The following is a 56799-nucleotide window of genomic DNA, read 5'->3' on the forward strand; positions in this document are numbered from 1 at the left end:
CGACATAACTCACGCGTTATTCCCTCCGTTATCGAGCGACTTCGGATCTACGTCAATTCCGGATTTCCGGAGCGCGTAAGCCACGTCTGCTCGCATGCCGTACCAGTTTTTGTTTGTATGCGCGCCAAGCGACAGCTTGCCGTCATCTATGCGCAGCCAAATCCGGCGGTGCTGCCAATAAGAGCCTAGCAGCAGGCCAAGCATCGAAATGGCGGCGCCGTACCAGACATAAGTCAAAGCTTTATCTTTGCGGACATTCAGATAGGTGGAGGCTTCGGCAAAATGAACGTTTTCCATGCCGTTTACCTTGATCTCCAGTTTGTCCGCGATGGAAGCATTAAGCTTGTCCTGATCAAACTTTTCTTTATCCTTTTGCATCGGGAAATAAATATAAGGCTGGCCTTTCTCCGGCAAGCCGGGACCCGTAATCAAGAAAATAAAAGCAGGCGCATTCGGATCCCGGCTGAGCGTAACGGGTTCCCCGTCTTCCCCGATACCGAATTCCATGTAATTGGCGGCAAGCTTCATTTTGTAAGGCCCAAGCGTATAATCCAGCGGCGCATCCTTCATCGGAAGCTCAAACGGTCCGTAAGATTCTCCTGTTTCCTTGTTTATAAGAACTGGGCTTACGCTCTTCAGCTTAGGCGTTACGTCGTAATCGAACTGATACAGCTTGATTCCGTCGTATTTAAGAGGATGGTTGACCAGGATTTCCTGTTTCTTTATTTCCTTCAGAACCGGTTCGCCTGCGGCATTGTCCCCGCAATTTTCCGTGCATTTATAGAGGATCGCGGCCGTCTCGTAACGCTTTGCGCGGATCGTTCCTTTGAGCTCGGGCGGCAGTTCTTCATCCTTGTAATACTCGACGGAGAACTTCTCGTTCTTCACAAAGTAATTCGTACCTTCGATTTGCACCGTATCGCCATCGGGAATACTGACGTAACTGTCCATTTGCCATCCCGGAAGACTCCGGGCAAGGATAGCCAGCAGGAACAAGATAAGACCGATGTGATTAATATAAGGACCCCAGCGGCTGAAACGGTTCTTCTCGGCAAGCATGGCCGTACCGTCTGTATGGATCTTGTAATGCTTTTTCTTCAGATGCGCGGAGAACTGCTTGACCCATTCTTCCGCGTCACCTTCCAGCTGACCGCTGTAAACCGCCTTTTGTCTGTTAATAAAACGCAGATGCTTGCGGATTTGCTGTTTGCTGAGCGCTCTATACAGCGGCAACACGCGGTCGAGGCTGCAGATGACGAGCGATGTGCCGATCATGACCAGCAGCGTAATAAACCACCATGAATCGTATGTATGAGACAAGCCTAGCTTATAATAAATCTTGCCGGGCAGCCCGTAGGTTTCCTCGTAATACACGGAAGGCTTGAAATTGTTCAAGAAGGACCCTTCCTGAGGGTAGATCGTACCCAGCATAGCCGTTACCAGCGTAATTACGATTAAGTAAACGGCGATTTTGACGGACGAGAAGAAATTCCAAATTTTATCGATCGGGTTCGGATTGCTCTTCTGCGACCGGCGAGCAACACCGTCGTAACGCATTTCAAGAGGGGCATCATTCTCTGCGTCTTCCATGAGCGGCTTGCCGCAGCTCTCGCACAAGACCGTTCCAACCGCATTCTGATGCCCGCATTCGCATTTCGTGTTATGTAGCGATAACACCGTGAAACCTCCTAGTCAGCTTTACTGCAGCAGTTTGTCTACACGGGAATCGATGTCCTGCTCGCTCATCCCGCCTACAAATACATCCAGAATGGTCCCGTCCGGCTTGACAAAAAAGGTTGTCGGGTAGGATTCCAGCCCGTATTTCCGCTCCGTCTTTCGGTTCACGTCGCGCAATATCGGATAACTCAGGTCAAATCTGCGCACGAAGTTGTTAACCGTAAGCGTATCTTCGCTTAGGTTGATCGCAAGCACCTCAAGACCCGAGTCCTTCCATTTCTCGAACTGGCGCTCGAATTCCGGCATTTCCTTCACGCAAGGCGGGCAGAAGCTCCCCCAGAAGTTAATGACAACGGCCTTGCCTTTATAATCGGAAAGATTGTGCGTATTGCCCTGCAAATCGGCCAGCGTAAACTCGGGCGGCTGTTCCCCGATCTTCGGGATCCCTTCGTCCCTAGCGGCGAATAGGGTATTGCCAATGGCATATCCGCCTACAACTAGCACGGCAAGCAGAATGACAATTTGCACCGTTTTTCGATACTTGCCCATTCCCGTCCCATCACCTACATTTCACCATTGATGTCAGCTAATAATACACTCATTATAACGAAAAATGGGCGGCAATAACCGCTGCCGCCGTTTACTTTTTATGAACTTTATGTGTCTTGCGAGCCTGGTCCCGAAGCTCCTTAACCTCAACCGGAGTAAGGTGTCTGAACTGTCCTCTGGCTAGCGTGCGAAGACCAAGTTCGCCGAATTTCACGCGTCTCAGCTTCAGAACCGGATGCTTGATCGCATCAAACATGCGGCGCACCTGACGATTGCGTCCCTCGTAGATCGTAATGCGGATGGTCGACATATTTTTCTCTTCGTCGATATCCTGATATTCGACCTCCGCTGGCGCCGTCATGCCATCCTCCAGCATAACGCCCTTCTTCAGCTGATCCAGAAGCGATCCGTGCGGTACGCCTTTTACGGTTGCGTAATAGGTCTTAGGCACGTGATGACTCGGATGCGTAAGGAGGTTAGCGAACTCCCCGTCATTCGTAAGAAGCAGCAGTCCTTCCGTATCGTAATCCAAACGTCCGACCGGATACACGCGCTCTCTGATGCCGGGCAAAAAATCAGCCACCACTTTGCGCCCTTGCGGATCCTTGGCGCTTGTGATGACACCTCTTGGTTTGTTCAGCATCAAATAGATTTTTTTCTCGCTGCGGATCGGCTTGCCATTCACCGTAATTTCATCCGTTGCCGGATCCGCTTTTACTCCGAGCGTCGTCACTTTCTCGCCATTGACCTCAACGGCACCGGCAAGAATAAGCTCTTCGCATTTTCGACGGGATGCGACGCCCGCTTGCGCTAATATTTTCTGTAAACGTTCCAATGCTTTCACCTCAACCTCCATCATAACGATATGGGAGGGAAAGCACAAGCGCGAGCTACTTGAATATGTACATGCAGATCATAATTGCGGCCAAAAATCCGACTAAATCCGAGAATAAGCCCACTTTTAACGCGTATTTGGTCTTGCGGATGCCAATGGCGCCAAAATAAACCGTCAGCACGTAAAGGGTTGTATCCGTGCTGCCTTGAATCGTGGACGCAATGCGGCCAATCATGGAATCCGGTCCATGCGTGGCGATAAGATCGGCCGTAAATGCAAGCGAGCCCGCTCCCGTAAGCGGCCGCAAAATGCCTAGAGGCAAAACTTCCGTCGGAATACTGAGCCAATCAAACAACGGACGCACGGCGCCAAGCATCAAATCCATGGCGCCAGACGCGCGGAACATACTGATGGCTACCATCATGCCAACCAAGGAGGGAATTATGTTAATGGCCGTGCCAAAGCCGTCTTTTGCGCCTTCTACAAAGGTTTCGTAGACAGGGACTTTCCGGAATGCCGCATATAAAGGAATAAATACGATAATGGCGGGAATAAGCCAAGCCGAAACGCGGGTAAACCACTCAAACACGATCGCCACCTCCCTTAACCGTCGAGACGGCCGATATCGGAGGATCCATGGCAGTATGAGCCGGCAATGCCTTGCCGGATGTTTTATCCGAGGTGTATTGTTTATTTGCCGGAGGCGGTCCCGACCTCCTGCGGTACCATCGGTCCGCAAGAATAGCGGCGCCTGTCGCAACAAAGGTTGCCGCAAGCGTCGTACCAACGATCTCCGCAGGATTAGCCGAACCGTAATTCATCCGGATTGCAATTAAAGTAGTAGGAACAAGCGTAATGCTGGACGTATTTAACGCAAGAAGCGTGCACATAGCGGGCGTTGCCGTCTCTTGATCCGGATTAAGCTTTTGCAGCTCCTGCATGGCTTTAATCCCCATTGGCGTGGCGGCATTGCCTAATCCGAACAGATTAGCGCTCAGGTTGCTCATTATATAGCCCATTGCCGGATGATTGGCCGGAACGTCCGGGAATAACCAGCGTACAACCGGACTCAACAGCTTGGCCATTTTTTTCAGCACCCCTGCATCCTCCGCAATCCGCATCATCCCCAGCCAGAATACCATAATGCTGATTAACCCGAAGCTGATGGTCACCCCGGATTTGGCGCCATCGAATGCCGCCTGCGTCACCGCATCAATCCGTCCGTTAACAGCCGCCACAACCACGCTTACAACAATAAAAAACAACCATATCCAGTTCACCATAATTGGCTTACCTCCCCCGATTAGCCAAGCGTAAACGGCTGCAATAAGCAGCATTCGTTTCGCGTGCGAAATACAAGCCGTGTAAATGGCCTATATTTCAAAATAGTGCACCGATAACAGCAGTTATCGAATGTATGAAGCTTTCATGCCCTCTGGAAGCTTTTTTGTAATCGAGAAGCAATGCGGCATCCGACATCGGCTTGCGTTCGGGCAGGCTCATTCTCGCGCTTCCGATATCGTAAACGGGAATGGATCCGATTTTCTTTTCGTTTAAATACCATTCAAGCGCACCGCGTTCCCCAAGCTTATAGTTCATCGTTGCCATATCAAGAACGACCAGCCGAGATTGCAGACTGCCCCGCTCCTCTTCGGCTAACGGATAATAAAAGGAATTACCTACGGCTAACGGATACCCGGCAATCGATTGACCTTTGCTTGCCACTTCCATCAGCGGATAATGTTTAAAGCCCCAGTCCAGCATCTGACTGTGATCTACCCAGTCGTCGCGGTCATTCAGGGTAACGGCAGCCAGCTGCTGTCCGTTACGTGTCGCCGAGCTGACCAGACAGCGCAGCGCTTTTTTGGTATAACCCGTTTTAACGCCATCCGCACCCTCATACATCGCCAGCATTTTGTTTTTGTTCGTCCAGCTGTATTGCCACTTCTCATGAGGATTCGGAACGCTTTTGACCTTGGTGCTCACGATTTCGGCAAATACGGGATTACGGAGCGCGTATGCCGTCAGCTTGGCAAGGTCATTGGCGGATGAGTAATGTCCTTCTGCATCCAGACCATGCGGGTTTTTGAATTGGGTATTCGTCAAACCAAGCATTTCGGCTTTCTCGTTCATAAGATGGACAAAACCTTCCTCCGAGCCTCCTACATGCTCGGCGATTGCCGTCGCCGCATCATTGCCTGAACGCAGCATAAGACCGTATAGCATATTGAGAAGGGTCATTTCCTCGCCCAGCTGCAGATAAATGGAAGAGCCTTCTTTGCCAACTGCTCTGTTGCTTGTCTTCACTTGATCTGACAGTTTGCCATGCTCGATCGCAACAATCGCCGTCATGATTTTGGTCAGACTGGCAATTCGCATCGATTGGTCTCCATTCTCGCTATAAAGAATTCTGCCCGACTTCACATCAACCAACGCCGAGGCATTTGCGCTTGTGCGATACGGATTTGGCGCCGCGTGCACGGGTGCTGTAAAGCTTGTCCCCCAAATCAAACTTGCCGCCCATAAGGCGATTCCTATTCGGCGAAGCTGTCTTCCTATCACGTCTTTCGCTGCTCCTTTCCTATCGTCAGCCCTCACCTTGTACAGTATATGCTTAGAAGGGGCAAATTAAGACATGCCCTAAAACGAAAAACTGCCCTTGCGGGCAGTTTCCCTAGATGAGGGTGTCGTTACCATCTGTGATATAGTCATGATGTTCATGTTTGTTGGCTGATGTCCTGAACATATGCTGCACTTTATCGAATACGACAGGAGCCGAATCGATAATGCGCTCCATCAGATGCGTTTGGTTATCAAGCGGTACAATCTTCACGCCATGCGTGCCAACCACAAGAAAGGCAATTGGGGTAATCGAGACGCCTCCGCCGCTGCCGCCGCCAAACGGACCCGCAACCCCGGCATTATGATGGTTGTGGCCATCGGATGACGACGACGAGTGATCATGCGAAGTTGAACCGTCAAAGCGGATATCGCTGCCGCCAGCCACGAAGCCGAAGCCAACCTTGGAGATCGGCATAATAATGCTGCCGTCCGGCGTTTGAACAGGATCGCCGACGATCGTGTTAACGTCGACCATCTCTTTGATATTTTCCATTGCGGTCTGCATGAGGCCTTGAATCGGATGTTCTGGCATTGTGACTCCTCCTGAAGTGAATTTGTGTTTGTGCGTAAAGGATGAGGACTCGCCTACACTTTTGGTATTCTGCTCATTCCGGTAACGGACTATGTATGAAACCAACCGTCAGTCTTGAATTAGCCCTAAGCGTTTTATGCTTTAAACAGCAAGCTTCGCCAAGCCTGAACGCCTTCTTTTGCATTCCTGAGGCGAACAAGGAGGTGCAAGCCTGCCATGATGGCATTGCCCAATCCAATTTTGGCGATACAATTCCATTCCGTTCGGAAGCAAGCCTGCGCATACACGGGCTGCACATCCACTCTCGGCTCGGCCCTCAGCTTCACGAATTGGGATAACACGCCCAAGGTCGTTGTTTTGACCGACCAGAGCGCACCCGTCGCCATTGCTGTCCACATCGCATCTCCCGTGCCTACGGCAGTCGACCACTTCCACTCTTCCAGCCTGATCTTCGCTAACGTTTGTTTGGCCCAATGAGAGAGATTGTACGTCAATGCAGCGGCTCGTTTATATTTCTCGATTCCAGCCATTACGCGGTGAGTGTCAATTTCATCGTGCTTCTCGTCCTTGCTGCTCATACCGATGCTTGTACCCATTAAATGCTCATGCAGACGGATCGCCTTGCCGCTGAAATCAATCGAGCGAATCTTCAGCTTATAGCGCAATAATCCGAAGAGCGCCTTGAAATTGATCTCGATGTCGTCATTTTCCCCATCGCGTCTCATCTCTCCCTGGATCGTAACCGGCGATACCAAGGCAATGAGAAGGAAAAGCACAATAATGAGACCGGCCGCGAGTACCCAAATATACGGATAACCGATCATTCCATGCTTCCTCCAGCTTTATGAAAAATAGGTTACTTGTAGTATGGCTTGGCTATCGGATTTCATGCACCCCCTCAGAATACAAGGCTGTTAAGAGTAAATCTGGTAATGTTCTAGATTGATAGACAAAAAAAATAAACCGTACAGATTAATCTGTACGGTTTATTTAACGAACGATTATTTAAACGCCGGAACGATTGCCCCCGCATATTTGTCTTCGATAAATTTCTTCACATCCGGGGATTGCAGAGCCGCAGCCAGCTTCTTCATGGCATCGGAATCTTTGTTGTCCGGACGGGCTACCAGAATATTTACGTATGGCGAATCGCTGCCTTCGATGAATATTGCATCCTTCGTAGGAACAAGATCCGCTTCAAGCGCAAAGTTGGAGTTGATCAGAGCAAGATCGACTTCACCCAAAACGCGCGGAAGAGTAGCGGCTTCTACCTCGGTAATTTTCAGGTTTTTCGGATTTTCGGTAATGTCGTGCACGGTTGCGGATACGCCTACGCCGTCTTTCAGCTTGATCACATTATTAGCGGCAAGCAGCTGAAGCGCGCGGCCGCCGTTGGTCGGGTCATTCGGAATAACCACTTTAGCGCCGTCTTTCAGTTCATCCGCGCTTTTGATTTTTTTGGAATAAGCGCCCATTGGCTCAATGTGAACGCCCGCAACGCTTACAAGGTCGTAACCTTTGTCTTTGTTGAATTGGTCAAGGTACGGCGTGTGCTGGAAGAAGTTTGCGTCCAGTTCTTTCTCGTACAATTGCGTATTCGGCTGAATATAGTCGTTGAATTCCATGACTTCAAGATTAATGCCTTGTTCCTTCAAGGCAGGCTTGATGAAATTAAGAATTTCAGCATGCGGTACCGGCGTTGCGCCAACCTTCAAGGTTACTTCTTTTACTTCATTGCCGCCATTGCCGGCAGAAGTGTTGTTCGTGCCGTTCTCTTCTTTCTTAGCGCCGCATGCGGATAACGCGATGACAAGCGTAAGGGCAAGCAGGATAAAACCAAATTTCTTCATTTCCCTTTCCTCCATCTTCTGTATGTTGCTTCTATGATGTCCACCTTACTTCCGGCTGAACCGGCGAACCAAATGGTCGCCTGCCATCTGCAGGAGTTGAACCAAAATAATGAGCATGGCTACCGTTACGATCATAACGCTAAGCTGGAATCTTTGATAACCGTAGCGCAGGGCAAGATCACCTAGCCCGCCGCCGCCAATAACGCCGGCCATCGCCGTATAAGATACAAGCGTAACGGCCGTAATCGTAATTCCCGCCAGCAAGCCCGGTCTTGCTTCAAGCAGCAGGACGCGTCTGACGATATCCCATCTGGAAGCGCCCATTGCCTGCGCTGCCTCAATAACTCCCTTGTCCACCTCGCGGAGAGACGTTTCAACCAACCTGGCGAAAAACGGCGCTGCCGCAACGACAAGCGGCGGAATCGTGCCTTGTACGCCTAGCGTTGTACCGGTCAGGAGCTTTGTCATCGGCATGATCAGAATCATTAGAATGACAAACGGTACCGACCGCAGGATATTAACAACAAACGATAATAAACCATACACGACAGGCTGTTCCAGCAGCTGCTTTCTGGAGGTCAGGAAAAGGATGATCCCGATTAACAAACCGAGAATGACGGTAAATAGCAGCGAAGCGCCAATCATCGTCAAGGTGTCTTTGGTTGCCGGCCAAATATCTTCCCAGCGCACCTGGCTCCAGTCAATGTTCTGCTTCAGCATCATTTCAAATCACCTACTTCCAGCCCTTTCGCCCGAAGCTCGTCTAGCACCCTGTCAATTTCACCGTCATCGCCGATAAATTCGATGACCAGCTGCCCATAGGGCGTATTTTTCATGCGGGAGACGGTTCCCTGCAGGATCGTAAATTGAACCGAGGTCGATTTGACTGCGTTAAACAGCAGCGGCTCGTACGTAATCTCGCCAACGTAGTTGATTTTGATAAGGCGGCCGCTCCTCGTGTCAATAAGCTCGCGCGGATCGAAGGAGTCCGCAATCTGGCTGACGAAATCCTTCGTAATCGAATGCTGCGGCTTCAGGAAGACATCGAGGACATCCCCCATCTCGACGATCTCGCCGCCGTCAATAACGGCAACGCGGTCGCAGATTGCGCGGATCACATGCATCTCGTGCGTAATAAGCAGAATCGTGATGCCCAACTTTTGATTAATGTCCATCAGAAGCGACAGAATCGCGTTTGTCGTCTGCGGATCAAGCGCCGAGGTAGCCTCGTCGCACAGCAGCACATCCGGGTTGTTCGCCAGCGCTCTGGCGATCCCCACGCGCTGCTTCTGACCGCCCGAGAGCTGCGCCGGATATTTATCCGCATGCTGCTCCAGCCCTACAAGCTTAAGCAGCTCGTCGACCCGTTGTTTAACGGCTGTTCTTGGCAGCTTCGCAAGCTCAAGCGGAAACGCGATATTATCGCGCACAGTCGCCATCGACAAGAGATTAAAGTGCTGAAATATCATTCCGATTCTGCGGCGTTCCTTCTGCAGTTGCGTGGACGACAGCCGGGTCAGCTCCACTTCGCCTACCTTCACCGTCCCCGACGTCGGGCGCTCCAGCAAATTCACGCAGCGGAGCAAAGTGCTCTTGCCTGCCCCGGAATGTCCGATAATGCCGAATATTTCACCTTTATTAATGGTCAGGCTTATATTTTTAACAGCTTCCACGCTATTTCCGTAAGTTTTTCTTATGTCCAGAAGCTCAATCAGTGGTATTACCTCCTGCTATCCATCGTATGCCATTACAGCTAGAATCCCCTGTTCAAACAGGTTCATCCTTTCCTTTAAAAAAAGGACAACCGCCATTATAACCAACTTTCAATGCAATTGTCACTAGATAAAAAAGTAAAAAGGTCCGTTATCCCGCTTCAGCGGGAAATAACGGACCAATTGTTCAACATTTCGACCATTCTTTAGAAAAACCTGACAATCCGGTTATTCCTTGTCGTCATGAACCGGAATAAACTCGTCAATCGTTGTTTGGCGTTCGCCCAGACGCTCGAACAGCATTTGCGTCTGTTCCTCGAGCGCCTCTTCGATATCGACTTGTTTAGGCTCCGGCAAGGCTTTAATATTCGGCAATCCAAAATAATCCAGGAATGATTTCGTGGTTCCGTATAAAATCGGCCTGCCGATTGCCTCGGCCCGTCCGACCTCCTCAATTAAATCCTTGGACACAAGCGATTGAATCGCCCGATCGCTCTTGACGCCCCGGATCTCCTCAATATCGATACGGGTTATCGGCTGGCGATAGGCCACAATGGATAAGGTCTCAAGCGCAGCCTGCGACAGCTGGGAACGCGTAGGCGTATACGCCATGCGTTCAAAGTAGGCGGCATGGTCCGGATTTGTGGTCATCCGGTACGCCCCGGCTACCTCCGTTACCTGCACCCCGCGCTGCTCGCGAGACAGATCCCTGTGAAGGTCGTACACAAGATCCGCTGCCAGATCAGCCTCAAGCTGCAAAATATCGGCTAACTGCCGTTTGTTTAGTCCTTCGTCGCCCGCCATGAATAACAGGCCTTCAATAATCGATTTCAACTTCGGATAATCCATTGTCCGCCGCTTCTCCTCTCCAATGAATGACGATGTCATCAAACAGCTGATGCTGGAAGCAGCGAATATGTTTCATCTTCATCAGCTCCAGAATAGCAAGGAACGTCACAACAACCTCATGCTTGTTCATATTCTCGCGGATCAGACGGGAGAACCGTACGGTCTCGAACTGCTTCAGAACCTCAACAATGTCCCGAATCCGGTCCTTAACCGAGATTTCATCCCTCTGCACGGTTGCCACGATATTGCGTCGCGCCGCTCTGCGCAGCGCCCGCTGGAATGCGGCAATCAGATCGGATATATGCAAGCCCTCGAGCGGATTGACGATCTCTTCTTTCATATACGGCGTCATATCATCCGGCTCTCGGGAATAAATAAGGCTGCGCTCCAGTTCCTTCTCCCGAAGCTGCTCTGCAATTTGCTTGAATTTACGATATTCGACCAGCTTCTGAATAAGCTCGTCCCTCGGATCAAGCCCGTCATCCGGCCACTCTTCATAGAAATCCTCGAACACGGGAGGTTTGGGCAGCAGCTGATTGCTCTTGATGGCCAGCAGCGTAGCGGCCATAACAAGGAACTCGCTTGTCAGCTCCAGCTCCAATTCCTTCATCGCATTTAAATAATCCATGTATTGATCCGTTATTTCACTAATCGAAATCTCGTGGATGTCGATTTCTGACTTATCGATAAGATGAAGCAGCAAATCGAGCGGTCCTTCAAAGGATTCCAACTTGTAGTGCATCGTCACTTCTTACGATCCCCCTGCCATGCGCAAATGGCTGACGTCCTATAACAAGTAACGCAGCATAATTTGAGCTATTACTCTAATTATGCAGTAATTTCGACAAATTTGCCATCTCTATTGCAGAAACAGCCGCTTCATAGCCTTTATTTCCCGCTTTTGTGCCCGCACGCTCAATGGCTTGCTCGATCGAATCCACCGTCAATACGCCAAAAATCGTTGGCACGCCTGTTTTCAGGGCGATTGCGGCTACGCCTTTTGCTGCTTCGTTGCACACGTAGTCAAAGTGCGGAGTTGATCCCCGGATAACGGCGCCAAGCGTAATAACGGCATCGTATTTTCCGCTTTCCGCCATTTTTTGCGCGATAAGAGGAATTTCGAATGCGCCCGGCACCCAAGCGATATCCACGTCGTTATCTTGCGCGCCATGGCGCTTGAAGCCGTCAAGTGCACCGCTGAGCAGCTTACCCGAGATAAATTCGTTAAAACGTCCTACAACTACCCCAAATCGAAGTCCTTCCGATACTACGCTTGCTTCAAATACGTTTGGCATGTTAAGCCCTCCTGGTCATTATGTTTAATATTTTAGCTTGCTTTATTTCTTGCCGCCTTCGCGAATTTCAATTGGTACCCGTTCCACGATCTCGATTCCGTGACCCTCAAGGCCTCTGATCTTGCGCGGGTTATTCGTGAGCAGGCGCATTTGGCGGACACCCAGGTCACGCAAAATTTGAGCACCCACGCCGTAATCGCGAAGATCCATCTTAGGCTTAACCTCTTCTTTATCCGCGCCTTGGTCAAGCTGGGCATAATTTTTCAGCTTGTTCACGAGTCCTTGACTGTCCTGGCGCATATAAAGAAGAATGCCGCTGCCTTCCTCATTGATTTGTTCCAGCGCCGACTGCAGCTGCGGGCCGCATTGGCAGCGGTGCGAATGGAAAACGTCCCCCGTCAGGCATTCCGAATGGACGCGGACAAGCACCGGCTTATCAGAAGCAATCTTGCCTTTGACAAACGCGATATGCTCTTTGCCGTCTGCCTGATTGGAGAAGGCAATCGCCCGGAAGTTTCCGAAGTCCGTTGGCATGTCAACCTCTACGATGCGGTCGACAAGCTTTTCCATGGCGTTGCGGTAAGCAATCATTCCTTGGATGGTAATCAGCTTCAGGTTATGCTTCTCCTTGAAAGCGATTAGATCCGGAAGGCGGGCCATCGTCCCGTCCTCTTTGATTATCTCGCAAATGACTGCAGCGGGCTCCGAGCCGCACATGCGCGCGAGATCGATTCCGGCTTCCGTATGGCCCGCGCGGCGAATGACGCCGCCATCCTTCGCTACCAGCGGGAAAATATGTCCCGGCTTGCGGAAATCCGTTGCTTTCGTCGCCGGGTCAATCAATGCTTTAACCGTCTGCGAGCGCTCGTAAGCCGAGATGCCCGTCGTCGTGGATACGTGATCCACGGATACCGTAAAAGCCGTGCCGTGATAGTCGGTATTATGCTGAACCATCGGCGGCAGATCAAGCTGCTCGGCGCGCTCCCGCGTAATAGGGACGCAGACCAAGCCGCGTGCTTCCGTAATCATGAAATTAATAACTTCCGGCGACGCGGTCTCCGCCAGGGCAATCAAATCTCCCTCATTCTCGCGGTCCTCGTCGTCCACTACGATAATCGGCTTGCCGGCCTTCAAATCCTCCAGCGCGGCTTCCATCGAGTCAAACAGATCTTCTTGCAGTTCCAACTCTTGTCTATTCATCAATTTCCCTCCCTGCTATCCGGTTACCCTGGTGTTTACAAAAAACCATTTTCGCTTAAAAAAGCTGCGCTGAGCTTTGATTCGGTCCGCCCGGAAGAACCCGGTCTGCCGGAGGGTTTGTAATGCAGCAGATGATCGACGTATTTGCCGATGACATCGCATTCGATATTAACCGAATCGCCGGCTTTCTTGTTCATCAGCGCGGTTTCTCCCAACGTATGCGGGATCACCGATACCGAGAAGCCAGTGGCATTGGTACCGACTACCGTTAGGCTGATTCCGTCAATCGTAATAGAGCCCTTCGGAATGACATACCTCATCATTTCGTCGTCAGACAGCCGTATGGCGAATACAACCGCGTTCGCATCCGTCTCCCGGCCGGTGATCACGCCAACCCCGTCGACATGCCCCTGCACGATGTGACCGCCGAACCGCCCCCCGGCCATCATCGCCCGCTCCAGATTCACGTCCTGGCCTGGGCGGAGCTGATGCAGATTGGACTTCCGGTAGGTTTCCGGCATCACGTCCGCGTCAAACGATGTCCGGTCGAAGGCAATGACGGTTAAACACACGCCGTTTACGGAAATGCTGTCGCCAAGGGCAACGCCTTCCGTAACCTTGGAAGCTTCTACCGTCAGAACCATCGCTTCGCCTTGCTTCTTAACCCGTCTTAAAGTGCCAACTTCCTCAATCAGGCCGGTAAACACGGGCACTCCCCCAATCTATTCATTACCATATACCGGATATCCCGATATGCAAATATCTTCTCCTGCCATTTCCACCTTCACATTGTCCAGTTCAATGGCCTGCGACATTTTCTCGAACCCGGCGAACGTAAAGGTGCCGGGGGAGTCAAAACCGCCGATAATCTTGGTTGCCATGTAGATCATGATCTTATCGATTAGTCCGGCTTCCAGCATGGCGCCGTTAAGCTTGCCGCCGCCCTCCAGAAGGATCGAACCAATCTCCAGCTCGCCAAGCTTGCGCATCGCTTCAGCCAGATCGACCTGCTCGCCGTCGCCGCATCGGATGACCTCAACGCCGGCTTCGGTGAGCGCCTTCTCGCGAGCCGGATCAGCTTTCGCAGAAGCGAGTACAATCGTGCGGGATAAGCCATCCGTCACTACCCTTGCGTCCTGCGGCAGCCGAAGCTTGCTGTCCACGATAATCCGAACCGGATGTATCGCCGGAACAGCCGCGCGGGTCGTAAGCTGAGGATCATCCGCCAGCAAAGTTCCGATGCCCACCATAATCGCCTCGTGCTGGTGGCGCAGTGTATGCACCTGTTCGCGAGCGGCTGAGCCCGTAATCCAGCGGCTGTCTCCCGTATGGGAAGCGATTTTGCCATCCAGCGTGCTTGCCGTCTTCAGCGTTACGTAAGGCAGCCGGGACGTAATATACTTGTTGAATTTCTCGTTCATGCTCCGGGATTGCTCTTCTAGCAGTCCAACCTCTACCTCGATGCCTTCCTCCCGGAGACGCGCGATCCCTCTGCCCGCAACCTGCGGATTGGGATCCGTGGTCGCCACAACGACGCGGGCAGCCTTCGCATTAATAATGCGCTCGCAGCATGGCGGCGTTTTGCCGTAATGGCTGCACGGCTCTAGCGTTACATACACCGTGGCCCCTTCCGCTTCGTCGCCGGCCATCTGCAGCGCATGCACCTCCGCGTGACCAGTTCCCCGCTTAAGGTGGGTACCAACGCCAATAATGCGTCCATCCTTCACTACGACGCAGCCGACAACCGGATTAATGCCGGTCTGCCCGGAGGCTTTGGCGGCTAGCTCAAGAGCAAGATTCATATAATACGAATCGTTTAAAATTTCCATAAATGCAAAAACACCCCCATTAGCCAGCTTAGCCAACGGGGGTGGGAAAAATAACCATTAAATGCTTGCAAATAGAAACGGTTCAAACGCAAACGATGTTGCCGTCCCAATAGGGAACCGCAAATGTTTCGCGGAAGAAATATAAGTCCAGTATAAAAATATAAAGAATATATACTTTCTTATATTTCAAACAAACCTATCTAACTTGTGAAAATAAGCACAAGAAAAATAAGCATGAACGCTCAGACGCAATCGCATCAAATGTGTCCCCTTCTCCCATCCAGACTATACTGTCGGTCCCGGATTTGCACCAGGTCCACCGTTCCTCCCCACGCAATGCGATGAATCGCTCTTGCCTGGGATGGCCCGGGTCACGGACTGACGAGTAAGCGCCGCACGCAGGTGATTCCTGTTGTGCAAGCGCCGCTCGATCACCGCCGGTTGGGATTTTCACCCTGCCCCGAAGGTAAGCCACAAACTATAAATTTGTTAGTATCTTAACATTAAACTTCGTAAACTTCAACCTTTTGCATTTTATCGCGTCCTTTGAACGCGTCAACATGCTCCATGCCTTTAGCAACTTTGCCGAAAACGGTATGTTGGCCGTCCAGATGAGGCTGCGGCTGATAGCAGATGTAGAATTGGCTTCCGCCTGTGTTACGGCCCGCGTGTGCCATAGCGAGAGTACCGCGTTCATGCTTGTTCGGGTTGATCTCGCAGTTGATGGTGTAGCCTGGACCGCCAGTGCCTGTGCCGTTAGGGCAGCCGCCTTGCGCAACGAAACCAGGGATAACGCGGTGGAATACCACGCCGTTATAGAAGCCTTCGTTTGCAAGTTTTTCGAAGTTTGCTACCGTATTTGGAGCATCTTGGTCGAACAGGTCGAGAATAACCTCTGCGCCGTTCTCAAGTGTGATTTTTGCTTGTTTAGCCATGTCTAACATCTACCTTTCTATGTCGAATAAGACTACGTTACCAAAAATCTCCCTCACTTAGCAAGCGATTTGAGAAGTCTTGCCGGAATTACGTCGTTGCCGACGATATTTTCAAGCGATTCGCGCTGCACGACGAGGTCGGATTGGCCGTCTTTTACGAAGACAACGGCAGGACGGCGGAAACGGTTGTAATTGCTCGCCATCGAGTAGTTATAAGCGCCCGTGCAGGAAACGGCAAGCAAATCGCCCGTTACCGCTTTGGGCAGCTCAAGGTCAATGATAAGCTTGTCGCCGCTCTCGCAGGCTTTGCCCGCGATTGTAACGGTTTCCGTATTCGCTTCGTTCGCGCGGTTCGCCAGAATCGCTTCGTACTGGGACTGATACAGTGCCGGACGCGGGTTATCCATCATGCCGCCGTCCACCGCGATATATTTGCGTACGCCCGGAATGTCTTTCATAGTGCCTACGGTATACAGCGTTGTGCCTGCATCCCCAACGATGCTGCGGCCCGGCTCAACCCAAATCTCGGGCAGCGGGAAGTTTGCGGCCGAGAAATTCGAAATAACCGAGTCGGTAATGGCAGCCACATATTGGGCTACAGGAAGCGGGGTGTCGCCTTCCACGTAACGGATGCCAAAGCCGCCGCCAAGATTGATCACCTTGAAGGTTAGTCCCAGCTCGTCGCGGATTTGTACCGCGAAAGCTACAACCTTGTCAACCGCCATGCGGAAACCGTCGACTTCGAAAATCTGGGAACCGATATGGGAATGCACGCCCAAAATTTCGAGATTCGAAAGCTGAAGGGCTTCCTGAATGGCCTGCTTCGCGGCACCGTTGCCAAGGTCAAAACCAAACTTCGAGTCTTCCTGGCCAGTCGAAATATATTCATGCGTATGCGCTTCTACGCCCGGCGTAATGCGGAACAGGATTTTTACTTTTTTGCCTTTGTCCGCCGCAAGCGCGTTCAGCAGGTGAAGCTCGACAAAGTTGTCTACAACGAAGCATCCAATGTTGGCGTCCAGCGCCATGTTGATTTCGTCCGGCGTTTTGTTGTTGCCGTGGAAATGGATGCGGGCTGCAGGAAAACCTGCTTGCAGAGCGGTATACAGCTCTCCGTCGGATACAACGTCGAGCGACAAGCCCTCTTGATCGGCAATAGCGCACATCGCCATAACCGAGAATGCTTTGCTAGCGTAGGCAACCTGGAATTTCAGACCGGATTCCTTAAATGCGGATACGTATTCATTCGCCCGTTGACGAATTAGCGTCTCGTCGACAATGTATAGCGGCGTGCCGTACTCTTTCGCCAGATCCGTTACATCAACTCCGCCAATCTCCAAATGTCCCTGGGCATTAATTTTGCTTGTGCCATGTAAGTACACGAATTATGCTCCCCCTCAGATATCTACTACAGGAACGTAATAGAAGTTGATTACGATTTGCACCAATAGCCACAGTATATCGCAATCTACCCTTGAGAGAAATGGATAAATTCACATTTCATTTGTATTTCTTGGTCGCTATTCGGTCCTCGGCATTTTGTCGCTTTGCTGCGGTCGGAGCAGGTTGGGACGAGTACGGTTTTTGAGCACCGGCTTCCTCACGATGATGTTCCACATCGCTCTGTAATCAAACGGAATAAACGGCCACATGTACGGGCGGTTGAACGAACGCTGCATGCTCAGCATCATCAGAATCGCGGTTGTCGCAATGACAAATCCCGGCGCGTTAAACAACGATACGGCTATGATCAGCACAAGCCTGACGATACGGTTCGCCAGCCCCAGCTCATAGCTTGGCGTCGCAAACATTCCGACGGCGGCTATCGCCATATAGAGAATAACCTCGTTGATGAAAAGCCCTGTCTTCACCGCGATATCGCCAACCATGATGGCCGCAACGAGGGATACGGCGGTCGCCAGCGTTGACGGCGTATGCACCGAAGCGAGCCTCATCAGATCGACGCCAACCTCGACGATCAGAAACTGTACGATCAGCGGCAGCTTGCCGATTTTCTCCGGTCCCAGGAAGGCTAGAGCCTGCGGCTTAAGCTCCGGATGCACTACGAACAGCAGCCATAAAGGCAACAGGAACAACGAGGAGAATATTCCGAGAAAACGAACCCATCGCAGGTACGTTCCGATAAACGGGGTCTGCCGGTTTTCCTCGGCATGCTGAATCAAGTCAAAGAAAGTCGTCGGCAGAAGCATCGCGCTTGGCGAAGTATCCACAAACACCACGACGGAGCCTTCCAGCAGATGGGCGGCAACTACATCCGGGCGTTCGGAATACCTCACGAGCGGGAATGGATTCCACCCCCGTTGAACGGTCGCTTCCTCCAGCTGCTTATCCGCAAGCGGCAGCCCGTCAATATGGACCAGTTTGATTTTATCCTTAATCGATTTGACTAACTCGGGATCCGCAAGGTCGTTGATATAAGCAATGCAAATATCGGACTGCGTACGCTCACCAACCCTGAGAAGCTCGTAACGGAGCTGGGGATCGCGCAGGCGCCTGCGCACAAGCGAGATGTTGGTCATAAGCGTCTCGACAAAGCCGTCGCGGCTGCCGCGCACAACGCGTTCAAGAGTCGGCTCCTCCGGGTTGCGCGCCGGGAAGGCTTTGGCATCAATAATGATGGCATGCGGCTCTTTGTCAATAAACATGGCAGTCGCTCCGGATAGGACAAAGGTCAGCATCTCATTCCATTTATCCTTCTTATCCACCTGCGCGGCAGGCACATACAAATGCAGGAAATCATGAAAAGCATCACCGGAGACATCGTCGGGTTGCAAATAAGTGAGCCGTTTGAGAATTTCGGTCAGAATCGTATCTTTGGCGAGGCCATTCATGTAGAAAAAGGCAACGCGCCTTTCTCCAAACGTCATTTCGCGCACGACGATATCAAAGCTTACTTTATAACCGACTTCGTTCTCAAGCCGCTCAAAGACCTCGTCCAGACTGTCGGGGATCACATCGTCCTTGCCCTCGGCCTTGTCATGCCTCGCAAGCGCCTGACCGTGTTTAGCCGTCCGCTCGGTTAATTCGAAAGGTGGCGTCGGGATAGCTATTCCCTGCTCTTCGTTTTTCTGCGCTTCCGGTATGTACATAAACGGGGGTTCCCCGCTCGAATGTTCCCGGTCCTTCTCCCGGTCCGTCATCGTCATCAACCTTTCGTGTCTGTTATACTTGCTACCACTGGAAATACAGCCAATCAAACAAAGAACCCAGTGTTTTGCCCAGCACCATTGCCATCACAAGACCAACCAGATAATCGGATAGATTCATTCGTTTCGCCAGAATCGGCAGCACGTTCATAACCTCGGTCAATGCTCCAGCCAGCATACCGACGAACATGCCGGTCATCAGACCGGAAACCGTCAGAATAATCGCTTTCGGCAGCATTAACCGCCAATCCAGAAAGTCGGCGAACGTCCAGTACATTGAACCGCAAATAACAGCAGTCTCAAACCATACGGACACGCGATAGGCGTAAGCAATCTGGGCAAGCCTAGGGATAAGATCGAGTATGATCAAAAACGCGACCAGTCCGCTGCCGACCGCAAGCCCTCCGGAGAGACCGAGCAATATCACGAATATGTGCATCAGCCAATCACCCATCGTCATCGCACCGCTCTCCGTGCTGGCGGTTTTTTTTGCGCATCTCGTCCGCGATAACGTAGGCATTTACATTTTCCTGATACGTATACAGCTCCACCTCCAGAGGATTGGGTTCTTCGTTGAACCGCTTCTTGAAGAGATGGTTGAAAAACAGAATCATGCCTAGGCCAATTCCGATCGAATACGGGATCTGGAACCATAAAGGGTGATCGGTCCGCTTGCCGGTCAGAAGCTCGACGATTCGGATATGAACCTCCTTCATGCTGACATCCGTGTGGAAGTTCATAATCGCAAGTCCCGCTCCGAAAAAGAGCAGCAGCCAGGCGAAAATAAGCACGGCAATACGCGGCTTCTGCGGTTTGGGGGATATCATGATAAGAACCTGCGGATCGCCGTAAGCTTCCACGGATAGTTCCGGAGCCGCTTCCCTGACTACCCGCACGATCTGAAGCAGGTCAATGACGACCCGGTTACCATCCCCCTTGTGATGGCGGTACAGCACAAGCTCGCTAAGCTCCTGTTCCAGCTTCTCGTTAGGCGCCAGCATCCTGGACACCTGTCCCAGCGTTACGCTGCGCTCCGGCCGGATGCTTACTTTCTTCTTTAGTCGCAGATAGAGGGCGGATGGCTCAGTTGCTTCCATCTGTCATCATTCCTTTGTTCCCGCTTAGGGTTTACTTCCCTGTTAGTATGAGAAAAGGAGATACCGGATAGTCATGCTTATAGAGGTAAAAAATTGAAACTCCCGCAAGGATTAACCTTCGCCGGGTGGAATTAGTAAAGATCAATCAACCTTTGGAGGACACAATGAAACGAATTGCCATCATAGGATCAGGCGGAGCGGGCAAGTCCACATCGCCAAGCGAGGCCAAACGTTTTTTGAACAATTTGGGGAAGGAACGGGGATGAACAAAATATTTATTGTCGGCATCGTGGCAAGTGGCAAAACGACGCTGGCCAAGCAATTATCCGAGCAGCTTCGTATTCCCTGGTATGAGCTTGATGCTATCGTTCATCATCGCATTGAATCGGGGAGAACGAAGAGGACGGCCGAAGAGCAGCTTGAAATCATTATGGACATTGACCGTAACGGATCATGGATATTGGAGGGGACAGACCGGGACTCCTACCAATTCCTTTACCAGATGGCGGAGAAGATTATTTTTGTGGATACGCCGCTCAAGGTACGGCGCTGGAGAATTGTATCCCGCTTCTTAAAGCAAAAGCTTGGTTTGGAGCCTTGTCATTACAAGCCCGATCTTCATATGCTCCGTATGATGTTCAAGTGGACAAACGATTTCGAGCGGAACAAAACCACGTTTGAAGCCAAGCTGCAGGAGCATGGAGATAAGGTTGTCCGCTGCAGCGAGACAAAAAAGAAAAGACCAAATGGCTTTGCAGCGCCTTGAAAAGGCTGCTGCCATTTGGTCTTTTTGCGCGGTTATTGCGCAATTTGTTCTCGTATAGACTGCAAAATTTTCTTCTCCAACCTCGACACCTGAACCTGGGATATCCCCAGACGGCTGGCGACTTCGGATTGGGTTTTATCCCTATAGTAACGTAAGTATACGATCAGGCGCTCGCGCTCGCTCAAGCCCTCAATCGCTTCGATTAAGGCAAGCTTGTCGAACCAGCGCTCCTGGGAATCGTCCGCTATTTGATCCATCAAGGTAATCGGATCGCCGTCATTCTCGAATACGGTTTCGTGAATGGAAGTCGGCGGCTTGTTCGCTTCCTGCGCGAAGACTACATCCTCCGGCGTGATGCCCAGCCGATCCGCCACTTCGCTGACCGTCGGCAGACGGCCAAGCGTCTTGGACAGCTCATCCTTCATTTTCCGAACCTTATTCGCCGTCTCTTTCAATGAACGACTGACCTTCAGCGTACCGTCATCACGCAAAAAGCGCTGAATCTCGCCAATAATCATCGGCACCGCATAGGTAGAGAACTTCACGTCATAGGACAGGTCGAATTTATCGACGGACTTCAGCAGCCCGATACACCCGATTTGGAACAAATCCTCCGGCTCGTAACCACGGTTAATGAACCGCTGCACGACTGACCAAACCAATCTTATGTTACATTGAACAAGCGTATCCCGGGCGATCGTATCGCCGGATTGACTTAACGCTATCAAGCGTTTGACTTCCGCATCATCCAAATACGGCTGAGCCGTTTGCTTCAAATCGACATCCATGAGGTTCAACCCCTATACGCTAGTTATACAGCGCTTTTTTCGATTCAATACGCTTAAGCATCGCTACCCGCGTACCTTGGCCCAGCTCACTGGTTACTTCGAAACGGTCCATGAAATTTTCCATAATCGTAAAGCCCATGCCCGAACGTTCCATTTCCGGCTTAGAGGTGAAAAGCGGCTGACGCGCCAGCTCCAAATCCTCGATTCCCTTGCCATTATCCCAAATCGCAATGGAAACCACGTCACCGTCAATGGAGGCTTCAATGGTTACCTTGCCGGCAGGATCGCTGTCATAGCCGTGAATAATCGAATTCGTAACCGCTTCAGACACAGCCGTCTTCAAATCGTTCAGTTCTTCAAGCGTCGGGTCCAGCTGCGACACGAAAGATGCCACCGCAATACGGGCAAAAGCCTCATTTTCCGACCGGGCGCTAAAGGATAACGTCATTTCGTTGCGTCCCATTACGAGACCACCTCCAGACTAGAAATCGCCATTCTTTCATTGTCGTAAATGCTCATTATCTTAAACAAGCCCGACATTTCAAACAGGCGGTAGACACTCGGGTTCACGTCGCATACGACCATTTTGCCGCCTTTGCTGCGAATCTGCTTGTATCTGCCCAAAATGACGCCTAATCCGGAGCTGTCCATAAACTGCAGATCCTTCAGGCTTAGAATAATGTGGTGGCTTTCCCCTCTCATGATCTCCGCCTCCATCTTATTGCGGACAATATCCGCCGTATGATGGTCAAGTTCTCCGCGGAGACGCACGATCAGTACATTACGGTAATGCTCCAGTTCTGCTTGCAGACTCATTGTCGCCGTTCAACTCCTTTGGGCTTCGCTATTGGATCGCACTACGATTTCTCCGCGAATCCCCAGGTTTCCTGCACGGCGACAAAACTAGAAGAGAAGCGCTAGAAGCTGACAAAATGCGCTAAGAGAAAAGCCCGCCGAAGGAACGTTTAAGAAGTTTGAACCAACCGGCTTTATCAATCGACTGAGGCGCGTCTACCGGGAACTCCTTCACAACCTGGTCGCCCTGATAGACGACAAGCTTGCCGATGGATTGTCCGATCGCAACCGGCGCTTTAAGCGGTTGATCGATTTGCAGCTCGTAACGGATATCCTGCGTAGCCGCTCCTTTTTTGAGCAAAATGCTATAAGGATGCTTAGCAACCAGCGGAATTTCCCGTACTGCGCCCTTCTCGACCTTGATCGTTCCCATCGTGTCCCCTTCTTTGAAGATCGGATGGGTCGTGTATTGCGCGAATGTGAAGTCCAGCATCTGCGATACTTCGGCATTTCTTGTTTTGGTATTAGGCTCGCCCATTACAACCGCGATCACTCGCAGGTTATCGCGTTTAGCCGTTGCGGTTAAACAGAACTTCGCTTCATTCGTGAAGCCTGTTTTAAGTCCGTCGGCACCGCTGTAGAACCTTACAAGCTTGTTCGTATTTACGAGCCAGAACGGTTTCTCCGATGACTTGCGCAAATAATCCTGGTAGGAGCCGGTATACTTCGTAATCTCGGAATGCTTCAGCAGCTCGCGAGACATGACGGCAATATCATGCGCGGAAGTGTAATGATCGGCAGCCGGCAGCCCATTGCAGTTGGCAAAATGCGTATTTTGCAAGCCAAGCTGCTGCGCCTTCTCATTCATCATCACAACGAATTGCTGCTCGGAACCCGCGAGTTTTTCCGCCATGGCGACAGAGGCATCGTTGCCGGAAGCCATCGCGATCCCTTTCAACATTTCGTCAACCGTCATTTCTTCACCGGGTTCCAGGAAAATTTGGGAACCGCCCATAGATGCCGCGTATTCGCTAGTTGGCACCTTATCGGTCAATTTGATTTTCCCGTCGTCCAATGCTTCCATGATCAGCAGCATCGTCATGACTTTCGTAATGCTCGCCGGAGGAAGCTTGACGTTGCTGTCCTTCTCGTAAATAACGGTTCCGCTGTCCGCATCCATCAGGACCGCGGAGCGCGCGGAAGGTGCTAGATCAAGCGATGCGGTCTGCTGCTGGCCTTGAGCGCCGGGAACGGGCTCTTTCGCGCTAGTTACGGCATTGGCGTTAGCAGCAGCCGGCATTGCGGTTAGGGCAAATGCAGCGAATAGAATGAACAGCTTCGTACAAACTTTTTTCATTGTGCAGGTCTCCTTCAAAGATGATGCGGTTCTTGTCGCATAAGTTTTACACCGCAATTGGGCTATATTGTCTTCTCCAGTCTTGACCTCTTTCAAGAAAATTATTCCACGGAAATAGATGTCGAACTTAACAAAAAAACGCCGTACTCCTTAAGGGAGTACGGCGGTATATGAAACGGGACTAGTAGCGCTTCGTTCCTTCTGCTGTAACTACGGATAAGAGAAGCGGACGTTCTTCAGGCTTCTCGGCCGCTACGGCGTAAGCTTCGCGGACTTTATTCAAAACTTCCTCCACGGCGGAATCCTGAGCGCGCGTATGAAGCACGGCAAGCGTGTCGCCTTCGCTCACCGAATCCCCAACCTTCTTGCGGATCGTGATGCCGACGGAATAGTCTATGGACGCATCCTTCGTTGCCCGGCCGGCGCCCAGCAGCATCGCTGCGATTCCAAGCTCTTCCGCATCAATCGCAGCGATATACCCTGCGGACGCGGCTTTTACCTCAACTAGCTCCGCAGCCTGCGGTAACCGATTAACGTCATCCACGACCGACGCATCGCCGCCTTGCGCGGCGACAAACTGCTTGAATTTGGCAAAGGCTTCGCCATTATCAAGCTGGCTTTGAAGCAGCCCTTTCGCTTCTGCAACCGTCGAAGCTTTTCCGCCAAGAACAACCATATGCGCGCCCAAGGTAAGACATAATTCGGTAAGATCCGCGGGACCGTTGCCCTGCAGCGTTTCAATCGCTTCCCGGACTTCCAGAGCATTGCCGATAGCGAAGCCAAGCGGCTGATCCATATCGCTAATGACAGCAGCCGTCTGCCGGCCCACCTCGGTACCGATATCCACCATGGCCTGGGCCAGCTTCTCGGAATCATCCACGGTCTTCATGAAAGCGCCGCTTCCCGTCTTCACATCCAGCACGATGGCATCGGCACCGGCCGCAATCTTCTTGCTCATGACAGAGCTCGCGATTAACGGAATGGATTCGACGGTAGCCGTCACATCCCGCAGCGCGTACAGCTTTTTGTCTGCCGGTGCCAGATTTCCGCTTTGTCCGATTACCGATAATCCAAGCTCATTCACTTGTTCGAGGAATTTCTCCCTCGTCAGCTCCGTCTGGAAGCCTGCAATCGATTCCAATTTGTCGATAGTTCCTCCGGTATGGCCAAGTCCTCTGCCGGACATTTTGGCAACCGGAACGCCAACGGATGCAACAAGCGGGGCAATAATCAGCGTTGTTTTGTCGCCTACGCCGCCCGTGCTGTGCTTGTCTACCTTTACTCCCGCAATCGGAGCCAGATCTACCTGGTCTCCCGAATTCGCCATGGCAAGCGTAAGCGCCGCCGTCTCGGCCGGTGTCATTCCCCGGAAGAGTACCGCCATAGCCCAAGCCGACATCTGATAATCCGGAATGTCCCCATCGCAATAGCCATCCACCAGAAACGTCAATTCTTTTGCAGTCAGCTCTCCGCCGTCCCGCTTCTTTTGTATTAGATCTACTGCTCGCATGTTATTCACTCCGTTTCTGCCGCGCAGTCATTTATGAGAATGCGCCCGCAGCATTTGTTGCCGAACGATCAGTTCGTCCAGCATCTGACTCAGCTGGAGCACCTCACGATGTACAAATGTTTTCTTTTTCATTGCTTTTTCAACCATTTTCCCTCTAAGCTGCTCGATTTCGACGAGTAATAGCTTATCCACTTTTTCTCCACTCCATCATCGCATAATCATGGACATTATACGACGACCACGCCATCAAATACTGTCATATTCCGTCGAGCCGAATGTTACATTTTTATTACAAAGATCTACTAAAAAAGTCGGATGACTTCCTTCACCAGCGCCAAAAATTCAGCTTTTACGCGTTCCGTCGTTTCTATAACCTCGTCATGCGACAATGGCTGGTCTAGCACCCCTGCCGCCATATTGCTGATGCAGGAAATACCGAGAACCTCAATGCCGGAATGGCGGGCAGCAATGACTTCCGCAACAGTCGACATGCCGACAGCATCCGCACCCAATACGCGCAGCATGCGAATTTCGGCAGGCGTCTCGTACGTTGGCCCAAGCAGCCCTGCATAAACGCCCTCTTGCAGCTTAAGGCCTTGTTTAGCCGCCGTTTCGCGGGCAATCGCGCGCAGACGCTTGCTGTAGGCTTCGGACATGTCCGGGAATCTTACGCCTAGCTCATTGTCATTAGGACCGATCAGCGGGTTTTTTCCCGTCATGTTCAGATGGTCGGAGATCAACATCAGGTTGCCGGCCTCATAATCGAGATTCACGCCGCCTGCCGCATTTGTTACCAGCAAGGACGACACGCCAAGCGCCTTCATGACGCGAACAGGAAATGCCGTCAGCTCAGGTCCGTATCCTTCGTACATATGGAATCTGCCGCGCATAAGCACGACGGCTCTGCCTGACAGGGTTCCGACTACCAGCTCCCCCGCATGGCCTTCAACCGTTGAAACCGGGAAATGCGGAATCTCGCTATAGTCGATCGTAACCGGGTTTTCGATATGATCGCCAAGCACGCCAAGCCCGGAGCCCATAATCAGGCCAATCTCCGGCTTCACCTGTACTTTGCCGGCGATAAAAGAAGCAGCCTCCTTAATCTGCGCTGCTGTCATTGTAGTTGAACTCATCGTTAGTTCCTCCTCTTCATTCTTATTACTCTTTGGTCTTCAGCAAGCTTAAAAAGCTTGCGCCGTTTGGCGGCGTTGGAACGCCGAAATTTTCGGCGATTGTAGCGCCGAGATCCGAGAAGGTTGCTCTTGCGTCCAGACGCTCCGGATTTGCAAATGCCGGGCTGTACAACAGAATCGGTACGTATTCTCGCGTATGGTCGGTTCCCGGATGGGTTGGATCATTGCCGTGATCGGCCGTTACGATTAGAAGGTCTCGTTCCCCAAGCGTGCTCTCGAGCTCCGGTACCGCACGATCAAACTCCTCCAGGGCTCTAGCGTAACCTTCCGGATCGCGCCGGTGTCCGTACAGGGAATCGAAATCGACAAGATTGGTGAACAGCAAACCTTTGAACGGTTTTTTCAATGCTTCAACCGTACGGGCAATCCCGTCGGCGTTGCTTTTGGTCGACGTTGTCGCCATAATCCCTTCGCCGTCAAAGATATCGTTAATCTTGCCGATGGCGATGGTATCGAGCCCGTTGTCCTTCAGCAGGTCCAGGACGGTAGCTTCGGGCGGTTTTACCGCATAATCGTGACGGTTCGGCGTCCGCTTGAAAGCGCCGGGTGATCCGACATACGGCCTAGCGATAACCCGTCCAACGGCAAACCGCTCGTCCATCGTTAATTCACGGGCAATCTCGCAGCCGCGGTACAGCTCCTCGAGCGGTATAACGTCCTCGTGAGCCGCAATCTGGAACACGCTGTCGGCGGACGTATAAACAATCCAGGCCCCTGTCTGCATCTGCTCCGCGCCTAACTCATCCAGAATCTCGGTGCCGCTGGCCGGCTTGTTGCCGATTACCTTGCGGCCGGTACGCTCCTCAAAAGCCTGAATCAGTTCAGCCGGAAAGCCTTCCGGGAAAGTCTGGAACGGTACGGTAATGTTAAGCCCCATCAGCTCCCAATGACCGGTCATCGTATCTTTGCCAACCGAGACTTCAGCCATTTTGCCGTAATAAGCGGCTGCTTCCCCTTCCGGCTTCCAGTCCGCCAGATCGGCGATCCGGTCAAGTCCCCAGCGGCGCAGATTCGGAAGTTGAATGGAAGGCACGCGTTCGATAATATGGCCAAGGGTATGGGAACCGCTGTCTCCGAAGGACGGCGCATCCGGCAATTCGCCGATGCCGACGCTGTCTAATACGATTACTGCAATACGATCAAATTTCATGGGTATCCTCCTAAAAAGAATGGCAACACGATTTATTGTTGCCATTCTTACTTCGTAAGCGTAAACCTAAAGAATGGAAACACGCTTCTCGTTGCCATTCTTGCAATCAAGCCCGGGGATGGGCATTTGAATATATGTCCTTCATTTTCACCTTGGAGACCTTCGTATAACGCTGGGTGGTCGAAATGTCCGCATGGCCAAGCAGCTCCTGGACCGCCCGAAGATCAGCCCCGTTCTCCAGCAAATGCGCCGCAAACGAATGGCGAAGAGTATGCGGTGTAATCTCATCGGAGATTCCCGCTTCCTTCGCGTATTTCTTAACCATCTTCCAGAAGCCCTGCCTCGTCATCCGGGTGCCAAGCTGATTGAGAAACAAAGCGGGCTCGTCCTCCGATTGCCGGAGCAGCTCCGCTCTGCCATTCGACAAATAATCGTCAAGAGCAGCTGCCGCCATTCGCCCAAACGGGATAATCCGTTCTTTCATGCCGCTGCCTACGCATCGAATGATGTTTAATTGCGCATTCACGCTGTCCACATTAAGCGAGATCAGCTCGGACACCCGTATCCCGGTGGCATACAGGAGTTCCAGCATTGCTTTGTCCCGCTTCCCGGCAGCCGTAACCGGCTGAGGCGTTTCAAGCAGCTGGCCGGCGTTCTCCATCGACAGCACGCTTGGTTCTTTCTTTTCCTGCTTGGGGGACTCTATGTAGATGGCGGGATTCAGCTGAATATATCCATTTACCGCCAAATAATGAAAAAAGGCGCGTATGGACGCGATATGCCGCGATACCGTCGAAGTCTTGCGTCCGCTCTCTTTCAGACGCAGTAAATAATGCGACAAATGGTGACGCCCCACGTCGGCCACATTCGCAATCGATTGCTGTTCCAGATAGTCGAGCAAGCCTTGCAAATCACGTCCGTAAGACTCCAGCGTACTGCTGGATAAGGCGCGCTCGTTCATTAAATATTGTATAAAGGATTCTACTTGAGCTTTCATGCCGGTTCCTTTCGTTCAAGAAGGATGATCAAGGCCATAGGACTATGGACCTTGTCTGCGGGCAAGTTATCCTGCTAACCAACTATTCCACAACCGGCCGTTCAAATCCTGCTTTTTCACTTTATTTTATAACAGGGTATATCATTCCCCATACCAATAAAACCATCTTAGCCGATCCGCCATGCTGCCCTTTTCCGCATCAGCCTGGAAAACCTTCAATGCAGCCCCTTTGGGCTCTCTATAAGGGTGGACGGGCGCAATCGCGTCAACCAGCCAGCGATAGCTGCCCGTCACGATCAAAAGCAATAAGGTGAATATCACAACAAACAGGATACGGCTTAACCATCTGCGCAGGGAGAGGACCATCTGCCTTCCTCCTTTAATTTTACGGTTGTCCATCCGTAACAATCTATGAAGGAGGCATTGCGGTTATACCTTTAATTACGCCTGGAATCGCCTGAAGTTAAGGCTCAAGATTGTCGAAAGCGATGCTGTCCAGCCAGCGCTGCAGGGAGGTGTAGGGGAGTCCCGAAGCCTCAGCGACAGGCTCATAGGTGACAGTGCCTCTGTGAGTGTTGACGCCTTTCTGCAGCGGCACGCTGCTTCTAATCGCCTCCCACCCCCGGCTTGCAAGATCAAGCGCATACGGCATCGTAACATTCGTTAAAGCAAAGGTGGACGTACGCGGAACGGCACCCGGAATGTTGGCGACCGCATAATGGATCACGCCATGCTTGATATAGATGGGATCCTTGTGCGTGGTTGGTCGGTCAACGGTTGCAATCGACCCGCCCTGGTCAACCGCGACATCGACAATAACGGAGCCTTTTTTCATGGATTGCACCATCGTTTCCGTTACCAGATGCGGCGCTTTTGCTCCCGGTATCAATACCGCTCCAATCAGTAGATCCGCTTTTCCTACAGCTTCCGCAATATTATAGGGACTCGACATCACCGTCCGAAGCCGCCCTCCAAACACATCATCCAGGTATCTCATGCGGTCTGTGCTTTTTTCCAAAATAACAACGTTAGCGCCCATGCCTAATGCTATTTTCGCTGCGTTGGTTCCTACAATTCCGCCGCCAATAATAACGACCTCAGCGGGCGGCACTCCGGGAACGCCTCCAAGCAACACTCCCCTGCCGCCGTTAAAAGCTTCAAGAAACTGCGAACCCACCTGTACGGACATGCGTCCCGCCACTTCGCTCATCGGCGTTAACAAGGGCAGGCTTCCGTTTGCGAGCTGAATCGTCTCGTAAGCAATCCCCGTTACTCCGCTGTCCATCAGAGCTCGCGTAAGCTCGGGGGCCGCGGCAAGATGCAAATACGTAAACAAGATCAGTCCTTCGCGAAAATAGGCGTATTCTTCCTTAAGCGGCTCCTTGACCTTCATGATCATATCCGCTTCTGTCCATACCTCCGATGCGTTCCCTCGAATCTCAGCACCTTCCGCCTCGTAATCCCGATCCTCAAATCCGCTTCCTTCGCCGGCTTTCGTCTCCACAATCACCTTATGGCCTGCCGCCTTCAGCATGGTTACGCCCGCCGGGGTAAGCGCAACACGGTACTCGCTCGATTTAATTTCCTTCGGAACGCCGATAATCATTAGCTTCCCCTCCTGGAATATGGCGCGCTATCTACTATGTTGTATGTAGCTTTAGGGACAAATGTTAGCCCATAAGCGTACCTTTTCCAGCCCGATCAAAAAATATGTGCTTTTATTCCGTACAGGTGTCCATAACGAACGCTGCTGGCTCTCCATACACTGAACAAGCACATTTTCATTGGCTTTGACGATCTTTATATAGAACGAATAGGAGAATGTATATGCCAAAGCTGGAAAAGCTGCTGTTCACTAGCTCAAAGCGTGTCCCATCCAGAAATACTTTTCGTAAATTAATTACTTTCAAAACGGGTCGATCATATAAAAAATATCTCAGAAAGCTGCGTATCAAAGGGTTAAAGCCTTACAAACGGATGCCGGCCCTCCGTACGATCGGCTGCCATTTCGACAAGCGCCGTCCTTGGAGACCCATTGCGAGACACCCGGAAGTAAAAAGGATCGAGAGCGATGTCCGGATCCGGGTTCATCTTTTCAGGAAGCATAAGGTATCGGCGAGAAGCAAAAAGGTCCATGCAATGTCGGCATGCCCGCCCGAGCTGACATGGAATATTTGTCGCGTCAAAGCCCATGAAGCCTGGCCGCGGGTTACCGGCGGAAAGATAAAGGTCGCGATTATCGATACGGGAATTGCAGCGCATCCCAATCTGCGGATCGCGGGAGGAGTCAACACGATTCGTGGCGGCAGCTACGCGGACGATAACGGTCACGGCACCCATGTCGCGGGAATCACCGCAGCTCAAGGCTTGGACGGGATTAAAGGGATAGCCCCCGATGTCGAGCTTTATGCCATTAAGGCGCTGGACAGCCGCGGCGGCGGATACGTATCCAGCATCATCTCCGGCGTTGACTGGTGCATCCGCAACAAGATGGATGTCATCAATATGAGTTTTGGCCTTGTAGGAACTTCCGTAAGCCGAGCGCTGCGGGACGTAATTACGAAAGCCTATAATAAAGGAATCGTCATTGTGGCTTCTGCCGGCAACTCCGGCACGGAAGATAACGGCATGATTGACGCCCCTGCTTCATTTCCCGAAGTAATGGCCATCGCCGCTACCGACCTGTCGGATAAAATAACCGGCTTTAGCAGCCGCGGTTCCGGCATTGACCTTGCCGCACCGGGCGAGCAGATAAAGTCCACATGGCTGAATGGCGGATACATGTCGCTGTCCGGCACCAGTATGTCCTCCCCGCATGCAGCCGGCGGCGTTGCCCTCCTGTTATCCAAGCAGTCGGGACTTAGCCCAACCCAGGTAACGGAGCAGCTTAAGAGCTGGGCGCACCCGCTTCCGTCCGAGAGCGAGAACAAACAAGGAGCCGGCCTCCTGCAGCTGGATCGCATATAACGCCCAAAAAACGCCAAAACGGCTTTGCCGTCCAGTTACGCTGGGCAGCAAAGCCGTTTATTCATTTGTTTTGTCATTATTCGCGTTGCAACGGTGACATACGCCTTGGAAGTCGAGACGATGGTCGATAACGGTAAAGCCGTATTCCTGCTCCAGCCGTTCCTCCAATGGAAGAAGCCAATCTTCCTTGATCTCGTCCATTGCGCCGCACTGTACGCAAATCAGATGATGATGATGGTGCTTGCTGCTATCCGTACGAAGGTCATAGCGGGCAACGCCGTCACCAAAGTTAAGTTTCTCGACTACATGCATTTCGCTCAGCAATTCGAGCGTACGGTATACCGTAGCGAGTCCGATTTCCGGGGCCTTGTCCTTTACGAGCATGAATACATCCTCGGCGCTTAAGTGATCCTCTTCATTCTCAAGCAATACGCGAACGGTTGCTTCACGCTGCGGGGTTAATTTGTAGCCCTGCGACTGCAACTGTTGTTTTATCTTCTCAATCCGGGCTTCCATGATTTCCCCCCTACCACATGTCTGCGCCAACATCAGGAAACGTTTGCTTTCATTATAGGGGTTAACCATTCCTAAAGTCAAACATTTTGCCGTTAGACGGCTGTTGCAGCCCCAGTCAGATAAGGAGCCGCCCACTGCATGAAGTAAGGCGAAAGATACGCTTCCAGCAAAGATGCACCGGCCAAAAGCAGCAGCATAAGCAGTGCCGTAGACGTAAACGCCGCGACTTGAGGAGCCAAAGCTCCTTTTTGCTGGAGCAGGCGATTTTTGATGACATAGGTCGAAAAGGTAATGGCCGCAACGCTGGTTATCATAATGGCCGGCACTACGATCAGATTCGGCGGAGCGACGGAGGCCAGCGAGAACAATACTCCTTTCCAGGCATGCTGGGAGATTAAAGACCCTACCGCAAAGCCGACCAGCGCCCCTTTCAGAAAATCCAGCGCAAGCACGAACGGAATCCCCACTACCGATATGCCTAGAAACCACAACAAAAACAGCCATTTGCCATGAAAGATAAAGCTGTCCCAGAACGACTGCGCCGCATCGGGCGTCACGCCGTCATTCACCAGCCTGATATATTGATTCACATCCGCCGCCAAATCCTGCTGCTGCTCCAGTGTCAAAGCGTTGACCATCAGCCCGCCGAATATGGCTCCTACAACAAACAGTACGGCGACGAATACATACAAGGTCAGCTGGTTTTTTACCGCGTCTTGAAAAGCTGGCGAACGCATGGAACACTCTCCCTTCTTGTCTTGATGATAAAGTGTATGTTCCCTTTATTCACCGTATGACGTCCAAGAGAGCGGTCGGGACAAGTTTAGATCGTACCCGTTAACAGATAAAGCTTCCATGCATACACGGCCAGTATCGTCTTTGCGTCGCTGATCCGGCCTTCCGCAATATAAGCCTCCGCTTGCTCCAGCGTAATCGCTTCTACCTGCAAATACTCATCCTCATCCGTATGCTGCGTGCCCGCCGTCACATTTTCCGCGAAATACAAGTACAGCTTCTCGTCGGCAAAGCCGGGCGAGGTGAAAAAGCCGCTGACAAGCTTCAGGCTGTTTGACTTGTAGCCGGTCTCCTCTTCCAGCTCGCGTGCCGCGGCTTCCATCGGATCTTCTCCGGCATCCAGCTTGCCTGCGGGAATTTCGATCTGGAACTTCTCCAGCGGCTTGCGGAACTGTTCGACAACTAGCAGCTTGCCGTCAAGCAGCGCCATAACGGCTGCCGCACCCGGATGCTTTACAATCTCGCGCGTAGCCGTACGGCCATCCGGCATCGCTACGGTGTCCACCTGAAGCGTAATCATTTTCCCCTCGAAAATAGGTTGCGTGCTGATAGTTTCTTCCCGCCAAAGCTCGTTGTTCTGAGTCATCCTGATTCTCCCCTGTTCTTCGAATGATGAAATACGGAATAACTTGTCCCCTTCTTACATATCCATTGCATATACGAAATACGCAAAGGAGCGTGTGAAGGATGAAACAATATCTAACGCATAATGAACTGAGACTCGTCGGCAAAGCCTGGGAAATTCAAAGCCAGCTCCGCAAGCTTTCCCGAATGGATATCCCGCTTCAAAAGCTGCTTACCCCGCAAAAAACGAAATAAACGGCTTATCCTGCCTTGGACAAGCCGTTTATTCACCGTTGTTAACCTTTAGCTGCTTGTTTGATGATCTCGATCACGAACTCCGTAATTTTCACAAGGTCAACGACCTTGATCTGTTCCTTCGTTGTATGGATATGCTCGTAACCAACGGCCAGATTGACCGTAGGCACGCCGAGACCATTGAAAATATTCGCGTCGCTGCCGCCCCCGGAATGGAACGTGCGCGGCGTAAGTCCGATTGCCGTTGCCGCCGATTTGGCCAGTTGGACAACCGGCGAATGATCGTCATGGACATAAGCCGGGTAAATTAATTGGCTTTCAAATTCCGCTTTTGCCCCAAACTCCTCTGCCGCACTCTCCAGCGCCTCGCGCATGGCGTCCACCTGACGGTCCAGCTTCTCCTGCACGATACTGCGCGCTTCCGCTACCAGCTTCACGAAATCGCAGACGACATTGGTCGCGCCGCCGCCCTCAAAGCTGCCGATATTAGCCGTTGTCTCTTTGTCGATACGCCCAAGCGGCATACGGGAGATTGCTTTTGCGGCTACTTGAATCGCGCTGATGCCATCTTCCGGATTTACGCCGGCATGCGCCGACTTGCCATGCAGCTTCATGATGACTTTCGCTTGGGTAGGCGCTGCTACGGCCATGTCCCCAATCGAACCGTTGGAATCGATCGCATAACCAAACGAAGCTTTCAGCTTGGAGGCATCCATATTCCGTGCGCCAAGAAGGCCGGATTCTTCTCCTACGGTAATGACAAATTGGATCGGTCCATGAGGAATGTTGTTTTCCTTAAGCACCCGGATCGCTTCAAGCATGGCGGCAAGACCTGCTTTATCGTCGCTGCCGAGTATCGTTGTGCCATCGCTTCGTATGTAACCGTCACTGTCAATTTGCGGCTTAATGCCATTTCCAGGCGCTACGGTATCCATATGGGACGTGAACAAAATCGTAGGCGCGCCTGCTTCTCCGGTACCTTCCAAATAAGCGAACAAATTGTTTGCGCCATGCCCCGTTTTTTCCATCGCGTCATCTTCCTCAATGGAAAGACCCAGCTCCGAAAACTTTGCCTTCAGCACTTTGCTGATTTCCTGCTCGAATCTCGTCTCGCTGTCTACCTTGACGAGTTCGATAAACTCACTGACGATCCGTTCCTGATTCACCATAACTATTTCCTCCGCTCTCTGTTTTCGATTACAATAGACGGGAGCTTGTTTTTTAAAAGAAAGGAGTTTTTACCCTTGAAAATGCAAAAGCTTATTCGTCTAGTTGCTATTCTTGTTGTTACCGCCCTTGTCATTACGACGCTTGTTGCTTCACTCAGCTCTCTGCTCTAGCAGGGCGGGAGTCGAAAATCCGAATACACGGCAGAAATGCGGCAACAGCTGCCGCGCTGCCTCATCGACGGACAGGGTAACGCCGGACAAGTCGTTGAAGGATGTTACCCCATACTCCTGAATGCCGCAAGGAATAATGCCGCTGAAGCCTTCATTGCCTATTCCCGCCTCGATATTCAAGGCAAAGCCATGGCTTGTTACAAAACCGCCACGATCGCGGGCACGATTGAATTTCACGCCGATTGCGGCGATTTTCTCATTGCCGACCCATACTCCAGTATATTCCGGCTTTCTCCCCGCTTCTATACCATATTCGGCCAGCCAATTTATTATTGCCTGCTCCACATTGCGCAGGTACGCATGCAGATCCAATCCCTCCATCGGCAGGAACAGCATCGGATAACCGACTAATTGTCCCGGCCCATGATAAGTAATGTCCCCGCCGCGATCGATTTCGAAGACCGATATTCCGCGCTCGTTCAGCTCGTCCTCGCTTAGCAGCAGATGCTCGTGATGACGGTCCGTGCCCAGCGTATATGTTGGCGGATGCTGAAGAAGGAGAAGCGTCTCCTGACGCTCCTCCTGGCTGATCTGCCGCACGATCGATTTCTGCATCTCCCAAGCTTCCGCATAACCGATCATTGGTATATATCGGGCTTCCAAATGCCGCTCCACGTGTTTAGATGCCGTGTCAGTCATGCTGGATTACCCCGTTTCTTCTAGTACAATTTCGTATCTACGTTAAAGCTTTCAAGATTGTCTTTCACGCGCTGCAGGAAGCGGCCGCAAATAACGCCGTCCAGTACGCGGTGGTCAAGCGACAAGCACATATTCGCCATGGATCGGATCGCAATCATGTCATTGATCACGACAGGGCGTTTCACGATCGATTCAAAGGTCAGAATAGCTGCCTGCGGATAGTTAATAATCGGATTCGTAATGATAGAACCAAAAGAACCCGTATTGTTGACGGTAAAGGTACCGCCCTGCATATCGCTGAGCGTCAGCTTGCCTTCGCGTCCGCGGCGTGCCAGATCATCGATTTCCCGCGCGAGGCCGGCAATCGTCTTATGGTCGGCATTTTTGATAACCGGTGTCGCGACGGACTCTTCGGTTCCTACCGCAAGGGAGATATTGATATCCCGCTTAACGATAATTTTATCGACGGCCCACATGGAGTTCATGATCGGGAAATCCTTCAAAGCATTAACGACAGCCTTCAGGACAAAGGCCAGATACGTCAGATTAATGCCTTCGCGCTTCATGAATTCATCCTTTACCTTGTTGCGAAGCTGAACCAGATTAGTAACGTCGACTTCAATCATCATCCAGCCATGCGGAATTTCATTTACGCTTAACATCGTATTGCGGGCGATTGCGCTCCGGATCGGCGATACGTCGATGAAGTCTTCCCCACGGCCCGGAATGGAGGCGCTTTGACTAGGTACGGTTGGCGTGCGAGGCGTCTCCGTTAAATGCAGGCCGGACGAACGCACCTCCGATACGGTTGTGCTTGGCGGAGGCGTCACCGGCCTGGCCGCTGCAGACGCAGGCGCTTGTCCCGCACCGGAAGCTACGTAAGCCAGAATATCCTTCCGCGTAATTCTTCCGCCAAGTCCCGTTCCAGGCACATCAGCCAGACGGACGCCATGTTCAGCCGCAAGCTGCTGGACAGCCGGCGAGAAGCGGTTGCGCATCGACTGGTCGCCTTCATCCGCCGATTCCGCGGTTACGGCAGCTTTAGCTGCTTCCGATGCTCCCTCAGCTTCCGATGCGGATGAAGCAACCTCCGTCTCTACACGGCATACCGGAGTCCCGACCGGTACGGTCTCGCCATTGCCAACCAGAATCTCAACCAGCGTGCCGGCGATCGTGGACGGCAGCTCCGCGCTTACTTTATCCGTGATAAGCTCACAGATTGGTTCATACATCTCAATCCGGTCACCCGGCTGCTTCAGCCATTTATCAATTGTCGCCGAGACCAGCGATTCCGCCAACTGAGGAATGACGATCTCCTTCACCGATTTCATTAATTATCCATCTCCCTACCTGACACGTACTTGTCGCTTAGTATAGCGCCAAATTGCGCATTGCTTCTTTTACTTTGTCTTTGTTGAGCAAGAAGAACTTCTCGCCCGGCGGGTTAATCGGCATTGCCGGCACATCCGGACCACAAAGTCTTTGGATTGGAGCATCCAGCTCATACAGCAGCTCTTCCGCAATAATAGCCGATACTTCCGCACCTACGCCGCCAGTCTTGTTGTCTTCATGAATAATCAATACTTTGCCCGTCTTGCGGACTGATGCAAGAATGGCTTCCTTGTCAAGCGGCTGCAGCGTTCTAAGGTCAAGAATATGAGAGCTGATGCCTTCTTGCGCAAGCTCTGCAGCAGCCTGCTCAACAAACATAAGAGGCATGCTGTAACCGATAACGGTAATGTCGTCGCCTTCGCGCAGCACGTTGGCTTTCCCGATCTCAACAATATAATCATCTTCCGGCACGTCGCCGTTAATAAGCTTGTAGCATTTTTTGTTTTCGAAGAAGATAACCGGATCGGGATCACGGACAGCCGATTTTAACAGCCCTTTTGCATCGTAAGCCGTGTAAGGCGCTACAATCTTGATGCCCGGCGTGCCGAAAAATACCGATTCCGGACATTGCGAGTGATACAAGCCGCCGAAAATGCCGCCGCCGATTGGCGCGCGGATAACAAGCGGACAACTCCAATCGTTATTGGAGCGGTAACGGATTTTTGCCGCTTCGCTTATAATTTGGTTAGTTGCCGGGAACATGAAGTCCGAATACTGCATTTCCGCAATCGGCTTCATGCCGTACATGGCTGCACCTATGGCAACCCCTGCAATAGCGGACTCGGCAAGAGGCGTATCAAGAGCGCGCATCTCGCCGAACTGCTCAAGCAGCCCTTTGGTTGTCGTGAATACGCCGCCCTTTACGCCAACGTCTTCCCCTAGCACGAATACGTCGTCGTCTCGCTCCATCTCTTCTTTCATTGCCAACCGAATCGCATCGATATAATCCATTTTTGCCATCTTAGCGTCCCTCCTCCGCGTATACGTGCAACAGTACGGATTCTGGTGCCGGGAATGGCGCGTTGTCGCCGTATTCCGTTGCTTCATCGATCAACTTGCGGGTACGCGCCTGAAGCTCAGCTTCAAGCTCTTCATTCCAGAGGCCGCATTCTTCCAGATAGCTTTTATATTTCGGGATTCCGTCCTTCGCGCGGTTCTCGTCAACTTCTTCCTTCGTGCGGTAAGCAAGATCGTTATCGGAAGTAGAATGCGGGGACAGGCGGTACATCATCGCTTCAATAAGCGTCGGACCTTCGCCGGCGATCGCGCGTTCGCGCGCTTCCTTCACTACCCGGAATACTTCGAGGGCGTCATTTCCGTCAACCTGGTAGCCCGGGAAGCCGTAACCAAGGGCACGGTCAGCTACGCGTCCGCCGAGCTGCTTGCTCACCGGCACCGAGATCGCGTATTGGTTGTTCTCGCACATGAGGATGACCGGAAGTTTATGTACTCCGGCAAAGTTGCATCCTTCGTGGAAATCGCCCTGATTGCTCGAGCCTTCCCCGAAGGTTACAAAGCTGACGATCGGTTTGTTTTTCATTTTCGCGGCCAAGGCAATGCCAACCGCATGGGGCACCTGCGTCGTAACCGGGCTGGAGCCCGTTACGATCCGGAGGCGCTTGCTTCCGAAGTGGCCAGGCATCTGACGGCCTCCGCTGTTCGGGTCTTCCGCTTTCGCGAAAACAGACAGCATTAATTCTTTTACCGTCATGCCGACGGCAAGGACAAATCCATAATCGCGATAATAAGGCAGGAAATAATCATTCTCCCGGTCAAGCGCGAAGGCAGCTGCCACTTGCGCAACCTCTTGGCCGATGCCGGAGACGTGAAAATTAATTTTACCCGCTCTTTGCAGCAGCAAGTTGCGCTCGTCGAATTTGCGGGCGAGTACCATCATTGCGTACATTTCAAGAGCCTGTTCGTTAGTTAAGCCTAATTCGTTATGACGAAAGGTTTGTTCGGTTGATTGACTCATGAGGTTGTGCCTCCTTTAACCTGATTTTAAAACCAGGTACTAAGACTTGATATTACCTATTATAACCGCATTCAGCCGAAAAAGAAAATCCTTCGCTAGAGAGCAAGAGATTTGCCGTCAATGGCAAGCATGGCTTCCCCAAGAGCTTCGGATAAGGTTGGATGCGGGTGAATAAGCTGACCGACTTCCCAAGGCGTTGCATTAAGCAGTCCGGCAAGCGACGCCTCGGAGATCAAATCTGTCGCATGCGGACCGATCATATGAACCCCAATAATGTCATTGGTCTTGCGGTCTGCAATCACTTTGACGAATCCGTCTGCTTCGCCGAGCACGAGAGCTTTGCCAATTGCGGCGAACGGAATTTTACCGGTCTTAATATCATGCCCTTTCGTCCGGGCTCCGTCTTCGGTCAAACCGTAAGAAGCCACTTCCGGGCGGGAATAGATGCAGCGCGGAATCAGATTGGGATCAACCGACTCTTTCTTATGTCCCGCAATATGCTCGGCTGCAGCAACGCCTTCATGGGATGCCGCATGCGCAAGCTGTACGCCGCCAATGACATCGCCAATCGCATAAATATGTGGCTCGGTTGTTTGACCGAATTCGTTGACATAGATGACGCCGTTTTTGGTTTGAATATCCGTATTTTCGAGACCGATGTTTTCAATGTTCGCCTGACGGCCGACAGACAGGAGCAGCTTGCTTGCTGTAAGCATAATATTTCCTTCGGAAGTTTCTGCTGTAATGGATACTTCATCTCCGTTTATCGAGAGCTCTTCGGTTTTGAGCTGGACATTCGTGAGAACCCGCACTCCGCGGCGGCGAAGCAATCTTGTCAGCTCTGCCGACACCTCCGCATCTTCGCCAGGAAGAAGTCTTGCGCCAACCTCCACCAAGGTTACCTGAACGCCAAAATCCTGCAGCATCGAAGCCCATTCCACCCCGATAACGCCACCGCCAACGATTAGCATCGATTCCGGAAGCTTATCAAGCTGAAGAGCATCGTCGCTGGACAAGATATGCACGCCGTCCGGTTTTAGCCCCGGCAGATGACGTGGCCGCGAGCCCGTTGCGATAATCAGATTCGTCGAAACGACCGATTCCATCTCTCCGTCAGCCAGTTCAACGGCTAATGAACCGCTGCGGGGCGAAAAAATAGACGGACCTATAATGCGGCCTTTGCCGTTAATAATCTGAATATCATACTTCTTCATCAAGCCTTTAAGGCCGCGATGCAATTGTTCAACCGTCTTTTCTTTACGATCCTGAACTTTATTGAAATCCAGAGACAGAGCACCCTCTGTAACCGAAACTCCGTATTTATCCGCTTCAAGCAAAGTCGCGTAAACCTCCGCGCTGCGAAGCAGCGATTTGCTTGGTATACATCCTCTATGTAAGCAAGTGCCGCCCAACTTATCGAGCTCCACAATAGCTACGCTTTTGCCCAGCTGAGCAGCTCTGATCGCTGCTGTGTATCCGCCGGGGCCGCCGCCAAGCACAGCTACATCCACTTGGATTGTCATTATGTATTCCCTCCTGAAATGATTTATCACCACAATGGCCGTACTGCGGTGATCGTGATGATTCATACTTCGAAAGCGTTCGCTTTAAGATTGTTGCAGGCAAGCTATTATGTACAGCTGTTTAGTGACAACTCTTTTACCACTCGTCCTATTGTACCTTTTTTCAAATCGATTTACATCGTTAAATTTCCGAAATAGACACTGCCTGCAGAAAAAGGTATCATAGGAAGGAATGTTCAATTACGGAACAAGGAGATCGTCATACATATGAGATTAGTTGCTGCCCGTCTAGTTGCCGTACTGCTGCTCGTCATTCCCGGCATTGCCGCCTGTATCGGTTTTCTTAAGATGAAAAATGCCCTTTTTAATTACTTCTCCGAATTTGGAAACGATGCCATTAAGCCAGACTTTGCTTGGCTAAGCTTTCTATTTGGACTTGTACTCTTTGCCATTGGAGTTGGGTTTATCGGCGGCTGGATCTTCTTCCGAGACCGCAAACGCAATTACGTAGCCCCAAGATTCCGTCCGAAACGCCCAAGACCACCTAAACCGCAAGCATAAACGAACATAGAACACCCCGCTGCTACTCCTGGAGTATGGCGGGGTGTTGTTATTTGCCCTGAAAAGAAAAACCGCCTTCATATTGGGCAGAACCAATAATAAATAGCGGTTTTATTCTTTAGCTAACTTTGTGTTCGATCCGGAGCTTATCAGCTACCATCGCAATAAATTCGGAATTGGTCGGCTTGGATTTACTGATGTTGATCGTATAGCCGAACAGGTGCGAGATGCTGTCGATATTGCCGCGCGTCCAGGCTACCTCAATAGCGTGGCGGATGGCGCGTTCAACGCGGGATGGCGTTGTTTTAAACTTTTCCGCAATGGCAGGATACAACGTTTTTGTAATGGCTCCCAAAATTTCGATGTTATTGTACACCATCGTAATCGCTTCGCGCAGGTATTGATAACCTTTGATATGGGCAGGAACACCAATTTCGTGAATAATGCTTGTAATGTTGGCGTCGAGATTTTTGCCTTTGGCAAGTGGCACGACATTTGATTTGACCGTTGTTGTTGCGGCAGAACTGCTAAACGATGCCGAGGAAGCAAACGTGGAATTGCCAACCAATTGACGAATCCGATTAGCGAGTATTTCCATATCGAACGGTTTCAAAATGTAATAAGATGCGCCAAGCTGAACGGCTTTTTGGGTGATGTTCTCTTGACCGAATGCAGTCAGCATGATGATTTTGGGCATTGGCGTAATATTTAATTCTTTAATGCGTTCCAGTACGCCTAAGCCGTCCAGATGAGGCATTATAATATCAAGGATTAGAACATCAGGTACTTTTCTGCCTTCTTCGAAATAAGACAATACCTCTTCACCGTTATAAGCTACTCCGCTTACGTTCATATCATTTTGATCCGATATGTATTCGGATAATAAATTGGTGAATTCACGATTGTCATCTGCCAGCAATACTTCGATCTTGTGCAAGGTCTGGTCCTCCCTTAAATGATATTCACTCGCGATTACCTTTCCCTAGTTGTCTTGGATAAAGTTTTCGACATGCCGGTTTAAATTCCTTCTGTCGAAAATTTTTTTCCTTTGATTTTTTAATCTTTTTCGTTATAATAAATAATTTATTACAATTTATGATGCCGTTCGTATATTTTCGACAAATCCAACCAATTCCAGACGTCTCCATGAAGAAACCGCTGAAGGGTTTAACAAGCCCAATCAGCGGTTATTTTATTGGTTATGCAGCTGTACCTTGCGTTGATTTCTCTCTCATCAAGATGCCTGCATCCTGCAGCATCCATTCAATAAAGCATCCGTAACCCGAAGCAGGATCGTTAACAAAGACATGCGTAACGGCTCCAACCAGTTTCCCGTTCTGGATAATCGGAGAACCCGACATCCCTTGAACAATCCCCCCCGTTTTATCAAGAAGGCGTTTATCGGTAATTTTAATAACCATACCTTTGGTTGCTGGCGCAGGCTGTTTCGTAACATGAGCGATCTCAATATCAAACCGCTCGACCTTTTGTCCGTTAACAACAGTCAAAATTTGAGCCGGACCTTCTTTAACATCTTCGGCGAACGTCACAGGAATCGTTTTATCGCTAAAGCTATGGTTCGGGTTTTCGTTCATTTTGCCAAAAATACCGAATGGCGTGTTTCGTTCGATATTGCCTAAAATCTTGCCTTCTTTGACAAAATGGGCACGTTTCTCACCCGGCTCTCCCGTTTGGCTCTTGTTAATGGACGTCACGCTGGACTGCAGGATCTGCCCTTCGCCAACTTCGATCGGCGTCTGGGTATCCATATCGGTAATGACATGGCCAAGAGCACCGTAGACACCTTGATCAGGAGCATAAAACGTTAATGTACCGACACCGGCCGCTGAATCCCGAATATAAAGACCAAGCTTCCAATTGCGCTCTTCTGCATCACGGACCGGATAAAGCCTCGTTTCTCCGATGGTACCATTACGTTTGTAAGTAATTGCAAGCGGACGCTGCTCCTTGCCTGCTTGCTCCACCAGATTGGCCACCTTGCTGACTTCATTAATATTGTGCCCATCGATCCTAATAATAAGATCGCCTAAACGGAGACCTGCTTTTTCACCAGGCGACTCCTTTGTTCCGTTACTCGCGCGAACCTGATGATGGCCAACAACAAGAATACCGGCGGATTTCACTTTCACGCCAATTGTCTGACCACCTGGGATAACCCTTAAATCAGGCACGACATTCACTTTAACGGTCTTGAACGGAATTTTACCAAATAATTTCACTTTCATGCTCGTCTGTCCGCTTTGATGCGGCTGTAACGAAATGGGGTCATTCAAATTGACTGATAATGACTGACGGGTTGAGCCATTGATTTGAAGCATTCGTGGATCCACGGTAACTTCTGCATGTACGGGAACTCCATATTGTAATCGTTTCAGTTGGCCGGAGAATAAACGAAGTTCATTCGGGAATGCGGCAAAATGTTGAAACGGCGCGGAGAGTCCGATCATGCAGACGCAGATAACGAGAACTAGGCCAAACCATTTCTTCCTTGGGCTGGAGTTCAATGATTTCACGCTCCCTGTTATTCCATCGCATGACGAGTAAGGTCGTTTCGCCATTGGCGTACCTTTAAGTTACCCTGCACTGTTTGTTTTATGACCACAAAAACATTCCCTGAATACCTTCCTTTAGGCTCCCTTCTGCCGATCCGCCAAAACAAGCATTTCTTGAGCATGATGACGTGTTTTTTCCGTTACTTCAACGCCGCCCAGCATGCGGGCAAGCTCTTCAATACGCGAGTGCTCCAACAGCTTCGTGACATTTGTGGAAGTGCGTTGTTCAATAATATGCTTCTTAATTTCGTAATGGTGATCCGCCATGCAAGCAACCTGAGGCAGATGCGTAATGGAGAAGATCTGGCATTTTGCAGACAGCTGCGACATTTTCTCCGCAATGGCTTGCGCCGCTCTGCCGCTTACGCCGGTATCCACTTCATCAAAGACCAGAACAGGCACTTGGTCGATCTCGGCAAAAATTGCCTTAAGCGCAAGCATGATTCGGGACATCTCGCCGCCGGAAGCAATTTTATTAAGCGGTTTAAGCGGCTCGCCTGGATTCGTCGACAACATAAAGATGGCTTCATCGATGCCGTTAGCGTTAAGGACCGCCATCTCCGACGTTTCAGAAGCTGTCGAGTGGTCGAGCTGAACCCGGAAGATCGTATTGCCCATCTGAAGCTGCTTAAGCTCAAGCTCGATTGCGGATGCGAGACGTTCAGATGCATGGGATCGAAGCTCGGACAACTCCTGTGCCAATTCATGTGCCTGCAAATACAGTCGCAATTCATCTTTTCGCAGCTTTTCCAGATACTCGTCGCGGTTCTCGATTTTGTCACGCTCTTCCGTAATGCGCTCCAAATATTGAAGAATATCCGGGATAGACTCTCCGTATTTGCGTTTCAGTCCGTTGATCAAATCCAGCCTGTCTTCAATAATGGACAGCTGCTCCGGATCGGAATCAATGCTGTCCCTGTAATCGCGAAGCTGGAAAACCGCGTCTTCGGCTTGATAAAAAGCAGACTGAAGCTGTTCCAGCATAGGCGTAAGAACTGCAGGATCATAAGTCTGGATATCGGTCAGCTTGCTGATGGCTTTACTAATTGCGTCAAGGCCTTTGCCGTTGTACAGCAAGGCGTAAGCTTCGGATACGGAATCCATCCTTTTGCCTGCATATTGCAGCTTGCGGCGTTCCTCAGCCAACTGCTCATCCTCGCCGTCTTTTAGCTTGGCATTTGAGATCTCTTCGATCTGGTAGCGGTACAAATCCAGCATCTGAACATTATGGCGGGTTGTCTCTTCCAGCTCGCGAAGGGATGCACGCGCTTGCTGAAGCTGCTGATACACGGCACGATAAGCAGTCTTCCGCTCAATAAGCAAATCGCCAGCAAACAAGTCCAGCCATTCAAGATGCTGCTCGGTCCGCAAGAGCGATTGATGCTCATGCTGACCATGGATATTAACAAGGCATTCGCCGATCTCCCTCAGCATCGTCATCGTGACAAGCTGCCCGTTTACACGGCTGCTGCTCTTTCCATGAGAAGTCAGCTCGCGTCTTATAACAAGCATCTCTTCTCTCGACGCCTGTACGCCAAGCCGCTCCATTACTGCCCATACCGGATGCTGGGACGGCAAATCGAACATTGCCTCCATCTCGGCTTTATCACAGCCATACCTGACCATATCTGCGGAGCCCCGTCCACCAACAATTAAGCTAAGTGCGTCAATAAGAATGGATTTCCCCGCACCTGTCTCGCCTGTTAATACATGAAATCCATGATGAAACGAAACGTTTACTTCCTCAATAACGGCTAAATTCCGAATGGATAGCTCGCGCAGCATGGCCAATGACCTCCAACAATGTTTAATTCAGAAGGTCGAGCAGCTTCTCGACAAGCTCGCCGCTCTTCTCCTTCGTTCTGCAAATGATAAGGATCGTATCATCGCCGCATATCGTCCCCATGACCTCCGGCCATTCCATGTTGTCGATCAGCGCGCCAATCGCATTGGCTGTGCCTGGCAAGCATTTCATGACCACCAGATTCTCGGTAAAGTCGATATGGGTAAAATGATCGATAAGCGCCCGCTTCAGCTTATTGATGGGATTCTGACGCTGCTGATCCTGTGGCAGCGAGTATTTATAACGTCCATCGCCTGCGGGTACTTTAATGAGCATAAGCTCTTTCATATCTCTGGAAACGGTAGCTTGAGTAACCTGAAGTCCCGCATCTCTAAGGGCGTCCACCAGTTCCTCTTGCGTTTCGATTGTACTCTTCGTAATTAATTCCTTGATTTTGTACTGTCTGATGCCCTTCATAACTTTCCTCCCCAAACTAGCTAATCGCTTATGTCAAAAATAATTCGCCGAATGATCTGCTCTTTCACGTCTACAAACAAAACTCCCGCACACTCGGGCAACAGGAGGGAATATACAAGCAGGCGGTCTCGAACACCGCTGCCTGTCCAATCCATCGGCATACGTTCTCGGGCAGTTTTTACAATATACATTTTGCCATCTTGCTCGGCAATATAATCAATGTACAATCGGCTGTTAAGTGATTGTCCGTCCAATTCGATTCCGATCGGAACCCTGTGCTTACCGGAAACAACTCCATATCCCGAACGTTTCAGGAACTGAATGTTCTCGTCATCTTTAGCAAGTTCACCGCCTTTGCCAAGCGTCAATCGATTGACGCTTGCAGGCTGGTGAAGCCAGCGATAGAATCCCCGGTACGCCCAGAATAACAAAAACGCGCCAGCGACCAGCATAATAAACCAGTCACCGTACATTTCCATAAGCAGCCCTCCATTCCATTTGAACCTATCTTAATTGGTTCGTGATGAAGGGAGCATTTTCCTCTTAAAAACAAATGGACGAACGCATGTTTGGTTGCTCTCAGTTTAGCAAATCGAACACATGTTTGTAAAGAGGAAAAACAAAAGGGAACGCTGGCCGCTTTCAAAACGGTCGAAGCATTCCCTTATAATACGTGTTGCTCCAATACGGGCGATTACGCCAATTGTGCAAAACACAGCTGCTACGGTTAATGTTTCTGTTTTACGGTGAAGGTCTCGCCGGCTTGACGGACAACGTCCTTGATGCCTTCTTCGTCAGGGATTGACCCGTTCGGCTCATTCTCCCATGTCCAGTAAGCGAGAAACTCGATATTGCCCTCCCCGCCTGTAATCGGTGAGAACGTCAGGTCTTGCAGCTTGTAGCCAAGCTCTGACGCAGCCTTCAGAACCGTCTCGAGCACTTCTTTATGAACGCTTGGCTCCCGGACAACGCCAGATTTGCCAACCTTCTCCCGCCCTGCCTCGAATTGCGGCTTAATAAGGGCGACAATTCCGGAGCCTACGCTCAGCAGACCGCTGAGTGCCGGCAAAATCAGCTTGAGCGATATAAAGGATACGTCAATCGAGGCAAAAGTAGGCGGCGGACCGTCCAGATCGTCCGGCTGCGTATACCGGAAGTTGGTACGCTCCATTACGCGGACCCGTTCATCCTGTCTGAGCGACCAATCCAGCTGGTTATAGCCAACATCGATGGCATATACAAACGAAGCGCCGTGCTGCAAGGCACAATCGGTAAAACCGCCGGTTGAAGCGCCGATGTCCAGCATAACCCTCCCGGTTAAGTCGATATCGAAGGACCGGATCGCTTTTTCCAGCTTAAGCCCGCCTCGGCTGACGTAAGGGTGGACAGCGCCTTTCACTTTGATCTCGGCTTCCCGCGGGACCTTCATGCCGCCTTTGTCTACCGGCTCGTTATTCACCAGCACCAGACCGGCCATAACGGCCGCCTTCGCTTTTTCCCTGCTCTCGTAGAACCCGCGTTCCACAAGCAATACATCTATTCTTTCCTTAGGTGTTGTCGTCATGATTCTCCTTCGTTACTGTCCGGTTGCGCGTTTCTGGAGGCTTGGCAGCAGGTTTTTGATCTCCATCGCCGCCCGTTCTCCCGTTAAACCAACTTCCACGCGCTGCTCCTTAATGGAACCGTGCTCCACGAAAATATCCGGAACGCCCATAATGCGGACTGGCATGCCATAAATTCCGCGGAGGGAGTAAAACTCCATTACCGAACTGCCGAACCCGCCAAGCTCGGAGCTTTCTTCGATTACGAGAATATGCTTGCCTTCCGCAGCAAACGACAGCAGCATCTCTTCATCAAGCGGTTTAATGAATCTGGCATTAACGATTTGAACATTGAGGCCGTCTCTCTTCAAAAGATCCGCAGCTTCTTCGGCTACCTGAATCATTGGCCCCATCGCCAGGATAACGGCGGAATCGCCTTCGCGAAGCGTCTCCCACTTCCCGATCGGAAGCGGACGCATCACTTCGTCCATCTTCACGCCGAGGCCGTTAATGCGCGGATAACGGACCGCAATCGGCCCTTCATTGTAGTCGATTGCCGTCTTCATCATGCGGCGAAGCTCATTCTCGTCCTTTGGCATCATAATGACAAGGTTAGGCACATGGCGCAGGAACGCAATATCGTACACGCCTTGATGCGTCTCTCCGTCAGGACCAACAAAGCCCGCCCGGTCTATCGCGAATACCACGTTGGCGTTCTGGCGGCAAATATCATGCACAACCTGGTCGTAGGCACGCTGCAAGAAGGTCGAATACACGGCGTAGACCGGCTTCATGCCTTCCATGGCGAGAGCCGCCGACATCGTAGCGGCATGCTGCTCGGCAATGCCAACGTCGATCATGCGGTTCGGGAATCGTTCAGCGAACTGGAGCAAGCCGGAACCGCCCGGCATTGCCGGAGTTACCGCAACAATCCGCTTATCCTTCTCGGCCAGCTCAATAAGGGCGTTGCCGAATACTTCCGTGTACATCGGCGGACCAACCGCCTTTACCACTTGGCCCGATTCAATCTTGTACGGTGAAATGCCATGCCACTTGAAGGAATCTACCTCGGCAGGAGAATAGCCTTTTCCCTTCACCGTAATAACGTGCACGAGAACCGGCCCGGGGATGGAATCCGCCTGCTTGAAGAGTTCAAGCATCTGCTCCATGTCATGGCCGTCTACCGGTCCAAGATACGTAAAGCCGAACTGTTCAAACAAAATGCCGCTGACCAGCAAATATTTCAAGCTGTCCTTGAAACGCTCGGCCGTCTTCGCCAGCTTGCCGCCGATGGCCGGAATTTTGTTCAGCAGATGCTGAAGCTCATCCTTCGCCTTCTGGTAATGGCGGTCGGTACGGATCTTGCTCAAATAATGATGCATGGCACCAACGTTTGGCGCGATCGACATTTCGTTGTCATTCAGAACGACAATCAGTTTTCTCTTCTCGTCCCCGATATGGTTCAACGCTTCAAGCGCCATGCCGCCTGTGAGAGCGCCATCGCCGATGACGGCAACAACCCGGTTATTCTCGCCTTTCAGGTCACGGGCCAGAGCCATGCCCATCGCGGCCGACAGAGAAGTGCTGCTGTGGCCGGCTTCCCAAACGTCATGCTCGCTTTCGGCGCGTTTGACAAAGCCGCACAGCCCTTTATATTTACGCAATGTATCAAACCGGTCTTTACGCCCGGTCAAAACTTTGTGAACATACGATTGATGTCCTACGTCAAATAGAAACTTATCCTTCGGACTGTCAAACAGATAATGGAGGACGAGAGTCAGCTCCACAACCCCCAGGTTAGGTGCGAGATGACCACCTGTAACGGAAAGCTTCTCAATAAGAAACTGGCGAATTTCCTCGGCTAGCCGTTCCAGCTCTCCCACTGATAAATCTTTCAGGTCTTGAGGTCCGTTAATTTGATCAAGCAGCACGTTACTTCCTCGCTTTCTGGAATACGACATTTCGAGCATGATCCCATTCCACAATAAACGTCAAAATATTTCAATCATTATAGCACAATTGCTGAACATTTCCCAATGTACCCAGTTGCACGATCCTAATCAATAGTCTCGTTGCACAAGGTAATCGGCAATGAGCAGCAATTTATCCGGCGCATCCAGCTGTGCTTCGAGAATGGCAGCCTTCGCTTCGCGAGTTAACCGTTTGACTTGCGCTTTGCTCTCTTCGATCCCGATTAGATAAGGATACGTAACCTTTTGCTGCTCAACATCGCTGTTTGTTTTTTTGCCAAGCTTCTGCTCGTCGCCAATCAGATCAAGAATGTCGTCTTGAATCTGGAAGGCAAGACCGATATTGCGTCCGTAATGGCGCAGCGCTTCAAGCTGCTCTGCCGTTGCGCCACCAATGCGGCCGCCCGCCGTTACCGAGAAAACAATCAAATCGCTCGTTTTGTGAAGATGAATGTATTCAAGCTCCTCAATCGAGGTGATTCCCTGCTCTCCCTGCATATCGGCCGCCTGACCGCCAACCATGCCTCTTGCACCGGCAAGCATGGCAAGGTCTTCCACGATATCAAGAGCTACTTCAGCGCTGATTCCGCCAAGGCGCGCTACTCTCGGAATAAGGTGAAACGCGTGCGTCAGCAGGGCGTCTCCAGCCAGAATCGCCATCGCCTCTCCGAACACCTTGTGATTCGTCAACTTCCCCCGGCGATAATCATCGTTGTCCATGGCCGGCAGGTCGTCATGGATCAACGAATACGTGTGAATATATTCAATTGCGCATGCAACCGGAAGCGCATGGCGAGCAGCCGCTGCCTGGCCGTGCACGGCCTCCGCGGCAGCCAGAACGAGTGCCGGACGCAACCGTTTTCCTCCGGCCTGCAGGGAATACAGCATGGATTCCCTGAGCTGCAGCGGAATATTCCATTCGGCAGGCAGCGCTTCGGGAAGCGACTTTTCAACAAGCGCGGCACATTCATGCAAGTAGGTCTTGATATCTGTAATCAACGTTATTCCCCTTTTTCCTCGTTCATTGGAGCGAATGCCTTCTTCTGAAAACCTTGCTCTGTTTCAATCAGCACTTCAATCTTGCGCTCAACCTGCTCCAGCTTGCCGCCGCACAGCTGCGACAGCTTCATGCCTTCCTGGAACAGATCGATTGCCGTTTCAAGCGGCACATCGCCGTTTTCAAGCCGTTCGACGATTTTCTCCAGCTGTTCCATTGCTTCCTCAAAACTAAGTTCACTATTCTCCGCTGCTTTCAACGCCATCTTCTCCTTTCATTGACCAGACATGACAGTCTAGTTGTCCGTCCGCTACCTTCACCCTTACAAGATCACCCGGCTGAACATCTGCAATGGATTTAATCAGTCGCTTTTCCTGTTCGTCGTAGACCAGGCTGTAGCCTCTGGCCATTACCTTGAGAGGACTAAGCGCATCCAGCTGCCTAATTGCGCTATGGAGCTGTAAACGCCGCTCTTTTAGAGAGGATACCATCGCCTGCTCAAGCCGTTTTACATCACCTTGCAGACGCTTAGCCGCAAAAGCAGCCTGCTCTCCCGGATGATGTCCGGCTAATTGGCTTTGAAGTCTTTCAAGCTTTGCTTTCCCGCGTTCGGTTAATCGTAAAGTCCGATGCTGCAGTCGTTCCTGCAAACGGTCCAGCCGCTGTGCCTGATCCAGCAAATATTTACGCGGATGCACGAAAAACGGTGACCTTCTAACGCGCTGCAGCTGCTCCTTACGGCCTTGAACCATCATACGGAGCGATTGCTCTAACCGTTGCCGTTGCCTTGCCAGCTGCTGCTGCAGCTCCGCTACATGCGGCACCGCAAGCTCCGCGGCCGCGGTTGGCGTTGCCGCCCGAAGATCGGCGACAAAATCCGCTATCGTAAAATCCGTCTCGTGCCCAACCGCGCTAATGACGGGAATTTGCGATGCGGCAATGCTTCTTGCGACAGGTTCTTCGTTAAATGCCCAAAGTTCTTCCAAAGAACCTCCGCCCCTGCCTACAATTAATACGTCGACTTCGCCAAAACGGTTCATCGATTCAATCGCTTTTACAATGGAAGGTGCCGCCTGCGTCCCTTGGACCAGCACCGGATACACATAAATAGGAACGGAAGGATGCCTGCGCTGCAGCGTAGTGATAATATCCCGGACCGCCGCGCCGGTAGGAGAAGTGATTACCCCTATAGCCCGGGGAAAACGCGGAATGGGCCGTTTGCGCGATTCGGCAAACAACCCTTCCGTCTCCAGCTTTGATTTCAGCTGTTCATAAGCTAGATACAAGCTGCCAATTCCGTCCGGCTGCATAGCCGTCACATAAAACTGATAGTTTCCGTCGCGCTCGTAGACCGATACATTACCGCGCGCCATGACTTTAGTGCCTTCACGCGGGATAAACGGCAGCCGCTGATTATGCGAAGCAAACATGATGCATTTTAGCCGACTGTCCTTATCCTTGAGCGTAAAATACATATGGCCGCTGGAGTGGTGAGTAAAGTTGGAAATCTCCCCTCTCAGCCATATATCCCCGAGCAAGGCATCCGACTCGAGCTTCATCCGGATGTACCGGTTAATATCTTTTATCGAATAAATGCGAGGTTGATCTGCCATAGCGCAATCACTCCCCGATTTTGTGTGCTCGCTTCGCAGCAGTAATCGTGTTGTTCATAAGCATGGTAATCGTCATAGGACCAACGCCGCCCGGTACCGGAGTAATAAAGCCTGCCGTTTCCAGACAGTCATCATAGTCTACGTCCCCGCAAAGCTTGCCGTCAGGCAGGCGATTAATGCCTACGTCGATCACGACCGCACCAGGCTTCACGTATTTGCTGTCAATGGCTTTCGCTTTGCCGATGGCTACAACGAGGATGTCAGCTTGTTTAGCGATTTCCTCCATGTTGGCTGTACGGGAATGACAGATCGTAACGGTTGCGTTCTCGCGAAGAAGCAGCATAGCAACCGGTTTCCCCACAATGTTGCTGCGGCCGATCACGACAGCGTGTTTACCCGAAATATCCACGCCGCTCCGTTTGATCAGCTCAATGCAGCCGGCAGGCGTGCACGGCAGAAGGCTGTCATCGCCAATAACCAGATTGCCGACGCTTTCAGGATGGAAGCCGTCAACGTCCTTCTCCACGCGAATGGCGTCAATAACCGCTTTTTCGTTGATGTGTTTAGGCAGTGGAAGCTGTACGAGAATACCGTTGATCTTGTCATCGTTATTCAATTGATCAATAAGCGCAAGCAATTGCTCTTCCGAAGCAGACTCTTCCAAGCGGTGAACCTCGGAATGGAAGCCAAGCTGCTGGCAGGCTTTCTCTTTCGAGCTCACATAGACCTTCGAAGCCGGGTCCTCGCCTACGAGAACAACCGCAAGACCGGGTACGACGCCTTTTTCTCTCAGATCAGCCGTTTCCTTCTGAATTTCTTCCCGGATCATATCCGAAATCTTTTTCCCTGCAATAATTTGTGCGCTCATCATCATCTCTCCCCTATGTAGACGGCCGACAGGCCGCTTATCTAATTAGTCGATTCCGAATTTGCCGTCTCGCCTTCGCGTTCTTTAAGCAGCTTGCCCAGCACGCCGTTTACGAATTTGCCGGATTCCTCCGTGCCGAAATGCTTGGCCAGTTCGATCGCTTCGTTGATTGCGGCTTTAGGCGGAACATCGTTGCGGTAGGCAATCTCAAAGCAGGCAAGACGCAAAATTTGACGGTCTACGCGAGACAAGCGATCAACCTGCCAGCCCGTCAAATAATGCTGCAGCATCTCGTCGATCGCGGCTTTGTTATCGGCAACGCCGTTAACCAGCTCACGGACATATTGGTCCGTCTGATCATTCTCTACGAATTCCGCTTCGATCTCGTTCTCCGAACGAGCTTCCTCCATAAGCATGTCCACGGCTTCCATGGGGGTTACTTCGTTCATTTCCAATTGATATAAGCTTGATACTGCAATCTCGCGTGCTAATCTACGTTTCATGAATTCCTCCTCGGCAGCTTCTCTGCCGATTTACTCTTATTTTTATAAAAAAACCTATGATCTCCTCCCTGCCCGGAACTGGCGGCAATCCATCTTCCGGCGTACGGAGGAGACCACAGGATTATCTAAACGGCCGATACCTTTCCATGAGCCATGACCAAAGCCTCTGCCAGGGCAGGATAGAACCGTTCTGCAAGTCCTTTTGTTTGCCAATCCAATAACCTACCGAGACGAGCAGTATGAAAAACAGCATGTCCCAAAAACCGGCAAACAAGTACACGAATCCAAAAAACAGACCGGCGGCAGCGCCGACCGTCCGTTTCCCATAGACTGCCCAGTACTCCCTCCACATCGGCATTCTCCCCTTTACTCGACGCGACTTTTATTCGGTGCGGATTGAATGACGTTAGCGATATAGACGGCTACGTTCGTCACCGGAATGCCGGCGATTTCCTCCACATGATCCTTTACGGCCTTCTGGATTTCCTCCGTAAGGCTAGGAATGGAGTTTTCCCCGTCTACCACCGCGCGCAAAATAATGTTGAGACCCGAATCGGATGCCTGAATCCGCGCTTTCAGATCCTTTACGCCGCGCTGCTTTCCGGCAGCCTTAAGAGCCAGATTCTCAATCGTCTCAATCGAGATACGAATATCGCCAAAGTCGGTACGCTGGTCGATCGACGGCGCCGAAGAGGAAGAACGTTTCAGCGATACAATAAAGAAGCGCAAGCTGAGTACGAGCAGAACCAGACCAACTACTATGGTTGTTATCAGGAATGAGTCCGTACCGTAAAGCTCGCTGACCATATTATTCAAATCGTCTTCCCGTATCCACTCAAAACCGATACAGGCAATAAAGACGGATATAACGCCGATGACTATACTGTAAATAAACAAGAACAGCTTGTCTATAATTCGGATCAACGTAACGCCTCCTCGCATTTGAGCGAATGAAAACCCCCTGGCGCGAAGCGGCATAACCATCACGAGGGGGTTATATGAATTCAATTCATTTGCGTGTATATGTTATTTCACGCGGAAATTCGAATCTTCTTCTTCCGGCTTGCTCTCCGTCTTGAAATGGACATCGTGAATATGTACGTTCACTTCAATAACGTTCAATCCCGTCATCATTTCAATGGAGCGTTTGACATTCTGTTGAATCTCCGAGGCGATCTCCGGAATCCGGTTGCCGTACTCCACGATAATCGACACGTCGACCGCGGCTTCCCGCTGGCCAACTTCAACTTTTACACCCTTGGATAAATTTTTGCGGCCAAGCAGCTCGGCGATACCGCCTGCAAAACCTCCGCTCATACCCGCTACGCCCTTCACTTCGACAGCAGCTAGTCCCGCGATAACTTCAATGACTTCAGGGGCAATTTGAATCGTGCCAATGTCCGTTCTCTCATAATCTGCAGCAATCGTACTCATGATGGTTGTACACCTCCTTAAAGTTGCGCGCTCCAGGTATTTACCACGAGGTAAATACCGGAGTGTTGCCTTCGCATCTTATTTCTATACTATAGCATTCGACGTGAAATATGACAAACCAGGAGCAGATTGTACTATTCGGCTAATTCCGGCTGGTTAACGTCATATTCCTCGAGGAATTTAATATCGAAATTACCCTTCACAAAGACCGGGTGATTCAAGAGCTTCTGGTGGAACGGAATCGTCGTCTTGATCCCGTCGATCGCAAACTCGGCAAGAGCGCGCTTCATCCGCGCGATCGCTTCTTCCCTTGTTCTGCCCCAAACGATCAGCTTCGCGATCATCGAATCGTAATGCGGGGAGATCGTGTAGCCCGGATATACCGCGCTATCCACCCGTACGCCCGTGCCGCCCGGCGGCAGGTAGAACGGAATCGGACCCGGAGACGGCATAAAGTTGCGTTCCGAATCTTCGGCGTTAATGCGGCATTCGATCGCCCAGCCGTTGATCTGGAGATCTTCTTGCTTGAACGACAGCGGGTTCCCTTCCGCTACGGAGATCATCTCTTTGATCAGGTCGACATTTGTAATCATCTCGGTTACCGGATGTTCAACCTGAATACGGGTGTTCATCTCCATAAAGTAGAAGTTGCCGTCCGGACCAAGCAGGAATTCGAGCGTCCCCGCTCCCGCATATTGCACGGCAAGCGCCGCACGCACGGCAGCGCGTCCCATCCGCTCGCGCATGGCCGGCGTCAGAACCGGACAAGGAGCTTCTTCAACAAGCTTCTGGCGGCGGCGCTGCACGGAGCAGTCGCGCTCGAACAGATGTACGGCATTGCCGTGCTTGTCGGCCATAATTTGAATTTCGACGTGCTTCATGCCCGTCAGATACTTCTCCAGGTAAACGCCGGCATTGCCGAACGCCTTCTGAGCTTCTTGCTGGGCTGTCGTAATTTGCTGAACAAGCGATTCCTCGTCTTCGGCAATACGAATCCCTTTACCGCCGCCGCCGGCTGTAGCTTTGATAATAACCGGATAACCGATGTCACGCGCAATACGGACAGCTTCATCCATATTTTCAATCAGACCGTCAGAGCCCGGAATAACCGGTACGTCGGCTTCCTTCATGGTTTGCTTGGCTACCGCCTTGTCGCCCATCTTGCTGATGGCTTCAGGGGAAGGACCGATAAACGTAATGTTGCAGGATTCGCAGATTTCTGCGAAGTCCGCATTCTCAGCCAGGAATCCATAGCCCGGATGCACGGCATCGCAGCCCGTAAGCGTAGCAACGCTCATCAGGTTGGTCAGGTTCAGATAGCTGTCCTTGGATGCGGTTGGACCGATGCAGTACGCTTCGTCTGCAAGACGTACATGCAGGGAGTCGCGGTCTGCTTCGGAATAAACGGCAACTGTGGAAATACCGAGTTCGCGGCAGGCACGAATGATGCGTACCGCGATTTCTCCGCGGTTAGCGATTAATACTTTTTGGAATTTCACGTTTGTACTCCTCTCAGGCAACAATTTCTCCAAATTCGGAGCTTGTATTATTCCGGTTTAACAAGGAAGAGCGGCTGACCGTATTCAACCAGTTGACCGTTCGACACCAGAATCTCAACGATTTCGCCGCGAACTTCCGCTTCGAGCTCGTTCATCAGCTTCATTGCTTCAAGGATGCATACAACGCTCTTCTCGTTTACGCGGTCGCCTTCTTTAACGAATGCCGCAGCGTCCGGAGACGGGGAGCTG

General features: G+C 51.3%; 64 protein-coding genes and 1 riboswitch (2 of these 65 running past the window's edge). Of the genes, 4 read left to right on the plus strand and 60 right to left on the minus strand.

Annotated features, from left to right (window positions below):
- The 23 genes from ccsA to PGL01S_RS10550 form a co-directional block, all read right to left on the minus strand.
- Window positions 1–13, minus strand: partial view of a cytochrome c biogenesis protein CcsA gene (ccsA, locus tag PGL01S_RS10440; RefSeq protein ID WP_127494247.1) — the beginning only. The gene continues 1247 nt to the left of window position 1, outside the view; 13 of the gene's 1260 nt are visible here — the first part of the coding sequence; it begins with the start codon at window positions 11–13; its stop codon lies off the left edge, out of view.
- Window positions 10–1677 carry a cytochrome c biogenesis protein ResB gene (gene resB, locus PGL01S_RS10445; RefSeq protein WP_127494249.1) on the minus strand — a complete coding sequence of 556 codons (1668 nt, stop codon included), beginning with the start codon at window positions 1675–1677 and terminating at the stop codon, window positions 10–12. Before resB ends, ccsA begins: the two co-directional genes overlap by 4 nt.
- Window positions 1678–1698: 21 nt before the next feature.
- Window positions 1699–2226 (minus strand): redoxin domain-containing protein, encoded by a 528-nt coding sequence (locus tag PGL01S_RS10450; protein ID WP_127494251.1) that lies wholly within the window; start codon window positions 2224–2226, stop codon window positions 1699–1701.
- A 91-nt stretch (window positions 2227–2317) separates the two neighbouring features.
- Window positions 2318–3061: a pseudouridine synthase gene (locus PGL01S_RS10455; protein ID WP_127494253.1), complete on the minus strand. Its 744-nt coding sequence runs from the start codon at window positions 3059–3061 to the stop codon at window positions 2318–2320.
- Between the two features lie 55 nt (window positions 3062–3116).
- Complete coding sequence (locus PGL01S_RS10460) at window positions 3117–3650, minus strand: spore maturation protein (protein ID WP_127494255.1); 534 nt, start codon at window positions 3648–3650, stop codon at window positions 3117–3119.
- Window positions 3643–4344 (minus strand): nucleoside recognition domain-containing protein, encoded by a 702-nt coding sequence (locus tag PGL01S_RS10465; protein ID WP_127494257.1) that lies wholly within the window; start codon window positions 4342–4344, stop codon window positions 3643–3645. The genes PGL01S_RS10460 and PGL01S_RS10465 overlap by 8 nt, the downstream gene beginning before the upstream one ends.
- 97 nt (window positions 4345–4441) lie before the next feature.
- On the minus strand, window positions 4442–5572 hold the full coding sequence (locus tag PGL01S_RS10470; RefSeq protein WP_373864156.1) for a D-alanyl-D-alanine carboxypeptidase family protein: 1131 nt from the start codon (window positions 5570–5572) through the stop codon (window positions 4442–4444).
- Between the two features lie 163 nt (window positions 5573–5735).
- On the minus strand, window positions 5736–6215 hold the full coding sequence (gene ytfJ, locus PGL01S_RS10475; protein WP_127494261.1) for a GerW family sporulation protein: 480 nt from the start codon (window positions 6213–6215) through the stop codon (window positions 5736–5738).
- A gap of 134 nt (window positions 6216–6349) precedes the next feature.
- Window positions 6350–7039, minus strand: a complete 690-nt coding sequence (locus tag PGL01S_RS10480) for a DUF2953 domain-containing protein (RefSeq protein WP_127494264.1) — start codon at window positions 7037–7039, stop codon at window positions 6350–6352.
- 177 nt (window positions 7040–7216) lie between these two features.
- Complete coding sequence (locus PGL01S_RS10485; protein ID WP_127494266.1) at window positions 7217–8065, minus strand: MetQ/NlpA family ABC transporter substrate-binding protein; 849 nt, start codon at window positions 8063–8065, stop codon at window positions 7217–7219.
- A gap of 45 nt (window positions 8066–8110) precedes the next feature.
- Complete coding sequence (locus tag PGL01S_RS10490) at window positions 8111–8788, minus strand: methionine ABC transporter permease (protein WP_218032362.1); 678 nt, start codon at window positions 8786–8788, stop codon at window positions 8111–8113.
- On the minus strand, window positions 8785–9780 hold the full coding sequence (locus tag PGL01S_RS10495) for a methionine ABC transporter ATP-binding protein (protein WP_127494268.1): 996 nt from the start codon (window positions 9778–9780) through the stop codon (window positions 8785–8787). The genes PGL01S_RS10490 and PGL01S_RS10495 overlap by 4 nt, the downstream gene beginning before the upstream one ends.
- 225 nt (window positions 9781–10005) lie before the next feature.
- Complete coding sequence (scpB, locus tag PGL01S_RS10500) at window positions 10006–10626, minus strand: SMC-Scp complex subunit ScpB (protein ID WP_127494270.1); 621 nt, start codon at window positions 10624–10626, stop codon at window positions 10006–10008.
- Window positions 10595–11374, minus strand: a complete 780-nt coding sequence (locus PGL01S_RS10505) for a segregation and condensation protein A (protein WP_127494272.1) — start codon at window positions 11372–11374, stop codon at window positions 10595–10597. Before PGL01S_RS10505 ends, scpB begins: the two co-directional genes overlap by 32 nt.
- Before the next feature lie 76 nt (window positions 11375–11450).
- Window positions 11451–11921, minus strand: a complete 471-nt coding sequence (gene ribH, locus PGL01S_RS10510; protein WP_015843951.1) for a 6,7-dimethyl-8-ribityllumazine synthase — start codon at window positions 11919–11921, stop codon at window positions 11451–11453.
- Between the two features lie 42 nt (window positions 11922–11963).
- Window positions 11964–13121, minus strand: a complete 1158-nt coding sequence (gene ribB / locus PGL01S_RS10515; protein WP_127494274.1) for a 3,4-dihydroxy-2-butanone-4-phosphate synthase — start codon at window positions 13119–13121, stop codon at window positions 11964–11966.
- A 35-nt stretch (window positions 13122–13156) separates the two neighbouring features.
- Window positions 13157–13828, minus strand: coding sequence for a riboflavin synthase (gene ribE / locus PGL01S_RS10520; RefSeq protein ID WP_127494276.1), 672 nt, complete (start codon window positions 13826–13828; stop codon window positions 13157–13159).
- Between the two features lie 15 nt (window positions 13829–13843).
- The gene (gene ribD, locus PGL01S_RS10525; protein ID WP_127494278.1) at window positions 13844–14950 is read right to left on the minus strand and encodes a bifunctional diaminohydroxyphosphoribosylaminopyrimidine deaminase/5-amino-6-(5-phosphoribosylamino)uracil reductase RibD; all 1107 of its coding nucleotides are present in this window, start codon (window positions 14948–14950) and stop codon (window positions 13844–13846) included.
- Window positions 14951–15214: 264 nt separating this feature from the next.
- Window positions 15215–15422: riboswitch (FMN riboswitch) on the minus strand.
- A 31-nt stretch (window positions 15423–15453) separates the two neighbouring features.
- On the minus strand, window positions 15454–15885 hold the full coding sequence (locus PGL01S_RS10530) for a peptidylprolyl isomerase (RefSeq protein WP_127494281.1): 432 nt from the start codon (window positions 15883–15885) through the stop codon (window positions 15454–15456).
- Window positions 15886–15938: 53 nt separating this feature from the next.
- Entirely contained in the window at window positions 15939–17267 is a 1329-nt protein-coding gene (gene lysA / locus PGL01S_RS10535) for a diaminopimelate decarboxylase (protein WP_127494283.1), read from the minus strand.
- A 138-nt stretch (window positions 17268–17405) separates the two neighbouring features.
- Window positions 17406–19046: a spore germination protein gene (locus PGL01S_RS10540; RefSeq protein WP_127494410.1), complete on the minus strand. Its 1641-nt coding sequence runs from the start codon at window positions 19044–19046 to the stop codon at window positions 17406–17408.
- Window positions 19047–19077: 31 nt separating this feature from the next.
- Complete coding sequence (locus tag PGL01S_RS10545; protein ID WP_127494285.1) at window positions 19078–19512, minus strand: stage V sporulation protein AB; 435 nt, start codon at window positions 19510–19512, stop codon at window positions 19078–19080.
- Entirely contained in the window at window positions 19499–20149 is a 651-nt protein-coding gene (locus tag PGL01S_RS10550; protein WP_127494287.1) for a stage V sporulation protein AA, read from the minus strand. The genes PGL01S_RS10545 and PGL01S_RS10550 overlap by 14 nt, the downstream gene beginning before the upstream one ends.
- 262 nt (window positions 20150–20411) lie before the next feature.
- On the opposite strand from PGL01S_RS10550, the gene PGL01S_RS10555 reads away from it, so the two are divergent.
- Window positions 20412–20915, plus strand: coding sequence for a P-loop NTPase family protein (locus PGL01S_RS10555; protein WP_127494289.1), 504 nt, complete (start codon window positions 20412–20414; stop codon window positions 20913–20915).
- A 32-nt stretch (window positions 20916–20947) separates the two neighbouring features.
- Here the strand turns inward: PGL01S_RS10555 and sigF are convergent, their stop codons facing one another.
- From sigF to ald, 11 genes are all read right to left on the minus strand, one after another.
- Window positions 20948–21703 (minus strand): RNA polymerase sporulation sigma factor SigF, encoded by a 756-nt coding sequence (sigF, locus tag PGL01S_RS10560; protein ID WP_015843940.1) that lies wholly within the window; start codon window positions 21701–21703, stop codon window positions 20948–20950.
- A gap of 19 nt (window positions 21704–21722) precedes the next feature.
- Entirely contained in the window at window positions 21723–22166 is a 444-nt protein-coding gene (spoIIAB, locus tag PGL01S_RS10565; protein ID WP_127494291.1) for an anti-sigma F factor, read from the minus strand.
- On the minus strand, window positions 22166–22519 hold the full coding sequence (gene spoIIAA, locus PGL01S_RS10570; RefSeq protein ID WP_015843938.1) for an anti-sigma F factor antagonist: 354 nt from the start codon (window positions 22517–22519) through the stop codon (window positions 22166–22168). Before spoIIAA ends, spoIIAB begins: the two co-directional genes overlap by 1 nt.
- A gap of 121 nt (window positions 22520–22640) precedes the next feature.
- Window positions 22641–23855: a D-alanyl-D-alanine carboxypeptidase family protein gene (locus PGL01S_RS10575; protein WP_127494293.1), complete on the minus strand. Its 1215-nt coding sequence runs from the start codon at window positions 23853–23855 to the stop codon at window positions 22641–22643.
- Between the two features lie 181 nt (window positions 23856–24036).
- Window positions 24037–25365 (minus strand): pyrimidine-nucleoside phosphorylase, encoded by a 1329-nt coding sequence (locus PGL01S_RS10580; protein WP_127494295.1) that lies wholly within the window; start codon window positions 25363–25365, stop codon window positions 24037–24039.
- A 27-nt stretch (window positions 25366–25392) separates the two neighbouring features.
- Window positions 25393–25557, minus strand: coding sequence for an aspartyl-phosphate phosphatase Spo0E family protein (locus PGL01S_RS10585; RefSeq protein WP_015843935.1), 165 nt, complete (start codon window positions 25555–25557; stop codon window positions 25393–25395).
- Window positions 25558–25667: 110 nt separating this feature from the next.
- Complete coding sequence (locus tag PGL01S_RS10590) at window positions 25668–26498, minus strand: purine-nucleoside phosphorylase (protein WP_174806547.1); 831 nt, start codon at window positions 26496–26498, stop codon at window positions 25668–25670.
- 25 nt (window positions 26499–26523) lie between these two features.
- Window positions 26524–27708, minus strand: a complete 1185-nt coding sequence (gene deoB / locus PGL01S_RS10595; RefSeq protein ID WP_127494297.1) for a phosphopentomutase — start codon at window positions 27706–27708, stop codon at window positions 26524–26526.
- Between the two features lie 106 nt (window positions 27709–27814).
- Window positions 27815–28705 carry a site-specific tyrosine recombinase XerD gene (gene xerD / locus PGL01S_RS10600; protein WP_127494299.1) on the minus strand — a complete coding sequence of 297 codons (891 nt, stop codon included), beginning with the start codon at window positions 28703–28705 and terminating at the stop codon, window positions 27815–27817.
- A gap of 141 nt (window positions 28706–28846) precedes the next feature.
- Window positions 28847–29071 (minus strand): YqzK family protein, encoded by a 225-nt coding sequence (locus tag PGL01S_RS10605; protein WP_127494301.1) that lies wholly within the window; start codon window positions 29069–29071, stop codon window positions 28847–28849.
- A 97-nt stretch (window positions 29072–29168) separates the two neighbouring features.
- Window positions 29169–30311, minus strand: a complete 1143-nt coding sequence (gene ald, locus PGL01S_RS10610; protein ID WP_127494303.1) for an alanine dehydrogenase — start codon at window positions 30309–30311, stop codon at window positions 29169–29171.
- A gap of 221 nt (window positions 30312–30532) precedes the next feature.
- Between ald and PGL01S_RS10615 the strand changes: the two genes are divergently transcribed.
- Window positions 30533–31672, plus strand: a complete 1140-nt coding sequence (locus PGL01S_RS10615; protein ID WP_164775439.1) for a S8 family peptidase — start codon at window positions 30533–30535, stop codon at window positions 31670–31672.
- Between the two features lie 57 nt (window positions 31673–31729).
- On the opposite strand, the gene fur is transcribed toward PGL01S_RS10615, so the two are convergent.
- The 3 genes from fur to PGL01S_RS10630 form a co-directional block, all read right to left on the minus strand.
- Window positions 31730–32188, minus strand: coding sequence for a ferric iron uptake transcriptional regulator (gene fur / locus PGL01S_RS10620; protein ID WP_127494308.1), 459 nt, complete (start codon window positions 32186–32188; stop codon window positions 31730–31732).
- A 92-nt stretch (window positions 32189–32280) separates the two neighbouring features.
- Complete coding sequence (gene spoIIM / locus PGL01S_RS10625) at window positions 32281–32925, minus strand: stage II sporulation protein M (protein ID WP_127494310.1); 645 nt, start codon at window positions 32923–32925, stop codon at window positions 32281–32283.
- Between the two features lie 86 nt (window positions 32926–33011).
- The gene (locus tag PGL01S_RS10630) at window positions 33012–33569 is read right to left on the minus strand and encodes an NUDIX domain-containing protein (protein ID WP_127494312.1); all 558 of its coding nucleotides are present in this window, start codon (window positions 33567–33569) and stop codon (window positions 33012–33014) included.
- Between the two features lie 101 nt (window positions 33570–33670).
- Between PGL01S_RS10630 and mciZ the strand changes: the two genes are divergently transcribed.
- The gene (mciZ, locus tag PGL01S_RS10635) at window positions 33671–33802 is read left to right on the plus strand and encodes a Z-ring formation inhibitor MciZ (protein WP_127494314.1); all 132 of its coding nucleotides are present in this window, start codon (window positions 33671–33673) and stop codon (window positions 33800–33802) included.
- A 41-nt stretch (window positions 33803–33843) separates the two neighbouring features.
- Here the strand turns inward: mciZ and PGL01S_RS10640 are convergent, their stop codons facing one another.
- The 6 genes from PGL01S_RS10640 to lpdA form a co-directional block, all read right to left on the minus strand.
- Window positions 33844–34971: a M20/M25/M40 family metallo-hydrolase gene (locus PGL01S_RS10640; protein ID WP_127494316.1), complete on the minus strand. Its 1128-nt coding sequence runs from the start codon at window positions 34969–34971 to the stop codon at window positions 33844–33846.
- A 150-nt stretch (window positions 34972–35121) separates the two neighbouring features.
- A complete protein-coding gene (gene lipB, locus PGL01S_RS10645; RefSeq protein ID WP_127494319.1) occupies window positions 35122–35841 on the minus strand; it encodes a lipoyl(octanoyl) transferase LipB in 720 nt (239 codons plus the stop codon).
- A 20-nt stretch (window positions 35842–35861) separates the two neighbouring features.
- A complete protein-coding gene (locus PGL01S_RS10650) occupies window positions 35862–37172 on the minus strand; it encodes a dihydrolipoamide acetyltransferase family protein (RefSeq protein ID WP_127494321.1) in 1311 nt (436 codons plus the stop codon).
- Window positions 37173–37209: 37 nt separating this feature from the next.
- Window positions 37210–38193, minus strand: coding sequence for an alpha-ketoacid dehydrogenase subunit beta (locus PGL01S_RS10655; protein WP_127494324.1), 984 nt, complete (start codon window positions 38191–38193; stop codon window positions 37210–37212).
- A gap of 1 nt (window position 38194) precedes the next feature.
- Window positions 38195–39208 (minus strand): thiamine pyrophosphate-dependent dehydrogenase E1 component subunit alpha, encoded by a 1014-nt coding sequence (locus tag PGL01S_RS10660; protein ID WP_127494326.1) that lies wholly within the window; start codon window positions 39206–39208, stop codon window positions 38195–38197.
- Window positions 39209–39303: 95 nt separating this feature from the next.
- Entirely contained in the window at window positions 39304–40731 is a 1428-nt protein-coding gene (gene lpdA, locus PGL01S_RS10665) for a dihydrolipoyl dehydrogenase (RefSeq protein ID WP_127494328.1), read from the minus strand.
- A gap of 267 nt (window positions 40732–40998) precedes the next feature.
- Here lpdA and PGL01S_RS10670 point away from each other — a divergent pair, with 267 nt between their 5' ends.
- Window positions 40999–41292, plus strand: coding sequence for a DUF2627 domain-containing protein (locus tag PGL01S_RS10670; RefSeq protein ID WP_127494330.1), 294 nt, complete (start codon window positions 40999–41001; stop codon window positions 41290–41292).
- Between the two features lie 118 nt (window positions 41293–41410).
- Here the strand turns inward: PGL01S_RS10670 and spo0A are convergent, their stop codons facing one another.
- The 17 genes from spo0A to accB all read right to left on the minus strand — a co-directional run.
- Complete coding sequence (spo0A, locus tag PGL01S_RS10675) at window positions 41411–42229, minus strand: sporulation transcription factor Spo0A (protein WP_127494332.1); 819 nt, start codon at window positions 42227–42229, stop codon at window positions 41411–41413.
- Between the two features lie 262 nt (window positions 42230–42491).
- Window positions 42492–43817 (minus strand): SpoIVB peptidase, encoded by a 1326-nt coding sequence (gene spoIVB / locus PGL01S_RS10680; RefSeq protein WP_174806548.1) that lies wholly within the window; start codon window positions 43815–43817, stop codon window positions 42492–42494.
- 123 nt (window positions 43818–43940) lie between these two features.
- On the minus strand, window positions 43941–45650 hold the full coding sequence (recN, locus tag PGL01S_RS10685) for a DNA repair protein RecN (RefSeq protein WP_127494336.1): 1710 nt from the start codon (window positions 45648–45650) through the stop codon (window positions 43941–43943).
- Window positions 45651–45672: 22 nt separating this feature from the next.
- Window positions 45673–46125, minus strand: coding sequence for a transcriptional regulator AhrC/ArgR (gene ahrC / locus PGL01S_RS10690; RefSeq protein WP_127494338.1), 453 nt, complete (start codon window positions 46123–46125; stop codon window positions 45673–45675).
- Window positions 46126–46145: 20 nt separating this feature from the next.
- A complete protein-coding gene (locus tag PGL01S_RS10695; RefSeq protein WP_127494340.1) occupies window positions 46146–46604 on the minus strand; it encodes a hypothetical protein in 459 nt (152 codons plus the stop codon).
- 248 nt (window positions 46605–46852) lie between these two features.
- Window positions 46853–47689 carry a TlyA family RNA methyltransferase gene (locus PGL01S_RS10700; RefSeq protein ID WP_127494342.1) on the minus strand — a complete coding sequence of 279 codons (837 nt, stop codon included), beginning with the start codon at window positions 47687–47689 and terminating at the stop codon, window positions 46853–46855.
- Between the two features lie 12 nt (window positions 47690–47701).
- Complete coding sequence (gene dxs, locus PGL01S_RS10705; protein ID WP_127494344.1) at window positions 47702–49597, minus strand: 1-deoxy-D-xylulose-5-phosphate synthase; 1896 nt, start codon at window positions 49595–49597, stop codon at window positions 47702–47704.
- A 129-nt stretch (window positions 49598–49726) separates the two neighbouring features.
- Window positions 49727–50635, minus strand: a complete 909-nt coding sequence (locus PGL01S_RS10710) for a polyprenyl synthetase family protein (protein ID WP_127494347.1) — start codon at window positions 50633–50635, stop codon at window positions 49727–49729.
- 2 nt (window positions 50636–50637) lie between these two features.
- Entirely contained in the window at window positions 50638–50898 is a 261-nt protein-coding gene (xseB, locus tag PGL01S_RS10715) for an exodeoxyribonuclease VII small subunit (RefSeq protein WP_127494349.1), read from the minus strand.
- Entirely contained in the window at window positions 50873–52246 is a 1374-nt protein-coding gene (gene xseA / locus PGL01S_RS10720; RefSeq protein ID WP_127494351.1) for an exodeoxyribonuclease VII large subunit, read from the minus strand. The genes xseB and xseA overlap by 26 nt, the downstream gene beginning before the upstream one ends.
- A gap of 7 nt (window positions 52247–52253) precedes the next feature.
- Window positions 52254–53114, minus strand: coding sequence for a bifunctional methylenetetrahydrofolate dehydrogenase/methenyltetrahydrofolate cyclohydrolase FolD (folD, locus tag PGL01S_RS10725; protein WP_127494353.1), 861 nt, complete (start codon window positions 53112–53114; stop codon window positions 52254–52256).
- 41 nt (window positions 53115–53155) lie between these two features.
- A complete protein-coding gene (nusB, locus tag PGL01S_RS10730) occupies window positions 53156–53617 on the minus strand; it encodes a transcription antitermination factor NusB (RefSeq protein WP_127494355.1) in 462 nt (153 codons plus the stop codon).
- Window positions 53618–53738: 121 nt separating this feature from the next.
- Window positions 53739–53969: a DUF2273 domain-containing protein gene (locus PGL01S_RS10735; protein WP_015843906.1), complete on the minus strand. Its 231-nt coding sequence runs from the start codon at window positions 53967–53969 to the stop codon at window positions 53739–53741.
- 14 nt (window positions 53970–53983) lie between these two features.
- On the minus strand, window positions 53984–54541 hold the full coding sequence (gene amaP, locus PGL01S_RS10740; RefSeq protein ID WP_127494357.1) for an alkaline shock response membrane anchor protein AmaP: 558 nt from the start codon (window positions 54539–54541) through the stop codon (window positions 53984–53986).
- A gap of 102 nt (window positions 54542–54643) precedes the next feature.
- Window positions 54644–55051, minus strand: coding sequence for an Asp23/Gls24 family envelope stress response protein (locus PGL01S_RS10745; protein WP_127494359.1), 408 nt, complete (start codon window positions 55049–55051; stop codon window positions 54644–54646).
- Window positions 55052–55185: 134 nt separating this feature from the next.
- Window positions 55186–56550, minus strand: a complete 1365-nt coding sequence (accC, locus tag PGL01S_RS10750) for an acetyl-CoA carboxylase biotin carboxylase subunit (protein ID WP_127494361.1) — start codon at window positions 56548–56550, stop codon at window positions 55186–55188.
- Between the two features lie 47 nt (window positions 56551–56597).
- Window positions 56598–56799, minus strand: partial view of an acetyl-CoA carboxylase biotin carboxyl carrier protein gene (accB, locus tag PGL01S_RS10755; RefSeq protein ID WP_127494363.1) — the end only. Its footprint extends 296 nt past the window's final position; only the last 202 of its 498 coding nucleotides appear in the window; its start codon lies beyond the right edge, outside the window; its stop codon occupies window positions 56598–56600.

It is taken from the genome of Paenibacillus glycanilyticus NBRC 16618 (assembly GCF_004000805.1).
Classification (GTDB): domain Bacteria; phylum Bacillota; class Bacilli; order Paenibacillales; family Paenibacillaceae; genus Pristimantibacillus; species Pristimantibacillus glycanilyticus.

Bases quoted from the DNA above. Each gene is read 5' to 3' on its own strand.
- PGL01S_RS10450 (WP_127494251.1), bottom strand. From the start codon at position 2,226: ATGGGCAAGTATCGAAAAACGGTGCAAATTGTCATTCTGCTTGCCGTG.
- PGL01S_RS10465 (WP_127494257.1), bottom strand. From the start codon at position 4,344: ATGGTGAACTGGATATGGTTGTTTTTTATTGTTGTAAGCGTGGTTGTG.
- ytfJ (WP_127494261.1), bottom strand. From the start codon at position 6,215: ATGCCAGAACATCCGATTCAAGGCCTCATGCAGACCGCAATGGAAAAT.
- PGL01S_RS10480 (WP_127494264.1), bottom strand. From the start codon at position 7,039: ATGATCGGTTATCCGTATATTTGGGTACTCGCGGCCGGTCTCATTATT.
- PGL01S_RS10485 (WP_127494266.1), bottom strand. From the start codon at position 8,065: ATGAAGAAATTTGGTTTTATCCTGCTTGCCCTTACGCTTGTCATCGCG.
- PGL01S_RS10490 (WP_218032362.1), bottom strand. From the start codon at position 8,788: ATGATGCTGAAGCAGAACATTGACTGGAGCCAGGTGCGCTGGGAAGAT.
- scpB (WP_127494270.1), bottom strand. From the start codon at position 10,626: ATGGATTATCCGAAGTTGAAATCGATTATTGAAGGCCTGTTATTCATG.
- ribH (WP_015843951.1), bottom strand. From the start codon at position 11,921: ATGCCAAACGTATTTGAAGCAAGCGTAGTATCGGAAGGACTTCGATTT.
- ribB (WP_127494274.1), bottom strand. From the start codon at position 13,121: ATGAATAGACAAGAGTTGGAACTGCAAGAAGATCTGTTTGACTCGATG.
- ribD (WP_127494278.1), bottom strand. From the start codon at position 14,950: ATGGAAATTTTAAACGATTCGTATTATATGAATCTTGCTCTTGAGCTA.
- PGL01S_RS10530 (WP_127494281.1), bottom strand. From the start codon at position 15,885: ATGGCTAAACAAGCAAAAATCACACTTGAGAACGGCGCAGAGGTTATT.
- PGL01S_RS10540 (WP_127494410.1), bottom strand. From the start codon at position 19,046: ATGACGGACCGGGAGAAGGACCGGGAACATTCGAGCGGGGAACCCCCG.
- PGL01S_RS10545 (WP_127494285.1), bottom strand. From the start codon at position 19,512: ATGACGATGGGTGATTGGCTGATGCACATATTCGTGATATTGCTCGGT.
- PGL01S_RS10550 (WP_127494287.1), bottom strand. From the start codon at position 20,149: ATGGAAGCAACTGAGCCATCCGCCCTCTATCTGCGACTAAAGAAGAAA.
- PGL01S_RS10555 (WP_127494289.1), top strand. From the start codon at position 20,412: ATGAACAAAATATTTATTGTCGGCATCGTGGCAAGTGGCAAAACGACG.
- sigF (WP_015843940.1), bottom strand. From the start codon at position 21,703: ATGGATGTCGATTTGAAGCAAACGGCTCAGCCGTATTTGGATGATGCG.
- spoIIAB (WP_127494291.1), bottom strand. From the start codon at position 22,166: ATGGGACGCAACGAAATGACGTTATCCTTTAGCGCCCGGTCGGAAAAT.
- spoIIAA (WP_015843938.1), bottom strand. From the start codon at position 22,519: ATGAGTCTGCAAGCAGAACTGGAGCATTACCGTAATGTACTGATCGTG.
- PGL01S_RS10575 (WP_127494293.1), bottom strand. From the start codon at position 23,855: ATGAAAAAAGTTTGTACGAAGCTGTTCATTCTATTCGCTGCATTTGCC.
- PGL01S_RS10580 (WP_127494295.1), bottom strand. From the start codon at position 25,365: ATGCGAGCAGTAGATCTAATACAAAAGAAGCGGGACGGCGGAGAGCTG.
- PGL01S_RS10590 (WP_174806547.1), bottom strand. From the start codon at position 26,498: ATGAGTTCAACTACAATGACAGCAGCGCAGATTAAGGAGGCTGCTTCT.
- deoB (WP_127494297.1), bottom strand. From the start codon at position 27,708: ATGAAATTTGATCGTATTGCAGTAATCGTATTAGACAGCGTCGGCATC.
- xerD (WP_127494299.1), bottom strand. From the start codon at position 28,705: ATGAAAGCTCAAGTAGAATCCTTTATACAATATTTAATGAACGAGCGC.
- PGL01S_RS10605 (WP_127494301.1), bottom strand. From the start codon at position 29,071: ATGGTCCTCTCCCTGCGCAGATGGTTAAGCCGTATCCTGTTTGTTGTG.
- ald (WP_127494303.1), bottom strand. From the start codon at position 30,311: ATGATTATCGGCGTTCCGAAGGAAATTAAATCGAGCGAGTACCGTGTT.
- PGL01S_RS10615 (WP_164775439.1), top strand. From the start codon at position 30,533: ATGCCAAAGCTGGAAAAGCTGCTGTTCACTAGCTCAAAGCGTGTCCCA.
- fur (WP_127494308.1), bottom strand. From the start codon at position 32,188: ATGGAAGCCCGGATTGAGAAGATAAAACAACAGTTGCAGTCGCAGGGC.
- spoIIM (WP_127494310.1), bottom strand. From the start codon at position 32,925: ATGCGTTCGCCAGCTTTTCAAGACGCGGTAAAAAACCAGCTGACCTTG.
- PGL01S_RS10630 (WP_127494312.1), bottom strand. From the start codon at position 33,569: ATGACTCAGAACAACGAGCTTTGGCGGGAAGAAACTATCAGCACGCAA.
- mciZ (WP_127494314.1), top strand. From the start codon at position 33,671: ATGAAACAATATCTAACGCATAATGAACTGAGACTCGTCGGCAAAGCC.
- PGL01S_RS10640 (WP_127494316.1), bottom strand. From the start codon at position 34,971: ATGGTGAATCAGGAACGGATCGTCAGTGAGTTTATCGAACTCGTCAAG.
- lipB (WP_127494319.1), bottom strand. From the start codon at position 35,841: ATGACTGACACGGCATCTAAACACGTGGAGCGGCATTTGGAAGCCCGA.
- PGL01S_RS10650 (WP_127494321.1), bottom strand. From the start codon at position 37,172: ATGAAATCGGTGAAGGAGATCGTCATTCCTCAGTTGGCGGAATCGCTG.
- PGL01S_RS10655 (WP_127494324.1), bottom strand. From the start codon at position 38,193: ATGGCAAAAATGGATTATATCGATGCGATTCGGTTGGCAATGAAAGAA.
- PGL01S_RS10660 (WP_127494326.1), bottom strand. From the start codon at position 39,208: ATGAGTCAATCAACCGAACAAACCTTTCGTCATAACGAATTAGGCTTA.
- lpdA (WP_127494328.1), bottom strand. From the start codon at position 40,731: ATGACAATCCAAGTGGATGTAGCTGTGCTTGGCGGCGGCCCCGGCGGA.
- PGL01S_RS10670 (WP_127494330.1), top strand. From the start codon at position 40,999: ATGAGATTAGTTGCTGCCCGTCTAGTTGCCGTACTGCTGCTCGTCATT.
- recN (WP_127494336.1), bottom strand. From the start codon at position 45,650: ATGCTGCGCGAGCTATCCATTCGGAATTTAGCCGTTATTGAGGAAGTA.
- ahrC (WP_127494338.1), bottom strand. From the start codon at position 46,125: ATGAAGGGCATCAGACAGTACAAAATCAAGGAATTAATTACGAAGAGT.
- PGL01S_RS10695 (WP_127494340.1), bottom strand. From the start codon at position 46,604: ATGGAAATGTACGGTGACTGGTTTATTATGCTGGTCGCTGGCGCGTTT.
- PGL01S_RS10700 (WP_127494342.1), bottom strand. From the start codon at position 47,689: ATGACGACAACACCTAAGGAAAGAATAGATGTATTGCTTGTGGAACGC.
- xseB (WP_127494349.1), bottom strand. From the start codon at position 50,898: ATGGCGTTGAAAGCAGCGGAGAATAGTGAACTTAGTTTTGAGGAAGCA.
- xseA (WP_127494351.1), bottom strand. From the start codon at position 52,246: ATGGCAGATCAACCTCGCATTTATTCGATAAAAGATATTAACCGGTAC.
- folD (WP_127494353.1), bottom strand. From the start codon at position 53,114: ATGAGCGCACAAATTATTGCAGGGAAAAAGATTTCGGATATGATCCGG.
- nusB (WP_127494355.1), bottom strand. From the start codon at position 53,617: ATGAAACGTAGATTAGCACGCGAGATTGCAGTATCAAGCTTATATCAA.
- PGL01S_RS10735 (WP_015843906.1), bottom strand. From the start codon at position 53,969: ATGTGGAGGGAGTACTGGGCAGTCTATGGGAAACGGACGGTCGGCGCT.
- PGL01S_RS10745 (WP_127494359.1), bottom strand. From the start codon at position 55,051: ATGAGTACGATTGCTGCAGATTATGAGAGAACGGACATTGGCACGATT.